This window comes from Geomicrobium sediminis (assembly GCF_016908595.1).
GTDB lineage: Bacteria > Bacillota > Bacilli > Bacillales > Marinococcaceae > Geomicrobium_A > Geomicrobium_A sediminis.
Genome location: NZ_JAFBEC010000004.1, coordinates 230,686 through 288,356, shown reverse-complemented (window position 1 = coordinate 288,356; position 57,671 = coordinate 230,686). Strand labels below are relative to the sequence as shown.

58 protein-coding genes (2 of these 58 only partly in view) are annotated in these 57,671 nt (G+C 41.7%); 28 read left to right on the top strand and 30 right to left on the bottom strand.

The window, feature by feature from the left end; translation table 11 throughout:
* The 6 genes from mdcD to JOD17_RS08960 form a co-directional block, all read left to right on the top strand.
* Positions 1–994, top strand: the 3' portion of a protein-coding gene (gene mdcD / locus JOD17_RS08985) for a biotin-independent malonate decarboxylase subunit beta (RefSeq protein WP_204697118.1). 662 nt of this gene lie to the left of the window's left edge; only the last 994 of its 1,656 coding nucleotides appear in the window; its start codon lies off the left edge, out of view; it ends in the stop codon at positions 992–994.
* Complete coding sequence (locus tag JOD17_RS08980) at positions 978–1,622, top strand: GntR family transcriptional regulator (RefSeq protein ID WP_338028779.1); 645 nt, start codon at positions 978–980, stop codon at positions 1,620–1,622. The genes mdcD and JOD17_RS08980 overlap by 17 nt, the downstream gene beginning before the upstream one ends.
* Positions 1,623–1,741: 119 nt before the next feature.
* Positions 1,742–3,343 (top strand): YndJ family protein, encoded by a 1,602-nt coding sequence (locus tag JOD17_RS08975; protein WP_204697114.1) that lies wholly within the window; start codon positions 1,742–1,744, stop codon positions 3,341–3,343.
* Positions 3,344–3,363: 20 nt separating this feature from the next.
* Complete coding sequence (locus JOD17_RS08970) at positions 3,364–4,266, top strand: DoxX-like family protein (protein WP_239575358.1); 903 nt, start codon at positions 3,364–3,366, stop codon at positions 4,264–4,266.
* Positions 4,263–4,862: a DUF4166 domain-containing protein gene (locus JOD17_RS08965; protein ID WP_204697110.1), complete on the top strand. Its 600-nt coding sequence runs from the start codon at positions 4,263–4,265 to the stop codon at positions 4,860–4,862. The genes JOD17_RS08970 and JOD17_RS08965 overlap by 4 nt, the downstream gene beginning before the upstream one ends.
* Positions 4,863–4,896: 34 nt before the next feature.
* Positions 4,897–5,487, top strand: coding sequence for a histidine phosphatase family protein (locus JOD17_RS08960; RefSeq protein ID WP_204697108.1), 591 nt, complete (start codon positions 4,897–4,899; stop codon positions 5,485–5,487).
* A gap of 99 nt (positions 5,488–5,586) precedes the next feature.
* On the opposite strand, the gene JOD17_RS08955 is transcribed toward JOD17_RS08960, so the two are convergent.
* Positions 5,587–6,975: a YfcC family protein gene (locus tag JOD17_RS08955; RefSeq protein ID WP_204697105.1), complete on the bottom strand. Its 1,389-nt coding sequence runs from the start codon at positions 6,973–6,975 to the stop codon at positions 5,587–5,589.
* Between the two features lie 364 nt (positions 6,976–7,339).
* On the opposite strand from JOD17_RS08955, the gene JOD17_RS08950 reads away from it, so the two are divergent.
* From JOD17_RS08950 to JOD17_RS08940, 3 genes are read left to right on the top strand one after another with little or no spacing between them, the layout of a single operon-like run.
* Positions 7,340–8,194: a transporter substrate-binding domain-containing protein gene (locus JOD17_RS08950; protein ID WP_204697103.1), complete on the top strand. Its 855-nt coding sequence runs from the start codon at positions 7,340–7,342 to the stop codon at positions 8,192–8,194.
* A gap of 56 nt (positions 8,195–8,250) precedes the next feature.
* A complete protein-coding gene (locus JOD17_RS08945) occupies positions 8,251–8,955 on the top strand; it encodes an amino acid ABC transporter permease (protein ID WP_204697101.1) in 705 nt (234 codons plus the stop codon).
* Between the two features lie 13 nt (positions 8,956–8,968).
* A complete protein-coding gene (locus JOD17_RS08940) occupies positions 8,969–9,709 on the top strand; it encodes an amino acid ABC transporter ATP-binding protein (protein ID WP_204697099.1) in 741 nt (246 codons plus the stop codon).
* 814 nt (positions 9,710–10,523) lie between these two features.
* On the opposite strand, the gene JOD17_RS08935 is transcribed toward JOD17_RS08940, so the two are convergent.
* Positions 10,524–11,204, bottom strand: coding sequence for a DUF421 domain-containing protein (locus tag JOD17_RS08935; RefSeq protein WP_204697098.1), 681 nt, complete (start codon positions 11,202–11,204; stop codon positions 10,524–10,526).
* A gap of 169 nt (positions 11,205–11,373) precedes the next feature.
* On the opposite strand from JOD17_RS08935, the gene nhaC reads away from it, so the two are divergent.
* Positions 11,374–12,753 (top strand): Na+/H+ antiporter NhaC, encoded by a 1,380-nt coding sequence (gene nhaC / locus JOD17_RS08930; protein WP_204697096.1) that lies wholly within the window; start codon positions 11,374–11,376, stop codon positions 12,751–12,753.
* Positions 12,754–12,871: 118 nt separating this feature from the next.
* Here nhaC and JOD17_RS08925 read toward each other — a convergent pair whose 3' ends face one another.
* From JOD17_RS08925 to JOD17_RS08890, 8 genes are all read right to left on the bottom strand, one after another.
* The gene (locus JOD17_RS08925; protein ID WP_204697095.1) at positions 12,872–13,888 is read right to left on the bottom strand and encodes an NAD(P)/FAD-dependent oxidoreductase; all 1,017 of its coding nucleotides are present in this window, start codon (positions 13,886–13,888) and stop codon (positions 12,872–12,874) included.
* Position 13,889: 1 nt separating this feature from the next.
* Positions 13,890–14,723, bottom strand: a complete 834-nt coding sequence (locus JOD17_RS08920) for an ABC transporter ATP-binding protein (RefSeq protein WP_204697094.1) — start codon at positions 14,721–14,723, stop codon at positions 13,890–13,892.
* A 16-nt stretch (positions 14,724–14,739) separates the two neighbouring features.
* Complete coding sequence (locus JOD17_RS08915; RefSeq protein ID WP_204697093.1) at positions 14,740–15,738, bottom strand: FecCD family ABC transporter permease; 999 nt, start codon at positions 15,736–15,738, stop codon at positions 14,740–14,742.
* Entirely contained in the window at positions 15,739–16,755 is a 1,017-nt protein-coding gene (locus JOD17_RS08910; protein WP_204697092.1) for a FecCD family ABC transporter permease, read from the bottom strand.
* Between the two features lie 260 nt (positions 16,756–17,015).
* A complete protein-coding gene (locus JOD17_RS08905; RefSeq protein ID WP_204697091.1) occupies positions 17,016–18,023 on the bottom strand; it encodes an ABC transporter substrate-binding protein in 1,008 nt (335 codons plus the stop codon).
* Positions 18,024–18,147: 124 nt separating this feature from the next.
* Complete coding sequence (gene purU / locus JOD17_RS08900; protein WP_239575356.1) at positions 18,148–19,047, bottom strand: formyltetrahydrofolate deformylase; 900 nt, start codon at positions 19,045–19,047, stop codon at positions 18,148–18,150.
* 71 nt (positions 19,048–19,118) lie between these two features.
* A complete protein-coding gene (locus tag JOD17_RS08895; protein WP_204697089.1) occupies positions 19,119–19,520 on the bottom strand; it encodes a hypothetical protein in 402 nt (133 codons plus the stop codon).
* 62 nt (positions 19,521–19,582) lie between these two features.
* Positions 19,583–20,467, bottom strand: coding sequence for a LysR substrate-binding domain-containing protein (locus JOD17_RS08890; RefSeq protein WP_204697087.1), 885 nt, complete (start codon positions 20,465–20,467; stop codon positions 19,583–19,585).
* 110 nt (positions 20,468–20,577) lie between these two features.
* On the opposite strand from JOD17_RS08890, the gene JOD17_RS08885 reads away from it, so the two are divergent.
* Positions 20,578–21,549, top strand: coding sequence for a YeiH family protein (locus JOD17_RS08885; RefSeq protein WP_204697086.1), 972 nt, complete (start codon positions 20,578–20,580; stop codon positions 21,547–21,549).
* Positions 21,550–21,591: 42 nt separating this feature from the next.
* Here JOD17_RS08885 and JOD17_RS08880 read toward each other — a convergent pair whose 3' ends face one another.
* The 3 genes from JOD17_RS08880 to JOD17_RS08870 form a co-directional block, all read right to left on the bottom strand.
* Entirely contained in the window at positions 21,592–22,047 is a 456-nt protein-coding gene (locus JOD17_RS08880; RefSeq protein ID WP_042418933.1) for a dTDP-4-dehydrorhamnose 3,5-epimerase family protein, read from the bottom strand.
* A gap of 370 nt (positions 22,048–22,417) precedes the next feature.
* On the bottom strand, positions 22,418–23,203 hold the full coding sequence (locus JOD17_RS08875) for a carbon-nitrogen family hydrolase (RefSeq protein WP_204697085.1): 786 nt from the start codon (positions 23,201–23,203) through the stop codon (positions 22,418–22,420).
* A 12-nt stretch (positions 23,204–23,215) separates the two neighbouring features.
* A complete protein-coding gene (locus tag JOD17_RS08870; protein ID WP_239575354.1) occupies positions 23,216–24,388 on the bottom strand; it encodes a pyridoxal phosphate-dependent aminotransferase in 1,173 nt (390 codons plus the stop codon).
* 128 nt (positions 24,389–24,516) lie between these two features.
* Between JOD17_RS08870 and JOD17_RS08865 the strand changes: the two genes are divergently transcribed.
* The 4 genes from JOD17_RS08865 (at position 24,517) to pepF (JOD17_RS08850) (ending at position 30,114) form a co-directional block, all read left to right on the top strand.
* On the top strand, positions 24,517–25,446 hold the full coding sequence (locus JOD17_RS08865; RefSeq protein WP_204697084.1) for a ketopantoate reductase family protein: 930 nt from the start codon (positions 24,517–24,519) through the stop codon (positions 25,444–25,446).
* Positions 25,443–27,245 (top strand): oligoendopeptidase F, encoded by a 1,803-nt coding sequence (gene pepF / locus JOD17_RS08860; protein ID WP_204697083.1) that lies wholly within the window; start codon positions 25,443–25,445, stop codon positions 27,243–27,245. The genes JOD17_RS08865 and pepF (JOD17_RS08860) overlap by 4 nt, the downstream gene beginning before the upstream one ends.
* A 101-nt stretch (positions 27,246–27,346) precedes the next feature.
* Positions 27,347–28,315, top strand: a complete 969-nt coding sequence (locus JOD17_RS08855) for an ATP-grasp domain-containing protein (RefSeq protein WP_204697082.1) — start codon at positions 27,347–27,349, stop codon at positions 28,313–28,315.
* A 2-nt stretch (positions 28,316–28,317) separates the two neighbouring features.
* On the top strand, positions 28,318–30,114 hold the full coding sequence (gene pepF, locus JOD17_RS08850; RefSeq protein ID WP_204697081.1) for an oligoendopeptidase F: 1,797 nt from the start codon (positions 28,318–28,320) through the stop codon (positions 30,112–30,114).
* A gap of 42 nt (positions 30,115–30,156) precedes the next feature.
* Here the strand turns inward: pepF (JOD17_RS08850) and JOD17_RS08845 are convergent, their stop codons facing one another.
* Positions 30,157–30,492: a metal-sulfur cluster assembly factor gene (locus tag JOD17_RS08845; protein ID WP_042418919.1), complete on the bottom strand. Its 336-nt coding sequence runs from the start codon at positions 30,490–30,492 to the stop codon at positions 30,157–30,159.
* 98 nt (positions 30,493–30,590) lie between these two features.
* Between JOD17_RS08845 and JOD17_RS08840 the strand changes: the two genes are divergently transcribed.
* Positions 30,591–31,211 carry a DNA-3-methyladenine glycosylase gene (locus JOD17_RS08840; RefSeq protein WP_204697080.1) on the top strand — a complete coding sequence of 207 codons (621 nt, stop codon included), beginning with the start codon at positions 30,591–30,593 and terminating at the stop codon, positions 31,209–31,211.
* Here JOD17_RS08840 and JOD17_RS08835 read toward each other — a convergent pair.
* Positions 31,195–32,370, bottom strand: coding sequence for an aminotransferase A (locus JOD17_RS08835; protein WP_204697182.1), 1,176 nt, complete (start codon positions 32,368–32,370; stop codon positions 31,195–31,197). The two genes, JOD17_RS08840 and JOD17_RS08835, sit on opposite strands and share 17 nt — an antisense overlap.
* Before the next feature lie 80 nt (positions 32,371–32,450).
* Here JOD17_RS08835 and JOD17_RS08830 point away from each other — a divergent pair, with 80 nt between their 5' ends.
* The 3 genes from JOD17_RS08830 to JOD17_RS08820 all read left to right on the top strand — a co-directional run bounded on the left by JOD17_RS08830 (position 32,451) and on the right by JOD17_RS08820 (position 35,444).
* Positions 32,451–32,639 (top strand): hypothetical protein, encoded by a 189-nt coding sequence (locus tag JOD17_RS08830; protein ID WP_042360396.1) that lies wholly within the window; start codon positions 32,451–32,453, stop codon positions 32,637–32,639.
* A gap of 65 nt (positions 32,640–32,704) precedes the next feature.
* On the top strand, positions 32,705–34,459 hold the full coding sequence (locus JOD17_RS08825) for a BCCT family transporter (RefSeq protein WP_239575352.1): 1,755 nt from the start codon (positions 32,705–32,707) through the stop codon (positions 34,457–34,459).
* 181 nt (positions 34,460–34,640) lie between these two features.
* Positions 34,641–35,444: a nucleotidyltransferase gene (locus tag JOD17_RS08820; RefSeq protein ID WP_204697079.1), complete on the top strand. Its 804-nt coding sequence runs from the start codon at positions 34,641–34,643 to the stop codon at positions 35,442–35,444.
* Positions 35,445–35,508: 64 nt separating this feature from the next.
* On the opposite strand, the gene JOD17_RS08815 is transcribed toward JOD17_RS08820, so the two are convergent.
* Both JOD17_RS08815 and JOD17_RS08810 read right to left on the bottom strand, forming a co-directional pair.
* On the bottom strand, positions 35,509–37,137 hold the full coding sequence (locus tag JOD17_RS08815) for a catalase (protein WP_204697077.1): 1,629 nt from the start codon (positions 37,135–37,137) through the stop codon (positions 35,509–35,511).
* Positions 37,138–37,192: 55 nt separating this feature from the next.
* Positions 37,193–37,525 carry an MGMT family protein gene (locus tag JOD17_RS08810; protein ID WP_204697075.1) on the bottom strand — a complete coding sequence of 111 codons (333 nt, stop codon included), beginning with the start codon at positions 37,523–37,525 and terminating at the stop codon, positions 37,193–37,195.
* Positions 37,526–37,618: 93 nt separating this feature from the next.
* Between JOD17_RS08810 and JOD17_RS08805 the strand changes: the two genes are divergently transcribed.
* The 8 genes from JOD17_RS08805 to JOD17_RS08770 all read left to right on the top strand — a co-directional run bounded on the left by JOD17_RS08805 (position 37,619) and on the right by JOD17_RS08770 (position 45,260).
* Entirely contained in the window at positions 37,619–39,142 is a 1,524-nt protein-coding gene (locus JOD17_RS08805; protein ID WP_204697073.1) for a spore germination protein, read from the top strand.
* Positions 39,143–39,155: 13 nt separating this feature from the next.
* Positions 39,156–40,361, top strand: coding sequence for a Ger(x)C family spore germination protein (locus tag JOD17_RS08800; protein ID WP_204697071.1), 1,206 nt, complete (start codon positions 39,156–39,158; stop codon positions 40,359–40,361).
* A gap of 4 nt (positions 40,362–40,365) precedes the next feature.
* The gene (locus JOD17_RS08795) at positions 40,366–40,587 is read left to right on the top strand and encodes a hypothetical protein (protein ID WP_204697070.1); all 222 of its coding nucleotides are present in this window, start codon (positions 40,366–40,368) and stop codon (positions 40,585–40,587) included.
* A gap of 4 nt (positions 40,588–40,591) precedes the next feature.
* A complete protein-coding gene (locus JOD17_RS08790; RefSeq protein ID WP_204697069.1) occupies positions 40,592–41,707 on the top strand; it encodes a GerAB/ArcD/ProY family transporter in 1,116 nt (371 codons plus the stop codon).
* Positions 41,704–42,885, top strand: coding sequence for a GerAB/ArcD/ProY family transporter (locus tag JOD17_RS08785; RefSeq protein ID WP_204697068.1), 1,182 nt, complete (start codon positions 41,704–41,706; stop codon positions 42,883–42,885). The genes JOD17_RS08790 and JOD17_RS08785 overlap by 4 nt, the downstream gene beginning before the upstream one ends.
* A 64-nt stretch (positions 42,886–42,949) precedes the next feature.
* Positions 42,950–43,816: a YitT family protein gene (locus tag JOD17_RS08780; RefSeq protein ID WP_042418894.1), complete on the top strand. Its 867-nt coding sequence runs from the start codon at positions 42,950–42,952 to the stop codon at positions 43,814–43,816.
* A 56-nt stretch (positions 43,817–43,872) separates the two neighbouring features.
* The gene (locus JOD17_RS08775; protein WP_338028777.1) at positions 43,873–44,499 is read left to right on the top strand and encodes a flavin reductase family protein; all 627 of its coding nucleotides are present in this window, start codon (positions 43,873–43,875) and stop codon (positions 44,497–44,499) included.
* A gap of 2 nt (positions 44,500–44,501) precedes the next feature.
* Entirely contained in the window at positions 44,502–45,260 is a 759-nt protein-coding gene (locus tag JOD17_RS08770) for an HAD-IIB family hydrolase (RefSeq protein ID WP_204697067.1), read from the top strand.
* Between the two features lie 46 nt (positions 45,261–45,306).
* Here the strand turns inward: JOD17_RS08770 and JOD17_RS08765 are convergent, their stop codons facing one another.
* The 7 genes from JOD17_RS08765 to JOD17_RS08735 form a co-directional block, all read right to left on the bottom strand.
* Entirely contained in the window at positions 45,307–45,495 is a 189-nt protein-coding gene (locus JOD17_RS08765) for a hypothetical protein (RefSeq protein ID WP_204697066.1), read from the bottom strand.
* A gap of 512 nt (positions 45,496–46,007) precedes the next feature.
* Positions 46,008–46,898 carry a chemotaxis protein CheV gene (locus tag JOD17_RS08760; protein ID WP_204697065.1) on the bottom strand — a complete coding sequence of 297 codons (891 nt, stop codon included), beginning with the start codon at positions 46,896–46,898 and terminating at the stop codon, positions 46,008–46,010.
* Positions 46,899–47,003: 105 nt separating this feature from the next.
* Positions 47,004–47,960, bottom strand: coding sequence for a glycine betaine ABC transporter substrate-binding protein (locus tag JOD17_RS08755; RefSeq protein WP_204697063.1), 957 nt, complete (start codon positions 47,958–47,960; stop codon positions 47,004–47,006).
* Between the two features lie 75 nt (positions 47,961–48,035).
* Positions 48,036–48,881: an ABC transporter permease gene (locus JOD17_RS08750; RefSeq protein WP_042360382.1), complete on the bottom strand. Its 846-nt coding sequence runs from the start codon at positions 48,879–48,881 to the stop codon at positions 48,036–48,038.
* On the bottom strand, positions 48,874–50,070 hold the full coding sequence (locus JOD17_RS08745; protein ID WP_204697062.1) for a quaternary amine ABC transporter ATP-binding protein: 1,197 nt from the start codon (positions 50,068–50,070) through the stop codon (positions 48,874–48,876). The genes JOD17_RS08750 and JOD17_RS08745 overlap by 8 nt, the downstream gene beginning before the upstream one ends.
* A 483-nt stretch (positions 50,071–50,553) precedes the next feature.
* A complete protein-coding gene (locus JOD17_RS08740) occupies positions 50,554–51,363 on the bottom strand; it encodes a SurA N-terminal domain-containing protein (RefSeq protein WP_204697061.1) in 810 nt (269 codons plus the stop codon).
* 107 nt (positions 51,364–51,470) lie between these two features.
* Positions 51,471–52,412, bottom strand: coding sequence for a dipeptidase (locus tag JOD17_RS08735; protein ID WP_204697060.1), 942 nt, complete (start codon positions 52,410–52,412; stop codon positions 51,471–51,473).
* Positions 52,413–52,537: 125 nt separating this feature from the next.
* Here JOD17_RS08735 and JOD17_RS08730 point away from each other — a divergent pair, with 125 nt between their 5' ends.
* A complete protein-coding gene (locus JOD17_RS08730; RefSeq protein WP_204697059.1) occupies positions 52,538–52,879 on the top strand; it encodes a YppG family protein in 342 nt (113 codons plus the stop codon).
* Between the two features lie 42 nt (positions 52,880–52,921).
* Here the strand turns inward: JOD17_RS08730 and JOD17_RS08725 are convergent, their stop codons facing one another.
* From JOD17_RS08725 to nadE, 6 genes are all read right to left on the bottom strand, one after another.
* Positions 52,922–53,254 (bottom strand): cyclic-phosphate processing receiver domain-containing protein, encoded by a 333-nt coding sequence (locus JOD17_RS08725; RefSeq protein WP_204697058.1) that lies wholly within the window; start codon positions 53,252–53,254, stop codon positions 52,922–52,924.
* 149 nt (positions 53,255–53,403) lie between these two features.
* Positions 53,404–54,624, bottom strand: a complete 1,221-nt coding sequence (locus JOD17_RS08720; protein ID WP_204697057.1) for an EAL-associated domain-containing protein — start codon at positions 54,622–54,624, stop codon at positions 53,404–53,406.
* A complete protein-coding gene (locus tag JOD17_RS08715; RefSeq protein ID WP_204697055.1) occupies positions 54,617–55,444 on the bottom strand; it encodes an alpha/beta fold hydrolase in 828 nt (275 codons plus the stop codon). The genes JOD17_RS08720 and JOD17_RS08715 overlap by 8 nt, the downstream gene beginning before the upstream one ends.
* Complete coding sequence (metA, locus tag JOD17_RS08710) at positions 55,431–56,339, bottom strand: homoserine O-acetyltransferase MetA (protein ID WP_204697053.1); 909 nt, start codon at positions 56,337–56,339, stop codon at positions 55,431–55,433. The genes JOD17_RS08715 and metA overlap by 14 nt, the downstream gene beginning before the upstream one ends.
* A gap of 33 nt (positions 56,340–56,372) precedes the next feature.
* Complete coding sequence (locus JOD17_RS08705) at positions 56,373–56,846, bottom strand: DUF4352 domain-containing protein (RefSeq protein WP_042361249.1); 474 nt, start codon at positions 56,844–56,846, stop codon at positions 56,373–56,375.
* A 27-nt stretch (positions 56,847–56,873) separates the two neighbouring features.
* Positions 56,874–57,671 carry the 3' portion of an ammonia-dependent NAD(+) synthetase gene (gene nadE / locus JOD17_RS08700; RefSeq protein ID WP_204697051.1) on the bottom strand. Its footprint extends 30 nt past the window's final position, so only the last 798 of its 828 coding nucleotides appear in the window; its start codon lies off the right edge, out of view; the stop codon is at positions 56,874–56,876.

Sequence of the window (57,671 nt, the reverse complement as noted above, 5' to 3'; positions counted from 1 at the left end):
AGAAGACTCTGTTGAAGCAATTCAAGAGGCCGTTGATCAAGCAAGACTTACGAAAATCAATCAACGTGTAACGTCCAACGAAGAACACGTGAATGAGTTACTATATCAAGATATAAAAGCTTTCACTTCAAGTGAAGACGAGGAGCGAACAAATGATTCCCGTGGTCGCACGTGGCTTGAAGTGCTTTCAGACATCGATAGCGTGAAAAGTTCACGTATTTCAACGGTGCAGTCAGGAACAATGACCGTCTCAGGTGAGAAGTTCAATCTTTTAGCGGTGACGAAAGATGCGTATCACCGTTTCCCAAGAGTTAGAAACGGTGAATTCGGTCTACTTGAAGGCTATGCACTTGCAGATGTAATTGATCAATGGATTGCTGCGGATGCAACGAATGATCAGAAAACGCCAATCGTTGCTGTCATTGATGTAGTCAGTCAAGCATACGGGGCTCAAGAAGAATTACTCGGCTTACATCAGTCGTGTGCAGCAGCTGTTCATGCCTACGCTAGAGCACGTTTACACGGTCATAAGATCATAGGACTCGTTGTTGGTAAAGCATTGTCTGCTGCGTTTTTAAGCCACGGTTTACAAGCCGATCGCATTCTCGCATTTGATGACCCTTACGTCCAAGTACACGTGATGTCGAAAGAGTCTGCAGCGAAAGTGACAAAAAGATCGTTACATGAACTTGAACGATTCACAAAGGATGTCCCCGCAATGGCTTACGATGTTCGTTCTTTCCATAAGCTCGGTGCAACCGATGAACTCATTGAAGGGATCTCTGTAGAACATCCAACTGAAGAAGACGTATCGCGCGTGCAAACATTGATCGCTAACCAACTAGCGGATCTAGAGGCTGGAGGCTTAGTTTCAGAACACCGTCTTAACAACGCACGTGCGAAAAAATCACGTGCAGCTTCAATTGAAGTCAGAGTACAAATGGAACAACAGTGGGTAAATGAAAGTAGGGAAGAACGTGGAAGGATTAAATAAACATTCGTTGGCCAAACAAATTGCCGATCAAATCTCTATGAAAATACTCTCAGGAGATTTAAAACCCGGCGATAAGCTCGTTGAAAAAGAGTATGCAGATGAGTACGGCATTAGCCGTGCACCAATCCGTGATGCCCTTTATTTACTAACTGCTGAAGGGCTCGTTGAGAAAGAAGCACGTAAAGGAGCGGTCGTATGTAGCTACAGTTTTGAAGAAATCAAAGACATCTTAGAAGTTCGCAACTTCTTAGAGAGTCTAGCCATGGAGAGAATTGAAGAGAATGGCGTTGATCACAACTTCGTTACACGGATGCGACAGCTTGCTAATGTCATGAGATCAGAAGAAGATGTGTACCAATACACGTATTACAACCATCAATTTCATTTGTTGCTCATCGAAATGAGTCAAAGCAAAATGATTTTAGATTTGTATCATCGCTTAGGGTCGTCACTACTGCGCGTCCAAGCGATCGCATTCTCTGAATCAGGGAAATTAGAGAAGTCAAAGCGAGAACATGATTGGCTTACAACCTATTTAGAAGCAAATCAAATACGAGAAGCCAAAACACTGTTAAATACACATACTGATGATGTGTTGAAGTTGTATAAGCAGTTTCATGGAAAATAGGCAGAGAGCCAAGTCGGTTCTTTGTCTATTTTTATCTTTCCTATTTTAGTAAATGTCTATGAACGGCTGAATCCCCTTGATATGATAATTGTAATGTTAAATTAGGAGAGGATGAGTTCATGAAAGGATCTATTGCAGTCGGTGTGTTACTTTCAGTAATTGCACTTCTGTATGTCGGCATCATCGAAGCAGCTTTGTTGCTTGCGATGTTTATATGGGTGCCGATGTTACTTCAATTGATTACGCAAGATCCACAAATCAAGGTTGATCGCTGGTTACGGCGTACTTCTTTTGTTGCGATGTATTTTGCAATCATTGCAAGCGTATCGCTTTTCTTACCTCAAGGTATGATTGCAGGACTGTTTGCAGCAGTATGGTTGGTCTTTGTAGCAATCGTCGGTTTATTGGGCCTGTTACGACAGTTACGGTATGGCTTTCAACGAAGCGAAGAAGCACTCATAAATTTAAGTTTAATGTATTTGCCTGTTGGAGGTGTGTGGCTCGTTGCAGGAGCGTCAGGTGCATCACAGTTCTTACCGTATACGGATGTGATTGTTTGGCTTACGGCGATTCATTTTCATTACGCAGCATTTTTCTTGCCCATCGTCGCGGGCCTATACATTCGGAGTCGACGTCAACAAATCGGTTTGCCAAAACTATGGTCATTCATTGCGATATTGTTAGCGCTCGGACCGATTTTCGTTGCGATTGGCATTGACCAAGGACCGCCACTTGAGTTTTATCTTGTTGCGACCTATGCAGTTGGCTTGTTTTTATTCGTTGGTTTATGGTTCATTGATGCTTTGAAACGACACGAGTTCACGTTAAAGCTCCGTCTTACGTTACTCTCTGCCTCATTGGTTTTTGCACTCACAACAACATGGACATTAGTGTATAGCTTTGGCTTACTTTCAGAGAACATCTTAGTCACAATTGAATGGATGACGCAGTATCATGGAGCGGTTAACGCCAGTGTATTTGCAACACTCGCTTTTATCGTCGTTTGGCAATTACGTACCCCGTCGTCCGTCAACGAGATTACAGTGAGTCAGTTGCGCACGAGAGGATATGTAGGAAGCGTTCCGATTGACGAAGGACGCTGGAAGAAAGGCGATCATATTCCAGCACTAGTAAGTGATTGGGATGAGTTAGAAGATGAGACATTCACACCATCAGCTATTGATGTTGAGGTTCTCAACTTCTATACGTCTCCTAACCGTTATAAAATGGTTGCGAACGTCGAGTGGTCAAATTCATTCAAACCTTTGTTGCCACTTATTCATTTTGTTACAGGGCGTTTTGGGCAATTAAATGTACCAAAGAGCGGGAAAGTGACGATGAATGGAACTGTAGCACCGTTAGATGCAAGCGAAGATGGCAGAGTAACACCAAGCGTATGGTTACGGTGGTCAGATGACGCACATATCTTTACGGCAATTTATAGTACGGTTGATCAGAAAATGAACATTGCTCTTCCCTTGCCGTTAGGTGTAATGACAGGAATACTACAACCAGAACATGATCAGAACCGTGGGTTAACCCTTAACAGTGAACCGAATGGTATTTTTTACACGATGGGTTCCATTACCATTCGTCTGCCGTTAAAGGAAACGTTTCATATTAAAAAGGTACATAACAAGCAGTTACAGGCAAATCACGACATTCAATTGTTCGGATTATCGTTGTTCGCTATTGAATATGACTTAACAGCACATGACTGATCAGAAAGGATGGGATGTGCATGGGAAAACCGATCTATGTAGAGCTTGATATTAATGCTCCGATTGACGACGTCTGGGAAACGACACAAAACCCTAAACTTCACGAACGTTGGGATCTTCGCTTTAGTCAGATTGATTATTTGCCTAAAGAACATGAAGATGATGTCCAAACGTTTCATTATGAAACCAGGATCGGCTTTGGGTTACGGATTCACGGTATTGGTGAGTCCGTCGGGAGTGCCGAGAAAGAAAGTGGAGAGAAGGTATCCGCTTTAAAATTTTCAAGTGATCAACCGTTGTCGTTAATAAAAGAGGGCCGTGGATATTGGAAGTACGAACAAAAGGAGAAACATACACGATTTCTAACGCGCTATGATTACGATACGCGTTTTGGGAAAGCAGGAAAGCTACTCGATGTTGTTTTTAGGCCTTTAATGGGGTGGGCAACTGCTTGGAGTTTCGCAGCATTAAAGCAGTGGCTTGAGTTCGGCAAACGACCTGAAGATAGCATTCGTCAGTCGCTACTTCACGTCTTATTTTGTGTGACATTAGCGCTTTTATGGGCATATCAAGGCATTATTCCTAAATTGTTATTTCCTGAAACTGGTGAACTTGATTTAATTGCGGCAACAGGTATGGTGAGCGGATTTGAGTCAATGGTTGTGACTGCAATTGGTTTAGGTCAGTTATTGTTAGCAGTACTGTTTTTATTACCGATTACAAAGCGCTGGTTGTTCTTACTATCGGCGATCGCTGTTGCTATCTTAGGTATCGGAGCATTATTAACCTCGCCGTATTTGTTCGCTTTACCATTTAACCCAGGAGCACTTACTATCGTAACGATCGGGGTTAGCATTGCGGCATGGGTGAACAGCAAACAATTAGTGTTAGCAAGACACTGCAAACGAAAGGAAGAACGATGAACTCCATATATAAACGTGCAGTAGGAGAGCAGTTTCAACAGTTGCATCCATTGTTACAAATGAAGTACGGGAAGACGTCCGGTGTTGTGCACGGAGAAGGTGTGATGAAGCAAATTCGTGGATCAGCGCTATATAAACCAATTGCATACGGTTTAACACACGATGACTTTCTATTTCCAGAAAGAGGCGTTGAAGTTCCGTTCTCAATTCGTAATACATATAGCACAAACCGTAAAGGACCGTACGTTAGTTGGGATCGCCATTTTCATTTTCCGAATGCTACCCGACGTTTTTACGCTGAAATGTGGTGGAATGAAAAACAAAGCCGTGTCTATGATTCATTAGGAAAAAGCGGACGTCTCGTTCAACCGTTAGATTTTCACGTGACAGATACAGGAGGGTTATTGATCACTTCAGACGAGACGTATGCGAACATCGGCAAACGTTTGCTGCGCTTACCAAAAGCATTATCTGCAAAGGTGAATGTGTATGAGAAAGCGACAAGTGCCAATACCATTCAGATCTTCGTGCATATTGAACACGTGACGACGGTTCTGATGTATGAAGGAGAAGCGACAATAGTGGAGATCAGGTAGAAGAATATTTAAAAGATGTAAGAGGGGATAATTTATGCAGATACTATTAATTAGGCACGGGGAATCGGAAGCAGATCTTTTAAACGTGCATGAAGGAAGAGCGGATTTTGAATTAACAGCAATGGGTAGAAGACAAGTGAGCGGTTTAGTACAGAAAGTGAAAAATGACTTTCCCCCAGACTTTATATGGGCAAGTACATTAAAGAGAGCGCGAGAAACTGCTGAAACATTAGCGCAAGCTATCGGTTGTCCAGTGGCATATGAAGAAGAATTAATGGAATTTAATAATGGTATACAGGCTGGCATGTCTTTTGAAGAAGCGAAAAATCATCCGAAGCCACAATTTCTTCATGATCGTTTTGAAAATGGAGAATCATTCATAGAGTTTCGAATGAGAATTGAAACGATATTTTCTAAGATTGTAACTGAAAATAAATATGAACGGATTGCAATTGTCGCTCATGGCGGTGTAATTAATAGTATATTACGAGCTTTTTTCCAAATGCCAATGAACATGGATTACTACTTTAAAATAGGGGATACGGGGATTAGTATGATTGAACTTACAGATAATGAAAAGGTCATTCATTTTATTAACGATACGAACCACTTAGAATCTATATAGGCAAGAATCGAATTCAGCCGAGATAAATGTGAAACGGTTCATAGCTTACTGTTAAACGAAAAAGCTAGGTAGAGTTATTCGTCAACTCTACCTAGCTTTTTAGAATGGTCCGTATCCAAACCAGGCGGCAAACATGACAGCGATAACAGCAATCGTAAGTTGAATCAGAATAAATGGCCAGATGAAGCGAACCCATTTGGTCCATGGAATTCCTGCAAGCGCCAGTGCTGCCATGAAATAGCCTGAAGTCGGGAGAATAATGTTCCCTATGCCATCAGCTAAAGTAAAGGCAAGTACAGTCGTTTGTCTTGTAATGCCGAGCAAGTCTGCAAGCGGGATCATAATCGGCATGGTGAGTGCCGCTTGACCGCTACCTGACGGGATGAAGAAGTTAATGATACTTTGAATAAAGATCATGCCAGCGGCATTGAACTCGGTAGGGATATTTTCCAAAAAACCTACCGCATAATACAACATTGTATCAATTGTATTGCCGTCTTCCAAGACGACTAGGATGGCACGAGCAAAGCCGACGATCAGCGCACCAGCGAGTACACCAGAAGCACCTTTTAGAAAGCCATCGACAACATCGTGTACACCGAGACGAGCAACAACGCCAATAATAACTCCGAGCAGTAAGAATAGTGAAGCGATCTCGGTAATAAACCATTCATACTGAATGACGCCAAAAGCAAGTACGATAAAGTTTACGATAAAAAGCCCTAAAATCACCTTATGTGTATTGGTTAATGTTTCTGTGGTTTTCATCTCATTAAGTTGCGTATTCGCTGTGTAATTCCCGTAATAGCCTAGTTCAGGATTTTTCTTCACTTTCAAGGCATATCGATAAACAAAAATGACAGCAATCGTATACATTAAAACGAAAAGAATGAGACGAAGCCACATTCCAGAATAAATATCTAACTCAGCAATTCCTTGAGCAACGCCGACGTTAAATGGGTTCATGATCGCAGTTGTAAACCCGATTGAACTACCGACCAAAACAATCGCTGTTCCTGTAATTGCGTCAAATCGTAACGCGAGAGCAAGCGGAATAAGAATTGGGATGTATGCCAATGTTTCTTCGGCAAGGCCCATAAGCGTTCCGCCAAGGGCGAAAATGAGCATCGTAATTGGAATAAACCATTTCTCTTGATTGACTAGCCTGTATGAAGCAACTGTAACGAGTCGATCAATGGTACCCGTGTGATTTAAGATGCCAAACGTACCTCCGATAATCAAGATGAAGAAAATAATATCAGAGGCTTCAACGAGTCCTGTATGTATAGAGGTGAAAATTTGAAATGGTTGCACTGGACTTGATTCCACTTCGGTGTATGAACCTGGGTCTACCACTTCGCGACCATCTTGCTCTACTCTTTCGTAGTTACCTGCGGGCACAATGTAAGTCAGAATAGTAGCAAAAATTATGACGCCAAAAATTAAGGCAAATACGTTAATTCCTCGGTTTTTCTTCTGTTCCGACATTTCTAATCCCCCCTATGGTTGTATTTCATTATCTTATAGATTAAATTTCTCATTAGCAAACCATTTTTAGGCAGAACTAGGAGAATGCAGTTGATTAAGGCTAAAAGAATTAATCCATTAAATAATCATTTAAGAATTGGTGATAAAGAAATGACAACGGGTCTGCTGTATGAAGGGAATGTGACGTTAGAGGAGATCAGGTGAGTGAGAGCTCCAGCGGTGATAGGCCACTGAGTTTTTGTTATGAAGAAGCGAACGGGAGTACTAATTTTTAGAATTTTATATTGACAAACAATTTTAGTGATGATAGTTTAATAAAAGCCGAGTAATTCAATAAGTATTATTAGAAAAGTGGGTGTAATTAATGAAGTTATTTAATAAATTTTTTCTCGTAGGATTATCAACAGTACTGTTAACGGCTTGTGGGAATGATGAATCCGAGCAAGAAAATAGCGATGACAACGAAGATACTTCTTGGACAGATGTTGAATCATCCGGAAGCCTAGTAGTAGGGACATCAGGAACATATGCACCTATTACATACATCGATGAAAACAATGAATTAACGGGCTTTGAAGTTGAGTTGGTGAAAGAAGTCGCAGATCGACTAGGGTTAGATATTGAGTTTAGTACGATGGATTTTGATGGTATCTTACCTGCTCTACGAAACGGACAAATCGATGTTGCAGCACATGACTTTGCAATTACTGAAGAACGTTTAGAAACGTTTGATTTTGCAGAACCACATAAATATTCATATGGATCTGCGGTCGTCCTAGAAGAAAATGAAGATCAATTCACATCTGCACATGATTTAGAAGGGGTTGACGTTGCTTTAGGGTCATTAACAAGCAACTATGCCATTTTTTCAGATAACATCGGGGCTAATGGTACAGCTTATGATGGTGGTACTGAAGCAATCCTAAGAGACGTTCTAAATGGAAATCAAAGTGCTTACCTTAATGATTATCTTGTATTACGACGCACTCTCGAGGAATTTGGCGATGATCGCTTAGTATTAGCAGAAGACGTAAAATATCACGCAACTGAAAGTGCTCTAGCGGTTCTAAAAGGAAATGAAGCACTTCAAGAACAAATCAGCAACACAATCATTGAGTTAGTAGAAGAAGGGGTCGTTTCAGAATTATCATTAGAATATTTGGGTGAGGATGTTTCTCAACCAACAGATAACTCGGAAATTGTTAGCCTTGAAGGGTAAATTCAAATTGAGATGCAGGATTGACTGTGTCTCAATTTTTAGATTGGAGCGTACTTATGTTTGAATGGTTTTCATCAATCCAATGGGAATATCTTTATGATTTTGAACTTGCAATTGACTCATTACCTTTCTTATTAGAAGGTCTTAGAATCACAATGATCATTGCGTTTTTTAGTATGATTTTTTCACTTATATTAGGGATATTCCTTGGTGTAGCACGTATGTCTAAGCTTTGGTTTATTCGTTGGCCAGCTCGGATTTATATTTCGTTTATGAGAGGAACCCCGCTTTTAGTTTTTATATTTATTCTTTATTACGGTCTGCCTGTAATTGGCATTGAGTTCACAAGTGCGGTCTTTGCAGGTATTGTAGGTGTTAGTTTGAATTTTGCTGCGTATAGTGCAGAAGTCGTTCGCTCATCCATTATGTCAGTACCTAGAGGACAGTGGGAAGCAGCAGCATCACTTCAAATGAATTACGTGCAAACGATGACTAAAATTATCATTCCACAGGCAACACGAATTGCTTTGCCACCAACGTTCAGCATCTTTATGGATGTTGTTAAAGGGACATCATTGGCTTCAGTTATTACCGTTCAAGAGCTTTTATATAGTGCAAGACTAATTTCAGGAAGAACTTATGACAGTATGACGATGTACATCACTGCAGCGCTGATTTATTGGGTTGTATGTATTGTTATTGGTTATTTCCAAAATCGATTAGAGAAACGTTATAACCGTTATTTGAGTGACGCGCAATAAGGAGTAGATCGAGATGATTGAAGTGACATCATTAAAAAAATCATTTGATAATGTAGAAGTCTTAAAATCTATTGATTTCACAGTAAATAAAGGAGAGGTCGTCTGTTTAATCGGTCCATCAGGCTCAGGAAAAACGACGTTACTTCGGTGCTTGAACTTATTAGAAACCCCTGACGCTGGTACAATTGCCATAGGTAATTCAAGAGTATCGTTTAATTCAATATTGAAGAAGCGAGAGATTAAGGAAATTCGACAATACTCCGGTATGGTATTTCAAGGATTTCACCTTTTCCCGCATAAAACAGTCATTGAAAATCTTGTTACAGCGCCTATAACAGTAAAAAAAGATAATAAAACAACGGTTAAACAGAAGAGTGAACAACTCCTAGAAAAAGTAGGTATGTCAGAGCATAAAAATAAGTACCCAGATGCATTGTCCGGCGGTCAACAACAACGAGCAGCAATCGCTAGAGCACTCGTCATGGAACCTGAAGTGATGTTATTTGATGAACCGACGTCTGCGTTGGATCCACAATTAGTAAGAGAAGTTTTAAAGGTTATTGAAGCCTTAGCAAATGAAGGTCAGACGATGGTCATTGTAACTCATGAAATGAATTTTGCTAAACGTATCGCCGATAAAATCCTCTTTATGGATGAAGGTTACATTGTTGAACAAGGTGAAGGCAATCAAGTCATTACAAAGCCACAAAATCATCGAACGAAGGAATTTTTATCTTTATTAGAAGAAGATTAATTTAATAAAGAAGGATCGAACGTACATCACTGTAAGTTCGATCTTTCTTTATTTTAGTTAACATAATACTGTAATTACTAACTTCAACATCCATAAGAATAGCTAAATTTTATTATATTTAAAGAAAATTGAAAACAATGAGATGACTAGAAACAATAGTCCAATGATGAACGATACAATGATAAGAGGAAGAAGTGACATCGGCAATATACCATTCGCGTAACTGACAATATCTTCGTTTAATAGTTCAATTACATTAGCAATTGGTATAGCTAACACAGCAATAGATATTGCTCTTGCTGAATAAAGTAATGCAGCTATAAAAATGAAAAATAATCCTAGGATCAATAGTAAATTAGATTTGCTCATTGATTAACATCTCCATAAACTTTTTACGATATTGTACGAACAACTAACCACTTGATAAAATGCGTCTATACTTAGACATTTCCTGGCAAAGCGCTTACCAAACGTACAATTTAAAGAAATAAAACGTTTAGTCCTGATATAAGCTTATTAGCACACGTTACAAAACAGAAAGTGTATCAAAGGCTTATAAAGGATACATGCAAAAAAGGTTACTTCTCTCAGAATTTTATTTTAGTTAACATAATATATATTATCGGAAGTTACTGATGTAGTTAAATTTCTTTAGATCTTTCAGTGAACTCCCGTTTTTTATATTTGTTTTTACTTATCCCCTGTTTAAATCTGCATTTTTTGTCGTATTCTTTGACTGGCTTTCCTTTATTGCAGAATTATTTTTTAAAAACATTACGGTATGTGAAATTATGTACTTGTAACTTAGAACCGGCTACATAGGCTCTAAGTATAATCCTTCGTCTTGTTTCCATTCTAGAAAAAACACATCACTGTACGTCGTAATGTTTTTAGAACGTAGTTGTTTGTTTAACCATGATTCATCGTAACCGGCTAATTGTAAGTTATCCCAGTTTACTTTGCCGTCACTGATCAATGTAATAGGTAAATAGACAGGCTTTGCTGGTAGTTGTAAGTCTTGTGAGACTGGGTTTTCGTAATCTGACTTTTTAAGTACGCTAACTTTGCCGTCGGTTTCTAAAATCGCATGTTGAATTTCTCTAAATGAGAACACATTTTCTCGGCGTAGTAAATGCTGCAGCTGATCTAAATCCAATTTGTTTGCTTTTAATTCCTTTCTTACAATTTGGCCGTCTTTAACGATAATCGAAGGACTTCCCTCAAGCACTTTTCTAGTGCCTCGGTATTTTTGTGTGATCATTTCTAATGTATAAATAAGCGTTCCCCAAATCCCGACTGAAAATAGAATCGAGCCTACGCGTGCTTGTTCGTCGTAGATGGCATTTCCGATCAAGTCACCTAAGATTAGTGCTGAAATGAAATCAAACGGTGTTATTTGCGATAATGTCGCCTTACCGAGCAATTTCAACATCACTAGTAGCGCAATAAACCCTACGAGTAACTCTACTCCTGTTTGCAACAATTCTAAGTGCATGCTTCTCACCTCTTTGTTGATACTATGTGAAATAGTGTTTCATTTCATTCATTACGGTACGTGAAATTATTATGTTTTCAAATTCTTCTTTTCATGCTATAGTTGAGTTTATGATTTTGTACTTTACCGCGGTTATGTATTGTAGTTTTTAACAAAGGAGCACTTTACTATGCAACGTCAAGCATCGTTACCAGAAGCAATCATTATTCTTCTTATTATTATCACTATGTTAAGTTTAGGAATTTTAGCATATGGAGCTCCTCCACACCTCCCGATCCTACTTGCTGCGATTGTCGTTGCATTGTATGCGACTTTCATTAAAATCCCTTTCTCAACACTTGAAAAGCATATTGTTACGTCAGTAGGTTACGGCATCATTCCAATGTTAATCATGCTCATGATCGGAATATTAATTGGTCTATGGTTACTTGGTGGAACCGTACAAACAATTACTTTCTACGGGTTACAAGTGTTATCTCCAACGTATTTCCTTGCAACGACCGTAATTATTACGGCAATTGTAGCGTTAATGACTGGAAGTTCATTAAGCGCGATTGGAACGATTGGCGTATCACTTATGGGTATATCGATTGGAATGGGTGCGGACCCTGCAATGACTGCTGGTGCGATCGTTAGTGGTGCCATCTTCGGAGATAAACTTTCTCCTCTTTCAGATACGACGAATTTAGCGGCAGCAACAGCCAAAGTCGATTTGTTTGAACATATTCGTCATATGCTTTGGACGACGATTCCTGCTTTAATCATTACTGTAATCATTTTCTTGTTTATCGGTTATAATCAAAACGTGAGTGGTGGTAGTTTAAATGACGTGAATGAACTTTTAGTCGTATTAGACCAAGAGTTTAGCATACATTTGATCACTGTTTTATCACCGCTTGTGATTATCATATTAGCTGCGATGAAAGTTCGACCTTTACCAGCACTAGCTGCAGGAATGTTTGTAGCGATCGCTACAGCCTTTTACAATGTACCCGGTTTACAGATCAATGCTTTACTAGGTGCAATGTTTAGTGGATACGATGCGAATACAGGACACGTTGCGATTGATGAATTGTTATCACTCGGTGGGCTTGAAGCGATGCTCTTTGGAGTTTCTCTAATCATTATCGCACTCTCTTTTGGTGGATTAATTCAAGCAACAGGCATTACCGAAGCGCTAATTCGCGGCATTCAATCGGTGTTAAAAAGTCGAGGTAATACGATCGCCTCAACTCTCGCTTCTTGTTTTGGTATTAACTTTGTCACAGGAGAACAGTATCTTTCGATTCTTTTACCTGGACAAATGTACGAAGATGCTTATAAAAAACACAACTTACACCCAAAAAACTTAAGCCGAACACTTGAAGATGGTGGAACGATTTTACACCCCCTCATTCCGTGGGGAATTATCGGAGCCTTTGTCATGACAACACTAAACGTTGATTTCACGTATGTGTTCTACACGTTCTTAAGCATCGTTACACCGTTTATTGCCCTTCTTTATGCGTACACAGGTTGGACGTTAACAACACGAAAGGTTGAGTCTTGATGACTTGATCTCTCGTGTTTTTTTCTCTTCTTCTTTTCTTTACCTAATGAAGTTTAATTTACTAAAATACGGTACGTGAAATTTTGATATTTGCTCTAAAACTAACCCAATAAATCTTTTATTGGGTTAGTTTCTCGTGATGGGACGACACCATACCGTATTCATTTGCTGTTGGTTCGACGAACTGCTTAACGCTGTTCACCGCAAGTGCTGCATCTTGGAAACAGCCTGCAATTAACGGAAGTTTGCTATTATAATTCGCTAGATCTCCTGCAGCAAAAATACCTGGTACACTCGTTTGCATACGGTCATTTAATTGAAGTTTACTTTCTTCTACTTTCAAACCTAACGGTTCATGATCTAAAAACGACAGTTCAACTTCAAAACCGTGGTTCACTACAACTGCATCGACACGTTTAATTTGACACGATTTGCTCTCACAATGCTCTAATTGAACTTGTTCAATACATTTGCCTTGGTTACATCCTGTTAAGCCTGAGATCGCGAATGGCGTCATCACATTCACTCGTGAGTTTTTCATTTTTGTCACGAACTGCTCGTGGCCACCAAAGGCATCACGTCTATGGACGACGGTTACGCTTTTTGCAATCGGCTCCAGTTCATTTGCCCAATCAACGGCTGAATTGCCTCCACCTGAAATGACAACATCTTTGCCTCGAAATTGTTCAATGTCAGGTACTTCATAATAAAGGTTTTCAGTTTCATAAGCTTCAGCACCTTGAACGCTTAGCTTTGCTTGCCGCAAAATCCCGTAACCTGTTGCTAAAATAATCGCTTTAGTAAAATGCTTACGCTGTAGTGACGTCTCAATGACGAATGTACCGTCATGATTTTTTGTAATATCGGTCACTTTCTCACCACAAACGACTGTCGGTTCGAACGTCGTCGCTTGTGTACTTAAGTTTTGAATAACTTCACTCGTTTTTGTCGGTGGTAGTGCCCCGATGTCCCAAATCGTTTTGTCAGGATACACATTTAATTTACCACCAAGATGGGGTTCACTCTCGATGATTTTCGTTTTTAAGTCTCGCATTCCACTATAAAATGCACTATACAGTCCAGCTGGACCACCACCAACAACCGTTACATCATACAGTTCTAAGTCATTCCCCATCTTAGCGTGCACCTCCTGCAGGTATTAACTCTTCTTCTTCTGCTCGTTCAGGAATCATTAAATCATAACTCAGGCAAACCGGTTTCTTCGTTCTCGGGTCTGTAACAACATCAGCATCAATCGCGAATACGTCTTTTAGTACTGTTGAACAGATCACTTGTTCTGGTGCCCCTTCTTGCACAATCTTCCCTGCTTTTAATGCAACCATATAATCAGCGAAACGAGCAGCATGGTTTAAATCGTGAATGACCATCACAATCGTACGCCCTTCTTCTTCGTTAAGCCTCTTTAATACTTCTAGAACTTCTAATTGGTGTGCGAGATCCAAATACGTCGTCGGTTCATCAAGTAACAAAATGTCAGTTTCTTGAGCAAGGGCCATCGCAATCCACACCCGTTGTCTTTGCCCACCTGAAAGTGCATCAATGTCTCGGTCTTTAAAAGCATCCATGCCCGTTTGCTTTAAGGAACGATCAATGATGTCTAAATCAGCTTTCGTCAATGAGCGTGCACCAGATTGATGTGGATACCGTCCATAAGCGACAAGTTCTTTGACCTTCAATCCTGAAGGCGCTTCTGGTGATTGCGGCAATACCGCCAACTTCTTCGCGACTTGTTTCGTTGACTCTTTATGAATAATTTTCCCATCCAAATAGACCGAACCAGACTTTGGTTTCATAATTCTCGCTAACGTTTTTAAGATCGTTGACTTCCCACAACCGTTCGGACCGATCATCGTTGTAATTTGTCCTTTTGGGATTTTTAAATTTAACGCTTCGACAATCTTTCGTTTTTCATAACCAATTGACAGTTCTTTCGTTTCGATTTCAGTCATGGCTGTTCACCTCAGTTTACGGTGTTTTAATAAGCAAGTATAAAAAGTACGGTGCACCGATAATGGCTACGACAATACCGACTGGAATTTCAGACGGTGCCAACATGTTTCTTGCAATGTAATCAGCAAATAATAAGATGAGTGAACCGATAAGCGCTGCCGTTGGTATCATTATTTGATGCCTCGGTCCGACGATTCTACGGGCGATGTGCGGCGCAACAAGACCTAAAAATGCGATCGCGCCTCCAGCTGCAACCGATGCACCTGCGAGTGCCACAGCTAAAAACAATAGCAACAGTCGTGAACGTTCGAGAGAAATCCCAACTCCGACCGCTGATTCATCACCAATTCTCATTACATTTAACGTGTTCGCTTGCCTAATGACGAGAGGTATTAAAATCGCAATCCAAGGTAAGATCGCTAATACAGAACTCCAGTTAGCACCCCATATGTTGCCTGAGAGCCAAACGGTCGCTTGCATAAAATCATTCGGACTCATTCTTAGTTGCATAATAATCAGCAATGCACTAAACCCGGCATTGATCCCGATTCCGACAAGTACGAGACGAACGGGTGTAATCCCATTTTTATAAGCGAGGCTATAAATGAGTGCTGCTGCTGTAAGCGCCCCTAGAAAGGCGAACATCGGCAAGATATAGACGCTTCCTCCAAGGTTCTGATAACTTCCTTGGAACAAATAAATAAACAATACGACGGCAAAGCCTGCCCCTGCATTAATTCCTAAGATACCTGGGTCTGCAAGGTCATTACGAGAAAGACTTTGCAAGATTGCACCTGAAACCGCAAGACCTGCACCAATTAAGATTGCAAGTACCATACGTGGCAGTCGGAATTCAAACAAGACGAGTTCTTGTTGGTCACTACCTTGACCGATTATCGTTTTAAACGCTTCAGCTGGTGTCATTTGAAACGTACCTGACTGTAGACTAACAAGCAAAACTAAAACGATAAATACGACGAGTGTTGTAAAAACAATGAACGGTTTTCGTTTCATTTAAACGCCTCTCCCTTCTCGTCTCGCAAGGTAGAGGAAAAACGGGACACCTATTAACGCAGTAATTGCTCCGACTGGTGTTTCGTAAGGCGCATTAATCATCCGGGCAACAATATCACTTGCAACGAGTAATAACGCACCAAACACAGCCGAGCACGGAATAACATAGCGATAATCCATCCCAACGACTGCACGTACCATATGTGGAATGACAAGGCCGACAAAACCAATAATCCCTGCTACCGCAACCGATGCACCGGTCATTAACATAACCGCAATCACACCGAGCGTTCGCACAATAGCAGTTCGTTGCCCTAACCCTCTTGCAACGTCTTGACCAAGGCTCATAATCGTAATCGACTTCGACAATAAAAGTGCAATCAACACTCCGATGAGACAAGGAATGGCAACCATCATTAGGCTTTGACGCGTGACGCTCGATAGTCCTCCGGCGAACCAAAAGCTTAAATCTTGAGCAACATCGTTATAAATCGCAATTCCAGAAGAGAGTGCACTTAAAAATGCACCGATCGTAACCCCTGCTAATGCGAGTTTTGCCGGAGATAAGCCGCCTTTACTTAATGTACCAACGAGAAACACGAGTACCGTCCCGACACCTGCTCCAATAAAGGCTGCAACGAGTAATCCTGTATAACTAGCAGCTGTGAAATAAGCAAACATAATCGCAAGAGCAAGCGCTGCACCATCGGAGATTCCAATAATCGAAGGCTCTGCTAATGCATTCCTCGTCATGCCTTGCATGATTGCTCCAGAAACAGCAAGCGCTCCACCGATTAGGATTGCTGCCACAACACGGGGAATTCGTATTTCTTGGATGATTTGATGTTCGGTCAAACTGCCGTCGAATGATACAATTGCGTCCCAAATGATGCTAGGCGTAATTGAAGCCGCTCCAAACGTAACGGAAATGATGGAGACGATCACTAGACTAACAATGCCGATTAACAGTGTAATAATAAAGCTTATTGGTTTTCGTGTAATGCTCGCTTCTTTCATAGTTCTCCCACTTCACGGCACATTCACTTTCAACTGATTGAACTCAATAAAAACGACGTTCAGATCATTGACTACATGTAGAAAGTTGCCACTCCGTATTATTCAGTCTTTAATTGGTCTATTATGACAAATACAATGACGACAACAGACGATCTAGAATTCATTCTAAACCGTCTGCCTACTCACCTATTTGAACGTTTCTTCTTACCTATTCTCATCTTAATGAAAACGGCTATCATTCTCAATAGCTATGCTCGAATTTATTCAGAAATCATCTGTTCGTGGACTTCTTCGATCGTTTGACGATTTGCTTGGTAACCGTTATATAACCAACTGCTATCATCAGCAATTTCAATGACCTGGTCGTTTTCTACAGCAGGAATTGTTGACCATACGTCTTCAGTCATTAATGAATCAACGCTGTCTCCATCACCATTAACGAGGAATAAATACTCCGCATCTAAATTGGCAAATGCTTCAAGAGAGAGCTCATTCCAATGGTCAGGGTCTTCTGGCAACTCAGCAATTGCATTTGCTGGTTCTAACTCAAGGTCTTCAAACAGTACCGCTCCACTTGCAATGTTCGGTGCAACGACGAAATACGAGCCGTTAATCAACCAAACAACAGCCACTTTATCGTCCCCAACCGTATCGTTCAATTCTTGCTTCACTTCTTCAACGTAAGCGTCATACTCCTCTAGTGCCGTTTCAGCTTCTTCATCACGATCAAAAAGCGAGCCCATCTCTAGGAGGGTTGCACGCCAATCTGCACTCGTTTCGCTATCCATTACGTACGTAGGTGCCATTTGTGAATATTGGTTGTAGTCACCTGAACCGAGTGTGCCCTCATCAGGAACGACAATAAAGTCCGGATCTGCTTCCATCACAGATTCTAATGGCAACTGATAATCAATGTATGGCAGATCGCCAAGTTCATCCGCTAAATAGTCTTGAACACTTGCTCCATTGTTCACAGACCATTGCACAATTGGCTCTAACCCAATCGTTAAGAGGGGATCTTCTAAATATGGTGCGATAATGCGTTCTGGAGACGCTGGTACCGTCAATTCATTACCGTATCCATCTGTTACTGTCTTCTCAGAACCTCCAGCATCTGACTCACTGTCGTCTGCATCATCGGTTTCTTCTACCGTTTCATCAGCTTCTTCGTTTGCTGAATTGTTGTCTGTATCTTCTTGGTCCCCACACGCAGTCAGTAGCATCGCAGTCGTTGCGATCGCGAGTGTATATGGATAAATCTTTTTCATCATGTACCCCCAGAGGATTGTTATGTGGTATTCTCACTTGTTTAGTTTAATTGAAAATGATTCTCATAGTCAATGGCTATTTTGTGGACATTAAAAAAGCCTCTCCTAAGGAAGAGGCTTCGCTTTAAAAAACGACCGTTTTATTGCCATGCACGATAATACGGTCTTCATTATGCCATTTCACAGCACGTACGAGCACGCTTCGTTCAACGATGCGTCCGTTCTTCTTTAAGTCTTCCACTTGATCACGATGATTCACCCGTTTAATGTCTTGTTCAATAATCGGTCCTTCATCAAGATCGTTCGTTACGTAATGGCTCGTTGCACCGATTAATTTCACGCCCCGTTCAAAGGCACGATCATATGGCTTTGCGCCGACGAATGCCGGTAAGAACGAGTGATGAATGTTGATGATGTTCTGATTAAAGCTTGAGACGAAGTTCGGCGTTAGAATTTGCATGTAGCGTGCAAGGACGACAAAGTCGATGTTGTACTCATCTAATAGTTGCAATTGCTGTTGTTCAGCTTGTGCACGATTTTCTTTACTCGCCGGAATGTGCACAAATGGGATACCGAAGCTTTCAACGTACTCTTTTGCATCCGAGTGATTACTAATGACGAGCGGGATCTCAGCAACAAGATCGCCATTCTCCCATTCTAAAAGCAATTCTCGTAAACAATGCAACTCTTTCGATACGAAAATTGCCGCACGCTTCAATTCACTAACGAAGAACAACTTCCACTCCATCTGAAAGTTTGTCGCAATCGCTTTAAAGTCACGCTCTAATTGTGCTTTTCGATCTTGAAGCCCAGGACATTCAAACTCTATTCTCATAAAGAATTTGCCGCCTTCTGGGTTTGTTGAATATTGGCTAGAGTCGATAATGTTCGCTTCATGGTCGGTTAGGAATTCAGATACGGCTGCTACAATACCTGGACGGTCTTCACACGTAATGAGAATCCTTCCACGGTTTTTCGTATTCTCTTTGTACTTTTCTTGTTTCTTCACGATATTGTTGATCAATGGTACGACTCCCTTTTGTCTATAGTTCAGATTCCACTAGTATATACAAAATTGGAGTGAATCGGAAGTTTTTACGTTTGTACTGATTTTTTCTCATCTTCTAAAAGAATCGCTTGTACGACAAACGTAAAGAAACTAACGACGACAAACACACCGCCGATAATATAAGCGGCAAGTGTAAACCCTTCGTTTAAGTTAAATGGCGATTCAAAGTAGAGCCACATCCCAAACGTTAACAAGAATGAGCCCGCAATTGCACTTACGACGTGAATGCGTGACAGCCATTTTTGTTTCGGGCGATATACTTTGTAAAAAACACTCCAAGCAAATAAGCTAAGCCAGCCGAGTACGAGTACGTGTGCATGAATCGGTCGTAAGCTAAGTGACCCGGCCCCTGCCATATGCGCTCCCATCCCTGCTCCGTATAGTCCGAATAAAGCAGAAGCAATTAATAACACTTTCCAGTATGACATCTTCTCTTCCTCCTTTACGATAAGCGTATCGAGGTTTTATGAACAGAAGATGAACGATGATTTCATGAAGTAACAAGCTCTTTTAACAATGTGATAACAATCTCTTCCCTCGCATATACCGGTCCTTTTGTGATTGTATAAAAATTCCGCTTTAAATTAAGTTCTTCCAATGACAATTCAACGAGTAGCCCGTTTTTAAGATCACGATCAATGACCGCTCGTGATAACAATGAAATGCCTAGACCACTCATAACCGCTTCTTTTACCCCTTGGTTGCTCCCAATCGTTGTCATCGTCTGCGTTGATAATTGATGCCGCTCAAAAAATGCATTCAAATAATCTCTTGTTCCTGAACCTTCCTCACGAATCACCCAGGCACGATTTTGCAAATCAGCGACAGTAATTTGTGCAATGGAAGCTAACGGATCGTTTGGCGAAGCCGTTAAGCACATTTCATCTTCACTTAGTTGTTCAATGGTTAACCCCTCTGAGCTAATTTCTCCTTCAATAAAGCCAAAGTCGATGTGTTGGTTCATAAGCGCTCGTTTAATTTCATCCGTATTCGCAATCACAACGTCAAAAAACAAGTTCGGATGTTGCAAACGAATGGTCTGTAATAGTGGTGGCAATACGTACTCACCAATCGAATAACTCGCTCCGATCGTTAAGAGTCCACGAACTTCTGTTTGTAGTTCGTGAAGCATCAACGTCGTTTCTTCCGCTAAATCATACAATTGTTTCACACGCTCATAAAGGATATTGCCCGCTTTCGTTAACTCCACGTGGCGTTTTCCTCGTATAAATAACGTTGTCTTTAATTCTTCTTCTAGTTTTTTAATCGTTAAACTTACGTTTGGCTGTGTTCGATTGAGCGTGATTGCTGCTTTTGTAAATTGTCGTTCTTTAGCAACTGTAAAAAAGACGTTCATCCGTTCATCAATGATCACGAATTGCTCAACTCCCTTATCATTAATTAAATTTATGGTAATGATAATAAATATGTATTTTATTAATACTATTACATTACGTAAAGTAAATTCCAAGGAGGCACGCTTCAATGAACCTACTACCAGGAATCTTACTTACACTATTCATTATAATCGTAGCAAAACTCCTGACCGTTCTTCCCTTGTTCACAACACTTGGACCTCTTGTTCTTGCAATCATCATCGGCATGATCATAAAACAATCGATTGGTACACCTGCCAATGCAGAACATGGCATTCTTTTTAGTACAAAAACACTGTTGCGTGTAGGAATTGTTTTACTTGGCTTACGACTACAATTTAATGACTTATTCTCAATGGGTGTTGATTTACTGTTGTATGCAGCCGCAACAGTAATTTTCGGAATTGGACTGGTCGTACTCATTGGACACTTGTTTCGCTCTTCACCAACACCAACGTTTTTAATTGGCGCAGGGACTGGGATTTGCGGTGCATCTGCTGTAGCCGCTGTCGGTACACAACTCCGTGTGAAGCAACAAGACATCGCAATCGCTGTCGCAGTGATTTCAATTACGGGTACATTGTTTACCCTGATCTTTACGGTTATGTATCCTTATCTACAATGGACCGATGAACAATTTGGGTTGTTTGTTGGTGGTGTATTGCATGAGATTGGTCATGTAACGGCAGCAAGTAGTGTAGCGAGTGACGTCGCAATGGATGCTGCTTTACTCATTAAGTTAACACGTGTGTTATTACTCGTTCCGGTCGTCATCATTATCGCTTTCGTTTATAAACAAAAGGACTCAAACGCTTCATCAACCCCTCTCCCCTTTCCGTGGTTTATTATCGGGTTTCTTTTAATGAGTGTTCTCGTCACATACGGCAACCTTCCAGAAGGAATTGTGAACCCACTCGTCCAGCTCGCCTATGTTTTCATTGGCATGGCGATGGCAGGTCTCGGTTTACAAATTAAGCTTTCCGCAATCGATCCGCGTAGTTTCACTTTGCTGTTGATCTGTATTCTGGCCTCGTTGTTGTTAAGTGGATTTGGAATGCTGTACGTCACTTGGTTTTTATAAACAAAAGCAGATGTCGAACGAAAATTGTTCGACGTCTGCTTTTTAATGATGTTCCGTTTGCCAATTAAACGCAATTCGTTGGTCGTTCCAAGCAATCCGCTTTTCATCCGGGTTATCTTTATCGTATGAATGGGTCGTTAAATAAATAATTGTCGCTGGTTTCTCACCGAGCACTCGATAGCCATGCGCTACGCCTTTAGGGATGAGTAACACGATTGGGTTATTCTCCCCCATATAATAGACATCCGTTTGTTTATACGTTGAAGATGTTCGTCTAATGTCATACAACACGACTTGTGCATTCCCACTCGGAAAAAACCACACATCGTCTTGTTTGTCATGATAATGAAAGGCTTTGATCACGCCTGGATAACTCATCGACAGTGACATTTGTCCAAACTGTGCTAATAGATCTTCATCATCACGAACGAGCTCTGTGAAATAACCCCGATCATCATGATGCTTCAACAACGTCTTTTTCTTCACTCCATCTATCATCACGAGCCTCCTCTAAACCGTACTACAACGAATGTATTCAATCGTCCTCGTACTCATGACCGATTATCTAAACAACAAAAAGACCATTAGCTGCCGCAGTTCTCGCTAATGGTCATATCTTATAGATTTAAATTTCATGTGGGCGTGTCTAGATCACAAAAGCCCTTCCATCTCTTCTGCTGCCACGGCTCCAATGGCCGTCCGCTACGATCTAGATGAAATTTGAATGGGTGACGTTAGTTTGCGAATTTAAGCTTAACAAGCACAAACCTCGCTCGATCTCCATTCTCCATAGTTTAGAAGGGTGAAGTCGATTTGTGATTACCAACAATCACTTAGATACCTAGTATACATAGAGATTTGTCATTTGTCAATAAAGGTCAGGAACACGGTTTTTCAAGTTCGGTACCGATTTGCGAAACGTAGCGACCTCTTCTAAGTCAAGTACGCTATACACGGTCTCTTCTTCGACAGGTGATGCTCTCACGTATTGTGTCCCAAATGGTGAATAGACGAGAGAGTTTCCAGAGTACTCCACGTTGTTATGTTCACCGACGGTGTCACAGGCGACAATATAACATTGATTCTCAATCGCTCGTGCTTTAAGAAGTGTATCCCAATGATCTCTTCTTGCAGCTGGCCATTCTCCAACAACAAAAATGACTTCGGCACCGTTTAATGCAAGTGTTCGAAACACTTCAGGGAAACGTAAGTCATAACAGATGAGAACGCCTGCATTTACGCCGTTCAGAGAAAACGTTGTTGCCTTTTCATTTCCTCCGACAAGATAATCCGGTTCGTTTAGCATCGGCACGAGGTGAATTTTATCATACGTATGAATGATTTTTCCTTTTTCATTGACGACGATGCTTCGATTCACAATCCCTCGATCCGTTTTAACAGCAAACGATCCTGCTACAATCGTTACGTTATACTCCTTTGCAAGTTGTTGAACAAAGGCTTCCGTCGTTCCACCGCTCGTTTCTGCAATCTGCTCAAGCTCATCTAAAGCATAGCCTGTCGTCCACATCTCTGGTAATACAACGACATCTGGTTCGTACTTTTTGTATTCATATTGAAGCCACTCCGACACTTTTGCACGGTTCTCTTCAGGCTTACCTGCAATAACGTCCATTTGATACATCATTACTTTCATTCCAAACACCCTTTAGAAAAGATTTAATGAACCAATTCGCTGCATACCTTTTCGAATGGTCTCCTCGTCATGAACGAGTCCTAATCGGACATACCCTTCTCCGTAAGTTCCGAAACCATTTCCAGGTGCGACACACACGTCTGCTTCAAGGAGAACTTTATCTGCAAACTGTTGAGAGCTCATGCCTTTTGGTACAGGGAACCAAGCAAAAAATGACCCGTCTGGCGCAGTTCCTTCCCAACCAATGTTCTTTGCTTCTTCCATTAATACGTCTCGCCTCTTCAAATACATCTCGCGAAGTCGTTTCACTTCGTCTTGGGAACTCGTTAATGCGGTGGCTGCTGCTTTTTGGACCGCTCCGAACAAACTCACATACAAATGGTCTTGCAACACATTTAACATCTTAATAACAGAACGATTACCAACAGCAAATCCGATGCGCCATCCTGCCATATTGTATGTTTTTGAAAGCGTATAGATTTCAATCCCTACATCTTTGGCACCTTCTGATTGCAAAAAGCTCGGATGCTTTTGATCAGTAAAGCTAAATGCTCCGTATGCAAAATCATGAACAACACAAATGTTGTTCTCCTTTGCTAATTGTACCGTCTCGTCGAAAAACGACGTATCACAAATCGCTCCTGTCGGGTTGTTCGGGTAATTCAAGAACATCACTTTCGCTTTTTCTAGCGTTTCCTTCGTAAGATCATTATAGTTCGGTAAAAATTGATGTTCTTCTTGAAGTGGCATCGGGTGCATCAGAGCGTTTTGAAGTGCCACACCTGACCAATAATCTGGATAACCAGGGTCTGGCACGAGCGCAACGTCTCCTTCATCGAGGAGGCATTGACTCACTTCAACGAGCCCTCCTTTGCCTCCGAATAACACACACACTTCTTCATCGGGATCAAGTGTCACACCGTATTCCCGCTCATAAAATTCACATACTGCCTCTTTATAAAAACGAAACCCTTGGAACGGCGAATAGCGATGCATATTCGGGTCTTCTGCTGCTTCTTTTAATGAATCAACGATATGCTCGGGTGTTTTCGTATCGGGGCTACCTTGTGAGAAGTTAATAATGTCGCGCCCTAAGTTTTTGCGTTCTAATACAGCTTTTTCTTGTTTAGCAAAAAATTGACTCGGTAAACGTTCAATCGCTTTTGAAGCAGAAAACTCTATCATATGAAATCCCACCTGATCGTTACTGTTTTTCTACAAGTTTATCATGAATTGTAAAATAAGATCATTTTATTTCGAATTTTTATGAATTTCGTTATACTGGAATTGTAACTAAAGGAGGTCGTATCGTTTTGAAATTACTCGTCATTGGTGCTGGTGCAGTTGGTGGATACTTTGGAGGTCGTCTCTTTGAAGCCGAAAAAGATGTTACCTTTCTCGTTCGCGAACAAAAGCGTCAGCAATTACAAAAAACTGGGCTTATTATTGAAAGCCCCCACGGAAATATCAACATTCACCCACCGCTGATCACAACAAAAGACAGCGGAAAGTTCGACGTGATTTTACTTACGACGAAAGCGTATCATTTAGAACAAGCCATTCAGGATTTCAAGCCATTTATGCATGACAAAACGATTATCATTCCACTCTTAAATGGGATTGCTCACTTAGAAACACTTGAAAGCTACATACCGAAGAACCAAGTTTTTGGAGGCGTATGCTTCATTGAATCTACGTTAAAAGATGACGGAACGATTGTGCATCACGGTGACATGCATACGATGCTTTATGGCCCAAGAAATGAACAAGCATCACTGTCTACAAATGAAGTAGAACAAATGTTCCAGTCCGACAAATCAACGTTTGCCCTTCGTGAGAACATCGACTCGGACATGTGGCAAAAGTATATGCTCATTACTGTGCTATCTGGAACGACGACACTTTTTGATGCGAACATCGGTCAGATTAAGTCCTCACAAAGTGCAATGAACGTTGCCGAATCATTAATCACTGAAGTAGCAACCGTCATTGAACGCATTGATCCTTCTATGGACAGCGAACGATTACGTAAAAAAGCCCAGAAACAATGGGACAACTTAAACGCTAGCTTTAAAGCGTCCATGCAACGTGACACGGAAAAAGGACTCGCTGTCGAAGCAGATCACATCCCAGGTTACTTATACGTACAAGCGAAAGCTCATCAAATTGACACCCCCTATTTAGAAGTCGTCTATGGCAATCTCCAAGTCTATGAACAGAAACGAAAGGACGGTTCTTTATGATTAATCGTTTAAAGCGAGCAGAAATTGAACAATCACAAACGTGGGATCTTGACTCTTTATTTTCTAATGATGACAATTGGCAACACGCTTATGACGAATTTAGTAAGCAGCTTCCTAAGCTTGATGCGTATGAAGGACAAGTAACAGAGTCAGCAAAAACATTGCTTGAAGTGCTAACCTATCAAGAAAAATTGCAACAACAAATTGTTCCAATTCAATCGTATGCACACTTAAAGAGCGCAGCTGACGGGACCGATCCGAAAAACCAAGAGCTCTCAGGAAAAACATCACGAGTTCACTCCCGCATGCTTCGAGCTTTTGCATTTATTGAGTATGAGATTGCGCAACTCTCAAAAGATGAGCTAGAGCAGTATTTTAATGAAGAGCCGGTATTGCGAGAATACGAGCGCTTTATTACGATGTGCCAGACGAACAAAAATCATTTGCTCTCAAAAGAAACCGAACACGCATTAGCAACACTTTCAGAAACATGGCAAGCACCATACACGATTTACAAACAAAGCAAAGCTGCTGACTTGAACTTCTCTTCGTTTACCGATAGTAAAGGCAACGAATACCCGCTGTCACAAGCATTGTTTGAAGACAAATATGAGCTTTCTAGCGATCCTTCCATTCGTCGAAACGCATTTGCACGATTTTCTGAAGGGTTACGAAACTATAATCATACGTTTGCGAGTACGTTCGCAACTGAAGTGAATCGCCAAGTACAAGAGAGTCAACTGCGCGGGTATTCTTCTGTGCTTGATATGCTTCTTGATGATCAAGAAGTTGACCAAGACACATACCACCGTCAAATCAATACCATTTATGAACAACTAAGTCCTCACATGCAACGCTTTGCTAAGCTTAAGAAACGAATTCTCGGCCTCGATGAAATGACTTTCGCTGACCTAAAAGCACCACTTGACCCGAACTACAATCCTGAAATGTCATTCGATGAAGCGATGGACGTCATTAAAGACGCTTTACAAGTGATGGGAAGCGACTACGTTTCTATGATCGAGAAATCACACGAAGAACGTTGGGTCGACCAAGCAGATAACATCGGGAAGCAGACAGGTGCATTTTGCATGAGTCCGTATGGGTATCACCCATACATTTTATTAACGTGGACGAACATGATGCGCGGGACATTTATTCTTGCTCATGAACTTGGACATGCCGGACACTTTTATCATGCGTATCAAAACCAACGAATCGGCACTTCTCGTCCTTCCAAGTACATGATTGAAGCACCTTCTACAATGAATGAATTGTTGCTTGCTGATCATTTACTCAAGCAAGCGGACTCAAATGAGATGAAACGCTTCGTCATTCTTTCATTACTCGGAACGTATTATCATAACTTTGTAACGCATTTGCTTGAAGCTCATTTCCAACGTGAAGTGTATTTACTCGCTGAAGAAAATGTGATTTTAACGACTTCTAAGTTGAACGAATTGAAACGCGAAACGCTTAAAGGCTTTTGGGGAAATTCTGTGACGTTAAATGACGGTGCAGAACTTACGTGGATGCGTCAACCGCATTATTATATGGGGCTTTATCCGTACACGTACTCTGCAGGTCTTACCGCTTCAACGTATGCATCACAGCGCATTCTTGAAGAAGGTCAACCTGCTGTTGATCGCTGGCTCGACATGATTAACGCAGGCGGTTCCAAACCACCACTCGAGCTTCTGCAAATGGCTGGAGTTGATATGAGCTCTTCAGCACCAATATCTGAAGCAGTCGCTCACGTTGGCTCTCTCATCTCAGAACTTGAACGTTCATTTGATTAACATGCAAAAAGAACCTATTTCTTAGGTTCTTTTCTGTCTTTTTTCTTTGTTTTTTTCTACATTTTCTGTAAAAATACAAGTAACGGAAAGGTGTGACTGTAATGGCAAAGATTTACGTACTTCATGAAAATGATGAATGGACAGAACCGTTAAAAACTGCTCTCAAAGCGCTTCAAGTGCCTTTTGAACTTTGGCATATGGCTGATGGTGCTTTTAACGTGTTAGACACGCCTCCTGAAGGCGTGTATTACAATCGAATGAGCGCCTCTTCACATACACGCGGTCATCGTTATGCACCCGAATATACATCTGCTGTGTTGCACTGGTTAGAAAGCCATAACCGCATCGTATATAACGGCACACAGGCGTTACAATTTGAACTGAACAAAGCCATGCAATACGCACACTTAGAAAAGAACAACATCCAAGTTCCAAAAACGTACGTTGCGATGAGCAAAGAAGACATCATCAAGAGTGCAAAGAAAATGAATGGTCCTTTTATTACGAAACATAACCGAGCAGGTAAAGGGCTTGGTGTACGGTTGTTTTATTCAATTGAAGGACTTGTTGAGTATTTAGACAATGAATTTGAACCTTCGATTGATGGCATTACGTTGATTCAACAATACATCGAAAGCAAATCGAAAACGATTACCCGCTCTGAATTTATTGATGGTAAATTTCTTTATGCTGTTGAAGTCGATACATCTGAAGGCTTTGAGCTTTGTCCTGCTGATGCGTGCTCGATTGCGATTGATTCTTGCCCTACGACTGAAACGCCAAAGGAAAAATTCCGGATCTTATCTGAATTTAATCCATCGTTAATTCAACAATATGAAGCATTTTTGCGTGACGCACGCATACAATTTGCAGGGATTGAATCGATCCAAGACGAAGATGGGAATACGTATACGTATGACATTAATACGAACACAAACTACAATAGCGATGCAGAACAAAAAGTGAATCAATTCGGCATGCAAGAAATTGCACGATCACTAAAAAATCGTTTAGAACAAGAATTCCCCCAAGCAATTACGGGTACATTAACAGAAAAAAGTGGTGATTAGATTTGGCAAAAACATATAACAATCGAACAGACGTTCCAGATCATGAAAAGTGGGACTTAACCGATCTTTACAAAGATGAATCTGCGTGGCAAGAAGATGTGAAACAATCGTATGAACTTGCTGACAAACTTCAAACGTTTAACGGGAAAATCGATGATAGCACTTCTCTTCTACAGTACTTAAAAACACAAGAAGAATTGAGCTTAATCGTACGTAAAGTGTTTGCATATGCGATGTTTCGTCAAGATATTGACACGAGAGATTCTAAAGCGCAAAAACTTAACGGGCAAACCGCTCAATTGAGTGTCAAAATCAGTGAATCAACCGCGTTTTTTATGCCGTTCTTATTGAGCTTAGATAAGAAAACGTTAGAGCAATACATTCAAGAAGAAGCTGAGCTTGCTTATTTTGAAGATAGCTTATGGAAATCATTCCGCGAAAAAGAGCATGTGCTATCAAAAGAACAAGAACAACTACTCTCACAACTGCACGAAACGTTCCAAGCCCCATCAAACACGTACAATATGTTCAACAACGCCGACATTTCATTTGGTGATGTTACCGATGAAGATGGAAATCAAGTGCAATTAACTCGGGGAATGTATTCGAAGCTTATTGAAGACGAGGATCGTTCCAAACGTCAAGAAGCATACAAAGCGTACTATAAGCCTTATGTTGAGATGAACAATACAATTGCGACGAACTACGCATCCGAAGTGAAGACAAACGCTGCACTTGCAAAGGTTCGCAACTACTCTTCCGCTTTAGGAGAAGCATTATTTAGTGACGATATCCCTGTAGAAGTGTATGACAATTTATTGCAATCAGCCAAAGACAACAGCAAACCGCTTCACGATTACGCTAAACTTCGCAAAGAACGACTTGGAGTGGATGAACTTCGCCAATACGATTTAAATGTGCCAATCGTACAAGGCGTTAAAGCTGAGATCCCTTACGATGAAGCGTATGACACGATGCTAAAAGCGTTAAAACCGCTCGGTGAAGACTATGTGGCTCAATTAGAGCTGTTTCGAGATAAACGTTACATCGACGTTCGTGAAACGAAAGCTAAACGTTCAGGTGCATACAACATGGGCGTTTATGGGGTTCACCCGTTTGTTCTTCTAAATCATCATGACGACTTGAACAGTTTGTTCACGCTCGTCCATGAGATGGGTCATGCCCTTCATAGCCATTACTCAAGTAAAGAACAGCCACAAATCACGGCAAACTACAAAATCTTCGTTGCTGAGGTCGCATCAACGGTGAACGAAGTGCTTCTCATTCAATATTTACTCAAAAATACAGAAGATGAACGAATGAGAGCGTATTTACTCAATCATTTCATTGAACAGTTTAGAGGAACGTTCTTTACACAAGTCATGTTCGCGGACTTCGAGAAGCAAACTCATGAACGTGCTGAGAGCGGTGAACCACTCGATGCAGAGTCTTTAAATGAGCTTTATGAAGGATTATTCCGTACGTACTTCGGTGAAGAACTCGTCTTTGATGATGAAGTGAAATACGGTTGGTCTCGTATTCCTCACTTTTATCGTGCGTTTTATGTGTATCAATATGCGACAGGGTTCGTATCTGCGATTGACATTGCCATGCGCATCTTAGATGGTGACAAGGAAACACTCGACAATTATTTAACGTTCCTCGCAAGCGGTAGCAAAAAGGACCCGCTCGAATTGTTAAACGAGACAGGGGTCGATTTAACGACTAGCGCCCCAGTTGAAAATGCGATGAAAATGTTTAAAGAAACGGTTGAGGAATTACGAGCAATGGACGTCTAAACGAACGAAACGACCGATACACAATGTATCGGTCGTTTGTTATTAATCAGCAACGCCTAATGCAATTTTTGCGTAACGAGACATCTTGTCTTTCGTCCACGGTGGGTTCCAGACGATACTCACTTCAACACTGCCAATTTCTTTGTTTTCTTGAAGATCGCTAAGCGCATTCTTCACTTCTGACTGAATCATGCCAGCTAGCGGACAACCCATTGATGTGAGTGTCATGACAACGGTTGTGTTCATTTCATCATCAAGCTGAATGTCATAAACGAGTCCTAAATTAACAATATCAACACCAAGTTCTGGGTCGATCACATTTTCCAATTCTGCAAATACACGTTCTCTTGTTTCTTCTAATAGTGCTTCATCTGCCACTTTCGTCACCTCTTTAATCAACAATCATTCTACTATCATCATACTTGAAAATGAAATAGAACTCAAACTTCTACGCTACAATTTGGAGTGAATGACTCATGTTACCTAGAACGTTCTATGAACGACCAACGCTCGACGTTGCACCAGAATTAATCGGTAAAGTTCTTACGATCATCCACGACGATGGCACACACCTTAAAGGTCGCATCGTTGAAGTCGAAGCGTACATTGGACCCGATGACCGAGCAAGTCATACGTACGGTGGTAAACAAACCGTACGTAATCAATCCATGTTCAAACAGGGTGGCACCGCCTATGTGTACATCATTTACGGCTTACACCATTGTATGAACGTCGTCACGCGAGGCATCGGTAAACCTGAAGGCGTACTTCTTCGAGCCGTCGAACCACTCGAAGGAATCGAGACGATGAGTATGCGACGCTACGGCAAACCAATTGAAGACCTCACGAGACGTGAACGATTAAATCTTACGAACGGACCCGGAAAGTTCGGGCAAGCTTTTGGGATTTCCCGTGACGGAATGGACGGGCATGATTTTTGTTCTTCTACCCTTTTCCTTGAAGACGGAGAACGAGGCACTGTTTTACGTTCAAAACGAATTGGCATCCCAAATAGCGGCGAAGCAAAAGATTATTTATGGCGTTTTTATGAGGCAGATAACCCGTATGTCTCCAAACATCCTAAAGAGACTGAATAAACCGCTCCAAACGATCACACGCTTCTTTTAAGTTGTCCATACTGTATGCGTACGACAAGCGCACATAGCCTTCTCCGTAATCAGAGAATGCCGTCCCAGGTACGACAGCAAGTTTTTCTTGTTCAAGCAATGTAACGGCAAAGTCAAACGATGTTAACCCTGTTCTCTCAATCGATGGGAACAAATAAAAAGCGCCCTTCGGTAACGTATAAGAGATCCCCATGGAATCCAAACGTTCCATCACATAATTTCGTCTCACGACGTACGCATCTTTCATGGCGTTTGCATCATCTTTTCCATTCGTCAGTGCAGCAAGTGCGGCATATTGAGAAATCGATGTTGGACACGAAACGTTGTATTGATGGACTTTTAGTGCGTGTTGAATCAATGACTCAGGTCCGAATAAAAATCCAATCCGCCAACCTGTCATGCTGTGTGATTTGGAAACACCATTAATCACGAACGTGCGTTCTCTCATCTCTTCAACGGTTGCAATCGAGCGATGATTACCTTCATAGACGAGCTCACTATAAATCTCATCACTAATGATAAACACATTCGGATGTTCTCTTAAGACGTCAACAATCTCTTGTAATTCCGCTTCTTCAAGCACGACCCCCGTTGGATTTGAAGGATACGGTAAAATGACCGCTTTCGTTTTGCTCGTAATTGCTTCTCGTAACGCGTTCGCTGTAAGTGTAAAGTTCGTTTCTCTCGTATCAACGAATACGGGTTTTCCACCCTTTAACGTAATGAGTGGCTCATACGCTGGATAGACAGGAGCGGGAATAATGACTTCATCCTCTGATGAAATGAGTGTTCGAACCGCAAGATCGAGCGCTTGACTTGCTCCCACAGTCGTAATCACTTCGCTTTTAGCGTTGTAGCTCAACCTGTATTTCTCTTTCACAAAGTTAGCCGCTGCAATTCTGAGCGGTTCAATGCCTTGATTCGGTGTATACGTCGTTGCACCTTCTTCAATCGCTTTAATGGCACTTTGCTTTACGTGATCAGGTGTTGGAAAGTCTGGCTGACCGAGTGTTAATTGGACGGCACCTTCAACTGTACTCACTCGGTTAAAAAATTGACGGATGCCGGACGTCTTTATGGCTTTCACTTGTTCATCGATTAAAAGTTCGTTATGATTCACGTTTATCATCCTTTTGCAAATGGTTCGTTTAGAAAACATTGTCGCATACTCTTTCGATTTTTTGTACAATGAATAATTGAGGTGATTAGATGGCACGTCCTGATGAACGAGTACTCATGAATGTTGACGGGTATCAATTTAAAAAAGCTAAAAAAGCAAATCACGTCTTTGTGACAACGCCTGAAGGTGTGAATGTGACGCTTGATGCTAAGGTGCTTCAACAATTTATTGCGTCACTTGAGAGCGATGAAAACACGAAAAAACAATTTGGGCTTTAGTCGCCCAGATTGTTTTTTCATAAAAACACGTTAAAAATGAACTCGTTATGGGTAAGTTATAGGATATGCCATTCTACTACACTTTACATTTTGAAGGGAGGAAGCGTAAGGGTGACTCGCTCATCTTTACGAACTCAATGGCAAACCACTATACATACGAGACGAAAAGACCGAACATCGTTTTTGCAATCTCCGCTGTTCTCGTAGCGTCATTCGTACTCTGGGGTGCACTTAGTCCAGGTTCCCTTGAAACCGCTGCGAATACAGCACTAGACTTTATGATTGAGACGTTCGGTTGGTATTACATGATTATTACCGCTATTTTCGTAGCATTATCATTATTCTTAGTAGTAAGCCCTTTCGGTAAAATCCGCTTAGGAAAATCAGATGATCGTCCGGAATACAACTATCCGACGTGGGTCGGGATGATCTTCGCCGCTGGAATCGGCGTCGGTTTCGTTTTCTGGGGCGTTGCCGAACCAGTCCTCTATTTTGACGATCCACCTGACAACATCGCTCCGGGTACTGAACAATCTGCTATTGTTGGCCTTCGTTACGGCGTCTTTCACTGGTCACTTCACGTATGGGCAATTTTCGGCTTAGTCGGACTCGTGCTTGCATACGTTCAATTTAGAAAGAATCAGCCTGCACTCATTAGTTCCGCGTTTTCCACACTTTTTGGGAAACAAATGCAAGGTTGGGCAGGGAAAAGCATCGACATCTTTGCTGTTATTGCAACCGCTATGGGTGTCGCAACAACATTTGGACTTAGCGCATTGCAAATGTCGGGAGGACTTTCCTACATATCTCCTCTCGAAAACAACTTCTTAACACAATTTACAATCATCGCTATTGTTACCGTGTTATTTATGGTTTCAGCTGCTACAGGGGTTAACCGAGGCATTAAGTATTTGAGTAATGTGAACCTAGTCTTGGCATCGATCTTATTGTTATTTGTTATCTTTGTAGGACCAACGCTGTTTATTGCTGACAACTTCGTTCAAGTGCTCGGTGGCTATATCGCTAACATTATTCCGATGAGTTTACAAATGACTCCGTACTCAGATAGCGATTGGCTAGGAAACAATACAATTTTCTTCTGGGCTTGGCACATGTCTTGGGCGCCATTTATCGGACTTTTTATCGCACGAATTTCAAGAGGTCGTACCGTTAGAGAATTTATGATGGGCGTACTTCTTCTACCTTCTCTCGTTGGTGTGATTTGGTTTACAGCGTTTGGTAGTACAGGACTACACCAAGAAATCTTTGGGGGAACGGGCATTTCTTCGATCGTTGCAGAAAGCCCCGAAGTTGCATTGTTCGATATGTTATCGAACATGCCACTCGCATTTATTTCAAGCATTCTTGCGTTTATCCTCATCGGGATTTTCTTTATCACCTCTGCCGACTCGGCTTCTTATGTACTAGGCGTTATGACGAGTCAAGGTGGATTAAAGCCGATGATTTCAATCAAGTTCATCTGGGGAGTTCTTATTGCAGGTACTGCAAGTGTTCTTCTCCTCACTGGAGGACTTGAAGGGTTACAAACCGCCGCCATCGTGTCCGCATTGCCGTTTAGTTTCATAATGCTCGGTATGCTAGCTTGTATGCTCATCTTAATGACACGAGATTTAAAAGAAATTCGAGAACAAGCGAAAGAAACAGAACGAAATGAAATAAAACAAGACTTACGCGATGAGCTCTATGATGACTTGAAAGAAGAAGTATATGAAGAAATTCGTAACGACATCTCTGAAACGAAAAACGATTCACGAGTCGATGAAAGCGACACGGATGATCACAATCCGAAAAAAGAATAAATCGTTAAAAAGAACATTAGCCACTTGCGGCTGATGTTCTTTTCTTTACTTATGGCTGTTATACTCGGTTTGACTCCAACATGAAAGGAGCTACTCTTATGAGTTCATGCTTTGCAGTTATTGATCTGCCCTTTAGTCTTACGCTAAAAAACTAAAAAAACAAGACCAAGGAGAATAGATCATGTTATTTCAAGAAAAATTAATTCAAGACGTTACAAACACTTGCCAAGTCGATGGTTCAATCGCCGCTGCGATGATGTATGGCTCATTTACGAAAGGCGAAGGCGATACGCATTCAGATGTGGAATTTTATATCTTCGTTAAAAATCATTGTATGGACGCGTTCGATGCACATGAGTGGGTGATGAACCTTTTCACAACAGACCTGATTTTTGATAACGAATACGGTACGTTGGTAGCGATCTTTAGCAACCTCGTGCGTGGAGAGTTTCACTTTCTCCCGCAATCTGAAATGAATGTAATCGAATCATTTAAGCAGACTGGTTCATTTCCAAAAGCCGATCAGATGTTTATTTACGATGATACCGACCAATTGTATGAGCGATTAGAAGACTTAAGCGGTGACGGACCGAATTGGAAAACAAACGAACACGTAAATGATGCTTTTAACAACTTTGTTAACCTATGGATCTTTGGAGTAAACGTGTTGAAACGAGGAGAACACGCCCGCTCGCTCGACATTCTTTCACGTATCCAAAACGAAGTATTGAAACTATTACGGATTAAAGAAAATACTGTTGAGCGTTGGATAAACGCAACAAAAAACCTTGAGCATGATTTAAGTGAACATTCCTACGAGAACTACAGACGAACGACCGCCTTACTTGATCGCGAATCTTTAGTTAACGCCTACGGTCATGCTCTTCTTCTCGTTGAGAGCCTTCATGCTGACTTAGTAAGAAACTATGATCTTCATTTGCATGAACACACGCTCATGAAAATGCACACCCATCTAAATGATTGACATATAACGCAAAAGGATAGGAAAAGCAGTTCAACCTGCTCTCCTATCCTTTTTTGATCGCGGTTTAGTATGGATCGGATGACTGTCCCATTTCACGAGACTTTTCTACACCTTCGTCGTGTTTGTCTTTCGTACTCGCGATATGGTTTTTGATGCCTTCTTCAAGACGTTTCCCATATTCTGGATCTGCCTCAGTACAATGCTTGATCATCGTTTGTTGAATCGATTCATGCGCATCAGCAAGTGCTCCCGAAAGGTTCAAAATAAGATCTTCCCGCTCCCAATCGTTAAATCGTCTCCACGTTTCCCCTGCTTGACCGAAGTTGTTCGGACGATCAATCGACTCACGCACAAGCTTTCCGCTAATCTCTGGTTCATGGAATTTACGATTCGTACGATCGGCTTCTTTTAAGCTTCCTAATAGCGACGGTTCATAGTTAATATGTGGATCATGACTCGGTGGCGTGTCTACGTGATAGGCCATTTGTCCGTCTCGTTGATTCGTTGCCACTCGTTTCTTCGGTGCATTAATTGGTAATTGCAAATAGTTCGCGCCAACACGATAACGCTGTGTATCTGAATACGAAAACGTACGACCTTGTAGCATCTTGTCATCTGAGAAATCCAATCCGTCTACTAAGACCCCTGTCCCAAACGCTGCTTGTTCAACTTCCGCGAAATAGTTTTGCGGGTTTTTGTTCAACGTCATTTTACCGACTTTGTACCACGGGAACTCATCACGATACCACAATTTCGTATCATCTAACGGATCAAAGTCTAACTCTTTATGTTCTCCGTCTTCCATAATCTGAACGTGCAACTCCCATTCTGGGTAGTTGCCATCTTCTATGGCTTTATATAAATCTTCCGTTGCATGATTAAAATTTTGTGATTGAATGTCATCGGCTTCTTTTTGCGATAAGTTTTGAATGCCTTGTAGTGGCTCCCAATGATACTTTACGAGTACTGCTTTGCCTTCTGCGTTGACCCATTTGTAAGTGTTCACACCAGAGCCTTGCATTTGACGGTAATTTGCGGGAATGCCCCATGGTGAGAACAAAAATGTAATCATATGTGTTGATTCTGGGCTTGAAGCGATAAAATCAAAAAATCGCTCCATATCTTGGACGTTCGTTAACGGATCCGGTTTAAATGCATGCACCATATCTGGGAACTTGATTGCATCACGAATAAAGAATATTTTTAAGTTATTTCCAACTAGGTCCCAATTTCCATCTTCTGTATAGAATTTTACAGCAAACCCACGAGGGTCACGGAGCGTTTCTGGAGAATGTGTGCCGTGAATGACCGTTGAAAACCTGACAAAAACCGGTGTTTTTGCTTCTGTATTCGTAAACACTTTCGCTCTCGTATAGTTTGAAATCGGCTCGTCGCCAATTTTCCCGTAAGATTCAAAGTATCCGTGCGCACCTGCGCCACGCCCGTGAACGACTCGTTCTGGAATACGCTCACGATCAAAATGACTCATCTTCTCAAGAAAATCATAATTCTCAAGCGTCGACGGTCCTCGATTGCCAACCGTACGAATGTTCTGGTTGTCTTTCACCGGTTGTCCCTGACGGTTCGTTAGCGTCTCTTCTGTCTCATTTTCGGCCATGCGCTTGTCATTCGCATCCCCGGCTCCATCAGCATTTGTTCCAAAGCCTCGTTGTGTATGTTTTTCTTCGTCCATTTGTTAAGCCCCTTTCTAATCACGGTTATGATTAGCATGACCAAATGGTAGACTCCTATTCATCCACAACGTGTAAAGGACCTTCCCATACAGCAGCTTTCATGTTGACGTGGTCGTCGTCTTTAAACGGTACACCTTCAGCGATTAATCGCTCTTTTTGTATACCAACGCCACCAAACACCTCACTGGCAGCAAGTGAACCGTCCCGATAAATGACGCGATGAGCCGGAATCAGTAGATCTGTCGGTACATCTCGCAAAGCCCATCCGACCGCTCTTGCACCTCTAGGCTTGCCTAGCCACCTTGCAATCAGACCATACGTCGCAACTTTCCCTTCAGGAATTTCTGCAGTGACTGTATACACTCGTTCGTAAAAGTTCGATTTCATGCGATCACCTCTTTTGTTCATGATTTTCTTCGAATAGAAAAGCTTTCCTTTTCACACAATACGATCAAAACTTTGAAAGAAAGGCGTGTCTATATGAGTGTACGATTACGTCGTCGTTATAAGCAAAATAAACAACCTGCCACAAACGTGCACGACCACATATCTCCTCACGCCATGAACAACTTTCATCAAATTATGAAAAGAACGGGTGAAAGTGATGATATTCTTCATCGCTCCTTTACATTTCCGACAACCAACACAAAAGCGACACTCATTTATGTCGATGGGACCGTTGACAGTCAAGCAGTTGAAAAGATTTTAAGTCGAGCAAAGTTCTATTCAAGTAAGAACGATGAAAGTTATCAATCTTACTTTAACGAAGTGGGGACAACAAAGCTTCATACTTCGATTCCAGGCATCCTTCCAGAACTTTTATCCGGTCACGTCGTTATTTTCATTGACGGTGAGACTAGTGCATACAGCGTGTCTCTTTTAAAAATGTCAGAACGTACGATTACAGAACCGTTAACTGAAACGGTTATTCGGGGACCTCGTGAAGGCTTTATTGAAAGTCTTCGCGTGAACACGTCACTCGTTCGACGTCGGCTAGCTGATGAGAAATTACGTTTTGAACCAAGAACAATCGGGTCACGAACGAAAACAAAAATTAACATCGCCTACATAGAAGGGATTGCCGATGAAAGTTTACTAACGGAACTACGTCAACGGTTGGACCGGATCGAAACCGACTCCATTCTTGAGGATGGAAACATTGAAGAATTAATTCAAGATGCTACGTATACACCGTTTCCGACCGTCTACTCTTCGGAACGACCAGATACGGTTACGTCTCATTTACTTGAAGGAAAAACGGCAATCTTCGTGGATGGGTCACCGTTTGTCTTGATCGTACCCGCACTTTTTGTACAGTTTTTTCACAATGCTGAAGACCATACCCAACGAGCAGACATCGCTTCACTCGTTCGACTGTTACGATTCGGCGCTGCCTTTATCGCCTTACTTGCTCCTTCTCTTTATATTGCCATTACGACGTTTCACCAAGAATTAATTCCAACGAGATTGCTCGGTAACCTTGCCGCTCAAAGTGAAGGAACGCCGTTTCCTACCTTTATTGAAGCCGTCCTTATGGAAATCACCTTTGAGATTTTACGAGAAGCCGGAATTCGAATGCCTCAACCGGTCGGACAGGCCGTTTCAATCGTTGGGGCAATTGTAATCGGACAAGCTGCTGTACAAGCGGGAATCTTCTCTGCAGCGGTCGTAATCGTTGTCTCACTTACCGCAATCGCAAGTTTCGTCTTTCCGAGCTATAGCATGGCAAGTCCGTTTCGGATTTTGCGATTTGGTTTTATGGGGCTTGCGGCATCCTTTGGATTGTTAGGGATCTCCGTCGGTTTTACAGCGATGTTGCTTCATTTATCAAGCTTAAAGTCATTTGGTATTCCCTACATGTCTGATCTATCGCCATTCGTGTATTCCGATCAAAAAGATGCACTCATCCGGTTGCCAAAATGGATGATGAAAGAGCGCCCTAAAACGACGGATCACCAAGACGTTGAACGGCAACACACACGAAAACCGAGCCCTGATCGTTAGGAGTGAAAAGAGAATGCTTATGAAACGACTTTCTTCTGGCTTGCTCGTTATACTGAGCGTTTTACTCCTTTCAGGTTGCTGGGACCGATGGGAGTTGAACGAACTTTCCATTATAACGGGAATGGCCATCGACAAATCTGACGAAAATTATGAATTGACGATGCAATCGATTAACCCTGCTGAAATTGCCTCCCAAGAAATTGGAAATGGTTACGCTCAGTCGTTTAATACAACTGAAATTGCCCCAACGATTCACGAATCGTTGCGTAAACATGTGAACAAAAGCCCGAGACGTGCGTTCATTTCTCATTTGCAAGTGCTCGTCATTAGTGAGGAAGTCGCTCGCGAAGGGATTACGAACATTCTTGATTTCTTTTACCGGGATCATGAAGTACGTTCTGACTTTTTTGTATTAGTTGCAAAAGACGACCAAAGAGCAAAAGAAATTATGGGCATCGTAACACCTCTTGAGAATGTCCCCTCACAAAATATGTTCGATTCTCTACAATATGGCGCCCGCTCGTACGGAGGGACTCGCATTGTCACCCTTGATGACTTGTATCAAGACGCGACAGCACCAGGAATCGAACCGAGCTTAATGGGTGTAACCGTCGTCGGAGATTTAGAAGAAGGTCAAGAGCGTTCAAACGCAGAGAAGAATACTCCATCAACGACATTACTTATGGAAGGTCTTGCGATCTTCCGTAACAACGCTCTCGTCGGTTGGCTAAATCAAGACCAAAGCAAAGGCCTTAACTATATTACTGGTGATATAAGAGACAGTGTTGGTAGTTTCACTTGTCCGAACAGTCAAGAAGACGAGTTTGCACTTGAAAGCTTTAAAGAGCGAACGAAATACGACGTTCGAATCGTAAATCATAAGCCAATCATTGACTTGACCGTTGATATCGGTGCACATATTTCAGAAGTGAATTGTAAAGATCTTGATTTATCGAAAGAAGAGAACTTTTACCTCATTCAAGAACAAGCAGAACAAGAATTTGTCGCTACATTACAAGAGACTGTAAAAGAAGCAAAGGCTCATCAAGCGGATATCGTCGGATTCGGTCAAATGATTCACCGCAAGCACCCAACAGTATGGGAGCAACTTGAAGATAACTGGGCTGAAGAGTTTCCTAACGTTGAAGTGACGTATGAAGTAAACATTAACATCACAGATACAGGCAACATTATCAATTCATTTTCCGAGGATGATTAAGTAGATGGTGATTGGAAACGTCTTAGCTGTTGTGTTCACAAGCTTCATGATTTGGATCACACAACGGCACACACTAAAACAGAACAACAACAAAAAACTAACTGTCCTTTTCTTTAGTTTTTTATCCGCCGCTACCATTCTCGGTTTACTCATCGCCTTGGACGTTAACATTCCGAGCTTCGCCACTGCGAGTACCAAATTCGTAAAACAACTGAGAGGACTATAAGGCTATGATGCATCAACATGTTTCAACACCGGGTTTATTTGCCCTTACGATGTATAGCACGTGTAGTACATCACTGCTTAGTTTGCCACTCATCCTCGGAACGATGGTACAACAAGACGCGTGGATGATTCCGCTTATCGCGGGGAGTGCGGGCTACTTGTTTGTATTGCTCATCTGCAAACTCGGGTTGTTATACCCGAACAAAAACCTATTTGACATGACAATCACAGCCTTCGGTACAGCATGCGGGCAGGTGTGCAATGCTTTACTCGTGTTGCTCGCCATCCTTACGTTATTTACGGTGATGAATTACTCTGCGGGCTTTATCAGCAGTCATATTCTCGTGTCGACGCCAAACGAATGGATCCTTGCCATTTCAATGACCGTCGTCATTTACGGTGTCTTTTTAGGGACAGAAACGTACAGTATGTTCGCGATCTTATCAACACCCTTTTTTTTCTTACCTTATGTGTTGTTAATTGCGCTTAAGATGCCTGAAGCAGACGGTAGCTTGCTCTTACCGATGTTGCAACAACCAATCACAGATTATGTTAGTGCGTTTTTGTTTTACTTTTCTATAACAGCAATTAACGCAGTCTTTTTATTGACGTTCTTTCCACAAATGGCAGGCGACAAGAAAAAAGCGGTACAAGTCATAAAATTAGGCTATATTTTCGGCAATGTTATTTTATTTATCATGACATTTCTTTGCACGAGCGTTTTAGGACCACATTATATGAGTACTTCCTACTACCCTGCATTCGTTTTGGCTCAGCGTATTGCGCTCGGTGGATTTGTCGAACGTGTTGAAGTGTTAATTACTGTCATTTGGTTTATAACAATTTACTTTAAAATTACGGTGTATTTAACAGCGATCATTTACGGCGTTGGCAGACTTTCAAATTTAGAGACATACAAACCTTTATCACTACCGATCGGCATGTTGATGGTCATGTTAACCGTGCTCGCTTTCTCAAATACTGCAGAGGATTTATTTTATTATCGTTACATCGTTTCAACACTTTCCCTCATGATTGGGATTACAATCCCTTCCGCACTTCTGATCACAACGATCATCAAGAAAAAAAGACACGCGTCCAAAGGAGGCGTCGCTAAATGAGAACAATTGCACAAGTTTCTCCACGTTCATATGGATTTCTCGTTTTCTATGCGACGTGTAGTACGGCTCTTCTTGGACTTTCAACATCACTCACATCGTTTTTGCATCAAGATGCTTGGATTATACCAGTTGTTGCTAGTTTACTTGGCGCAGGTGTGGTATTTCTCTATACAGTACTCGCCCGCTGGTATCCAATCTCCACGATCTATGAAATGAACGACCAGATTTTTGGCAAACCCATCGGAACCGTTTTCTCGTTACTCTTTCTATCATTGCCTGTTTTTCATTTTCCGGCAATTACATCGTATTCAGTTACGTTTATTCAAAACTATACGTTACCTTCAACACCTTTTATCGTTATCGCAGCAATTGGCATTGGCATTATCGCTTTTGGTATTTTTTCTGGTATTGAGCCGATCGCTAGAACTGCAGAGCTTTGTTTCGTCTTTTTCATTGTCCCGCTACTGTTTCTCATCTTTACGACATCACCGTTAATTGATATCGGCTTTTTACAGCCGTATTTCACCTCTTCTATGTTTGACATGACGGAAGCATTTTCAATCTTTCTCGGAAACGTTATCTCGAATGTTGTGATTCAATTAACTGTCTTTCCGAAATACCTCGCAAAGAAAAAAGCTGGAGAACGAGCCCTTTGGACGGGCTATGCCCTCGGTTGTTTGACGCTTACTATCATAACCTTCTTATGTATTGCAGTGCTGTCCCCTGAACTTGTTGCGGTTGATCATTACCCAGCATTCACACTCGCTCAAGAAATTAACGCTGCCGGTTTTCTTCAACGTGTCGAAGCGACAATTACCGTCGTCTGGTTTATTTGCATCTATTTCAACTTAGTATTGTATTTCCACTGCATCATCATCGCTTTGAAGCATTTTTTAAAATTAACAAGTGTGCGCACACTCATTCCAGCCATTGCGTTACTACTCGTTTATTTAGCCGATTATTATTTCAACAATATCGCTGAAGAACGAAGCTTCTATCAATATGTAAGTGTTCCTCATTCTATTACTGTGGGTACACTGTTACCCATCCTGATGGTTACGGTCGGAATTATAAAGAGAAAGAAACATCAAGCGCCGTTATATCCTGCTTACCCTGACGAAGCAACCGTATACAAACTCCACCACTCGAAAGAGACAAAATCCTCGAAGCAAATCTGATTGGCATGTTTGTCCCTCTTTAGCGATATGTATAAGTATAGAAGCTAAAAGGGGGAGGGCTCTGATGGTCTATCGTAGAAAAAAACGCGTCGTGTCAAACGTTCTATACCGCGCAATGATGGTCATAAGCGGCGCTTCCCTTGTGGCCATTGCCATCCAACTCTTTTTAATTCCGAATATGGTAATTGATGGTGGTGTAATTGGGGTTGCGCTCATTTTATCTAAAATCACCGGGCTAGGCTTCGGTTTTTTCGTCTTAATTATTAACTTACCTTTTCTTTTTTTTGGATTAAAGCATATCGGTCCGCAATTTTTTGTCACATCTCTATTCGCAATTGTCGTCATGGCGATTAGCGAGCAACAACTTGCTCATATGGATTCTTTTATCCATGAGCCGCTCGTATCAACGTTGTTTGGTGGCTTTATCTTAGGAGCTGGTGTCGGCATTGTGATTCGTCACGGCGGTGCGCTAGACGGTACTGAAATTCTTGGCATTCTGCTTACGAGAAACCTCCCCTTTTCAGTTGGGGAATTCGTGATGTTTATTAACATCTTTATCTTTGCGTGGGCAGCATTCGTATTCGGTGTCGAACAAGCGATGTTATCCATCATTACGTACTTTGTCGCCTCTAAAACGATTGATGCGGTCATTCAAGGAATCGATGAAACGAAAGCCGTCATGATTGTGAGCAACAAAAAGAAAAAGCTTAGCTCCGAGATTGTTCATCGACTCGGACGATCTCTGACCGTCATGCCTGGCTACGGCGCGTTTACTCACTCTGATAAAGAAGTGCTCTACATCGTTGTCACCCGACTAGAGGTGATGAAATTAAAGTCGATCGTCTTTGACATTGATAAAGAAGCATTCATTACAGTGATGGATGCACAAGAAGTGCACGGCGGAAAATTTAAGAGTAACTCCCACATGTAGATGGACAATTTGTGCTACACTTAAACTACTTCTACATATAAAGGAGTTGTTGAGTCGTGCCTAAAGATGATAGCCATGTATTTGACCCTACAGAGCTTTCAACACAAGAGATGTATAAATTAATGATTGGATCGGTCGTACCAAGACCGATTGCATGGGTTTCATCACGTTCAAAAGACGGAGTCTCTAACCTTGCTCCTTTTAGCTTTTTTACCGTTGCTTCAAGAAAGCCTCCGACCTTATTGTTTTCTGTTGGTCCCGGAGTCCAAGAGCGAAGTGGCACGGTTAAAGATACACTCACCAACATACGAGAAACGGAACAATTCGTTATCCACGTCGTTCCTGAACACTTAGCGAATGCGATGCATGAGACGTCTCTTCATTATCCAGAACATATTGATGAATTTAACAAATCACAGTTAACCCCAATTTCTTCACTTACCGTGCAGCCTCCAACGATTAAAGAGGCTCCTATTGCATTTGAGTGTGAGAAATCTGATATTATTCAAGTCGGTACAGACCACCTCGTACTCGGTAAAGTTAAACGAGTACGTGTTAATGATGACGTTTACTTAGGCAATTATAAGACGAATATCGCGGAACTCTCACCTCTTGCACGGTTAGCCGGTGATTACAGCACGTTAAAGACACCGTCCTTTCCACTTCCAAGGAAAGAAGAGTAACGATGCAATTTATTTTTGATTTGGACGGAACGATCGTCTTTAACGGGAAGAAAATGTCGACATTGATTGCTGATGAACTCGTTGCACTCAAAGAATACGGTCACGATGTTACCTTTGCATCCGCGAGAGGGATTCGTGATATGCTTCCTGTTATTGATGAACGTTTGCATGACGTTCGATTAATTGGCGCCAACGGTGCTGTCGTTTGGGAGAATCAAAAACTAAGGCGTTATGTAGACATCGATCACGAAACGTTTCGTACTGTAACAGCCATTCTTAAAGACATCGATGCAACCTACTTAATTGACGGACATTGGGACTATAGCATTGTCGGGGACGAAGAACATCCATTTCTCCCAATGATTAATGTTTTACAAAACGCTAAAGACGTCTCTGTTGACGAGTTGCAATTCATTTCAAAGCTACTCGTTCTAGAATGCGGCGACCCAACGCCACTCCTTGATCAGATTCCGACATTAAACATTACGAGACATCGTTACCGCGATGAAGCTCGCTTTGATTTAACTGGCGAGAACGTAAACAAACGAGCTGGATTTCAAAGCGTTTGTGCCGAAGATTACATTATGTTCGGCAATGATCTGAACGATTTACCGTTGTTCCAAAAAGCTGTTCACTCCGTGATGATCGGTGACTTCGCGCCTCTGTTCCCTTATGCGAAGGAACAGATTCAATTGAACGCAAGGACAGAAGCAACGATTGTAGAGACCATTCGTTCACTAAAAGAAAAACATACCATTTAACGTAAAAAAAGCATCGGAGCAATTGCACCGATGCTTTTTTGATGTGTTACGTACGTTGTACGTTTCCCTTTTTGATAACGATTCGACGAAATGGGAACTCTTCCTCTTTATCAGGAATCGGAAAGCGGTTGAATTCAGCAACGATTGTCCGCTCGTATTCCGCGATGACCTTCATCATCTCACCTTCGTACTTCACTGATTCACCAATTTGAAACAACTTCTCTTTTTCTTCCATAAAATTTCACCTAGCCTTTATGCGGTAAAATCAATACATGACTAGCATTGTACCACACAACTAGGCGTATGACGAGTATTACGCTTGGAAATCGTGCTCATAGTACTCATTAATCTGTTGAATAACAGATGGTGTCTCCGTCGTTTCGTTTTTGTTATTTTCTTTCATTTCTTGATAACGTTGTGTCATTTCCATAAGTTTCCTCTCCCTTTTTGGAATAGTGTATGCTCATTGTACGTCATTGTTATAATACAGTCAACTATTTTTATCAATTTTATATAACAATTCTGGATTTTTCTCTTTTCACGTTCACACAATGGATTTTCGCCTATTTATCAGTATGAATTGCATATTTCTTTACCCAATACTTCTAAAAATTACGGTTCTATACTACTGTAAATCTTTAATCGTTTATCTGTTTTAATACAGTAAGACGTTTATTGACGCTCTGATACAAAAAGAAAGCGAGTAACGGAATGATACTTCGTTCCGTTACTCGCTTTCTTTTTGTTTTAAACATTTAAGGTTACATAGCTGTCCATCACGCGGATAAGTTGCTCATAATTTGGTTTTGTCACTTGAGTGCTTACACCAACTTCATCATTTCGCTCTACGACGTTCTCGCTTTCAATGGCTGAGAATAACACGATCGGAACGGCCTTATGTGTTTGATCGTCTCGGATGTACTTTGTTAATTGATGACCAGTTAGACCCGGCATCTCTAAGTCCGTCACGATCAAGTCACAGTGGTTTAACTGCTGCAACGCTTCAAATGCTTTACGACCGTCATCGAAATAGTGGACATTCGTATAACCAGCTGCCGTTAGCTGTGTACGGAGGACCACTAACATCGTTTTTGAATCCTCAATCGCGACGACCACTTTCTGTTCCCGCTCATTCACATAACGATACGCCTCATGTTGACTTAGCGACGATTCACTCACAATATCCATAATCATTTTCTCGTAATCAAGCAAAAAGATCGATTTGTCTTCCAACATGAATGTTCCTGTTGCTTGCGCTTCACTGCCAGCAGCAATCTCATCGGCATTGTGCACGTTTGACCAGTTCACACGTACAATTTGATCCACATCTTCAATTAAGAGCGCCATCGTAAGCTCATTGATCTCTACGATCATCATTTTCGTTTGATCGTTGTTTTGAGCTGGTAAGTCTAACACTTTGCCTACGTCGATCACTGGAATGGTCTCCTCACGGACTTGAATCACGCCTTCAACAAAGTGATGCCGATTCGGGGTCGGAGTGATCGGTTGCACCGTTATAATTTCTCGTATTTTTAAAATGTTAATGGCCAATTGAATGGCATTCGCACGGTAGACCATGACTTCAAATTCATTTAAATCCTCATTTTCATAATCTGTTTCATCAAAAAAGGAACTCATCTTGTCTGCCTCCTATAAACACTCTACTGTATATATCGGCAGTACGATAAAAACTATTAAAAAAAGCTAAGAAAACATGAATGTTTTCTTAGCCTCTTGGGATGATTACTCTTTAAGATCTTCAATTGAATCAATGTCCATGTAAGCTGGTACCGTTAATCCAAGTGCCGCTTCACCGTCAAGGTTCGGTCCAAGATCTTCGTATTGATCTTCCATTTGTGCATGGTAATCTTCATGTGTTCCTGGTAACCAAGCGGCAACCATTGCATCTGCATCGCCGTTCGCTACGGCTGTGAACATGATGTTTGCTTCCATTGAACTCATGCTTACATCATATCCTAAGCTTTCAAGTACGAGTGCAACAACGTTTGTTGATGCGATTTCAGTATCCCAAGCAACGTATGCAAGTAGAATTTCGTCTCCATCAACTTCAGGGATTCCCTCAGTCCATCCGTCAACAACGTCTTGGTTCTCATCGATCCAGTTTTGTGCAGCTTCGACTTCATCTGTTCCTTCATGAATCTCTAGCATAACCGCATCCATGTCTTCTGCTGTCCAAGCAAAGTTATCAAGCATCTCGTGAGCTTCAGGCATGTCACTTGAAAGTCCTTCACGAACAATCGTATGAATGCTTTCTGCTTCACCGAATGAGTTCTCAGGATCATCGAGGATCTTTAGGTCAAACGCTTCGAATTTCCAGTGAGGTGTCCACCCTGTAACGATGATTGGCTCTTCGTTTTCAATGGCACTCGTCAATTCTTGTGTCATCGCTGCACCTGAACTTGTCTGTACGTTCCAATCTTCAAGATCATAATCTTCGATTGCACGTTCAGCCGCCGCTACAACCCCTGCTCCAGCGTCGATTCCTGTAATCGTGTAATCTAACTCTTCACCGTAGTTCGTACCCGCTGTATCAGCGTCATCTTCGTCTTCACTTGCTTCTGTGTCACCGTTCTCATCTGCTGTGTCTTGCTCTTCCGCGTCGTCCGTCCCACATCCAGCTGCAACGAGTGCAAGTGTTAATGTTGATGCAAACCCAATTCTTTGCCAATTCTTCTTCATACATACACGCTCCCTTAGATCTCTTTTTTTCGTTAATTGACCCCCCACACGCTGTCAGCGCTAGGGAAGATTACGTTATGATTTACGTTTTCTAAGTCCGAACCCTGCTGTTAGACGGTCGAGGATAATGGCAACAACAACAATCGCAAGTCCTGCCTCAAAACCACTACCGACATCATTTCGTCCAACCGCGGTGTACACAATGTCCCCGAGTCCATCTGCACCGATCATTGACGCAATAACGACCATTGAAAGTGATAACATAATGGTCTGGTTTACACCGGCCATAATCGTCGTTTTCGCCATTGGAAGTTGAACTTTAAATAGTTTTTGAGTACCTGTTGAACCGAATGCATCTGCAGCTTCAATCGCTTCTGTCGAAACTTCGCGAATTCCGAGATTCGTCAAACGAATCGTTGGTGGCATACCGAAGATGACAGAGGCAATAACACCTGGCTCCATACCAATTCCAAAGAAGGCAACCGCAGGGATCAAGTAAACAAATGCTGGCATCGTTTGCATAAAGTCAAGAATAGGTTTCACAATCGCTTCAACCGTATTGTTCTTCGCCATCCAAATTCCAATCGGAACACCGATGACAATCGAGAGGATCGTTGCGGCTAGTATGAGTGATAACATCGTAATCATGTCATCCCAGAAACCGAGGTTCACGATGAGTAATAGTCCGAAAAACACAAAAGCTGTAAGGCCAATTTTACGGCCTGCGAAAAAGTAAGTTACCGCAGTTAAAATTGCAATAAATAATAGCGCTGGAACAAGATCCATTCCCCAGTATAGCCCTTGGAGAATCCAACTAATCACTTGTTCAATTGAATCAAAGATAAAGTCTGCATTCGTCATCCAATCAACGACACTTCTTGTCCATTCGTCAAGAGGAATTCTAGGAATTGCTTCAGTCATCTAGATTCACCTCTTTTCCAGAAAGTGCAGCCAAGATTGAGCTTCGTATGATAATGCCTCGTAGCTTCCCATTTTCAAGTACCGCAATTGGGTAGCTCGTCTCTGCTGTCAGTTCAATAACATCATTTACCGGAGTATCCATTTCAACGACCTTTAGCGCGTCCATTTTAATGGCAGACGTAAGATCGTCTTGTTTCTCATCAACGAGCTTGCGGACGTCACTCGCATCAACAATTCCGATTAATTCACGGTTTCTTTTCACCGCAAAAATACTCGATATTCCGTTTTCACGCATGCGTTGCAACGCAACTCTTGGACCTTCACGTTCTGGTTGTACCGTTTCCGGACGCATCATGACGTTGGATGCAGTATACACTTTCGAACGATCAACATCTTCGACAAATTTCTCAACATACTCATCTGCTGGATTTGTCAGAATCTCTTCTGGCGTTCCAATTTGAACGATTTTTCCATCTTTCATAATCGTAATGCGATCACCAATTCGAAGAGCTTCATCAAGGTCATGCGTGATGAAAATAATCGTCTTCTTCATCGTCTCTTGTAGATCTAACAATTCGTCTTGCATATCTTTACGAATTAATGGGTCAAGCGCTGAAAAGGCCTCATCCATCAGCAATACGTCCGAATCATTTGCAAACGCTCGAGCAAGTCCAACACGCTGCTGCATACCACCAGATAATTCGTCTGGATATTTATTTTCATATCCCTCAAGTCCAACGAGCTTTAAAGACTCCATCGCTTTTTCAGTACGCTGTTTCTTGTCGACTCCTTGAATCTCAAGGCCATATTCCACGTTGCTAAGTATCGTACGGAATGGGAATAAGCCAAATTTCTGGAATACCATACTCATATCTTTACGACGTATGTTACGTAGTGTTTTCTGATCAACCGTCGCAAGGTCATTTCCGTTCAAGTACACCGAACCTTGTGTCGGTTCAATAAGACGGTTTAGCAATCGAACGAGTGTCGACTTCCCACTACCTGAGAGACCCATAATAACGAAGATCTCACCGTCTTGCACCTCAAATGATGCTTTGTTAACCCCTACAGTTAACCCTGTTTTTTCGAGAATTTCCGCTTTAGATTTATCTTCGCTTAATAGCGAAAGCGCTCGATTCGGCTTCTTACCGAATACTTTTGTCAGATTCTCAACTTTAATCTTTGACAATGCATCCACCCCTCCAACAATTTATGAGTATATCACTATACCTTCATTTCCAATTCGGCCAAGACAATGTGTGCATGCTATTTGCACCATATTCCAAAACTATACGCTGTTTATGATGTTCGCTCAAATGGATTCTAACGTTCCTATACTCGATATTCGATATTCAATATGAATTAAACAGACACTGCGTATTAAATTCTAATGATAGCTCCATCATTCTCCCATTTTGAACGAAACTGAGAATATTTGCGAAAAATTAATCGAAAAACACGAGATTTACGATTGAAGGTTTGGAATTGAATCTATTATGTAAAAATAATATCTTTACCGACAACTACTTTTTCCCTAATCCATTGTTTTCAAAACCTGTTTTCCGCCAAAAATCGCGATTATACTACAACTTTTTTCACAGAGGTTGATTAAACCTACGTTCAACACCAATAAAAAACCAGACGAGCTTAGGCTCATCTGGTTGACGTAAACTTAAATGTGAATCGTCACATCGTTTTCTTCTTGTAGTTCAGGAATTAATGTGTTGAACACATATTCTTGTTCTTTCTCTTGCTGCAATGCTTGGCGAAGCTCATCTTCTAGCTCTTCCAATTCAGGAACTTCTTGTGGTTCATGCATTTGCACTTCTTCTTCATCAGCTTCTTCTTGTTGTTCTTCCATCATTGCGTTCATTTCTTCAATTTGTTGAACTTCTTGCTCGTAAGCTTCTTCAACTTCTTCATCAGTTACTTCAACATCTGCTTCGTTTGTTGCGTACATGTCAGCGGATACGGCAGTTCTTAGATCGTCACGTACTTCATCTGCTGTAACGCCTTGTTCTTCTTCAATAGAACTGTAAATCTCTTCGACTTCCATACCTGGTTGTCCATAATGCATCAAGACGTACTCGTCGATTTCGTCGTCCGTCGCTTCGACACCTTCAGCTTCAGCTTCTTGCTCTAACAACTCTTGTCCGACAAGACCTTGTACGATATTCTCTGATAGTTCAGGGTCTAATTCATCGCCTTCCATAGGCATACCAAACATCATCATTTGTTGCATTTGGAACATATATTGATCTTCAAAAAGATCTCTAGAAATTTCAGTTCCATTTACTTCAGCGACAACTTCTGGTAGTTCACTAAAGTCAGGATTTGGCATCTCGTCTTCAGGAGAAGCTTGTTGTTCCTCACCATTCTCAACATCAGCTTCTTCGTTTTGCTCTTGCTCTTCATCACCACATGCAACGAGTCCTACTGATAGCATGAGTGCAAAGCCTCCTGCTAGCCATTTCTTCTTCAAGATGACATCCCCTTTCTTTCATGCAGTTGTTCGCATTGTATCACACACGTAGGGGATGCACGCAACGTCTTTGACAGTTTCTCTTTATCTTTGACAGTTGTGACAAATCATTGACGGTGATAGCGATCTGTGTTGTGTTCGACGTGTTCGTTATAGAACCTGCGATAATTTTCACCCGCAAATTTGCGAACATCGTCTTCCTTATAATGCTTTTGCATATAGTCGATCAAATCAAGGATGCCTCTAGGCGTTTCAAGACCACTCACGCTTTGAGGGATGCCATCAAAGTCAGAACCGAATCCGACATAATCACTTCCAATTGAACCGGCAATATGGTCGATATGACGAAGTAAATCAGCGAACGTCGCTTCTTCACTACCGTTTATAAATTTCGGGAAGAATGTCATGCCGACAAGGCTGTTTTTCTCTTTAATTACACGTAACTGTTCTTCTGTTAGATTACGTGGATGATTGTGGATTGTCCGGCTATTCGCATGACTTACAAAGAAAGAATCACTTAATGACGCCGCTTCAAAATAACTATCATCGTGTAAATGCGCACCGTCTACAATCATTCCCTCATTACGTAAAAATGTGACGACTTCTCGGCCTTTGTTCGTTAACCGATGACCTTGTTCTTCCATACAACCAGCGGCTAGTGCATTGCTTTCATTCCACGTAAGTCCAACACTTTCAACCCCGAGACGCTTTATAAGACGCCATTTCATCCAATCGTCTTGAAGCCCATCTGCGCCTTCTAACGCTAAGATCGCTCTCGTTTTTGACGTTTCAGTAAGCGGTGTACATGGCGCAAATTCAATTTGATCATTTGATACAATCAAATTGTAAAAGTGATCGACTTGTCGCAATACTGCGTCAAATAAATCGGCGCGTTCATCATAAACCGGTGCAAACAGTGCAAACAATTGCATATTCACTTGTCCTTCACGTAATGAGGATTCAGTAATTGTCATCCCTTCTATAAACGAAGGGGTTTCAGCTTCAAATTGACGCAACGTAGCGTCACAATGACCATCTGCAATATACATCGTTTCAGTCCTTTTCCGTTAAAATTTAGTCATCCATTGAACGATGGACAACACGTTTTCATAGGCTATGTAGTAAAGAAGTACAAACGAGAACGAGACTTTAATCTTCGAAAGGTGGTGATGGAATGTTTAAGAATACGCAACATGTTCAAGGTCGCCCGCCGCACTTTGCCAATCAGCAGCCGTATATGTATCCACCAAGACCTTATCCACCTTCTGTGCCCCCTTATCCTCAATCAGAGTATACGTCTCATCCTTACGGCGCAGTTCATTCGATGGGGTTCCCAGGGCAAATGCCTAAACAAAAGAAAATGAATATGAAAAGCTTAATGAACGGGTTCGTTGACCAAGAAGGGCAAATTGACGTTCAGAAAACGATGGCAACAGTCGATACTGCAATGAAAACGTACCAACAAGTTACGCCGATGATTAAACAGTTGGCAACCTTTTTCATTACGAGACCTTAATGCTAAAGAAAGACTCCCTCAGACAGGGAGTCTTTCTTAATGCTATTTCCAGTCTAAAGGTAAAGGTCGAAGATAAATCTTCACGTGATATGGGAACGACCCTTGATTTCTAGCTTCAGTTAGCGCATCGTACATTCGCTTACCAGCAGGGGCATTCGCGGAGTGAACCGTAATCCGCTCTGCATATCGTCTATGGTCAATCATGTATTGAACAACTTCAAAACCATTCTTCTGGTCAGATCCTAAGTCATGATCAAGTGACAAGTGATTTAATGGTAAGTCTGTCTTCAAAATCGCAATACAGTCTTCAGCAGTTCGCACAAGATGGTGGTCACCCGGGCTTTCACGGACGTCATCCATAAACACTTTATCCATGTTACCACCTAAGCTTTCTTGGCTTATAGTTAAAATAGGTCACCTACTTCAAATTTGTCTATGATCATCGTATCATAGAAACGCTTAGAAAACAAATGAACGCAAGGTAAATTCTGAAAACTAAAAATGTCCACTAAATGATGACTCTTTTAGTGAACATAATCATGATCAAACAAATAATGATAGGCAATGTCTATAAAAACGTACTCGCTAGTAGTAATTGGATAAGAGAACGTACGAATGTGGTCATTTGACGTCAAATCTTTATACAATACGGACAATACACCCTTCCCATCAACATTCATGCGAATAATGTTCTCCAAGAAATATGGTCGCCAACTCCAATTTTGCCAACGATTCGCTTCATCTAGCTTCCAAGCCTGATCTGATTGAACTGCATTGGCGGATTGCTGCTCTCCATCGTTATTTACGATATATACGCGAAAACATACGTCTTCGAGCCGTTTCCCAATTGTAAGCGCAAGATCATCGTACGAGCGTGTTTTCTCTTCTTCAAGAACGCTCGACACTCGCCGATCTAAATACACGGTAAAATCAAGCAAGCGTTGGATGCGGTTTTGCTCAAACGAGACGAATGAACGGAAATGCTTCACTAAGTCTGCTTGATACGATTGGTTGTTAGCTGTAGACTCTTTTTTCATGGCTAGAAAGTTTCCTTGAACGAACCTTGCACCGTGTTTCCACGCATCGGTAAGCTGCTGAAAACTTTCAACCCCTTGAAATAATAGCGACGCACCGATTTTGCTCGCGGCAATCGAATAGACGTGTAATAGCTCGCGCTGAACGTTCGCAACGTCATCTTCAATGTCGTTCATATCAATTTCAATAATGTCTGGCTTTACGTGTACGATATCAGACATCGCAATCTCTTTAATGGATGTATGCTTCATTGACACACGCAGTCCACTCATTTGCAAATAATACGTAAAATGCTTATGATCTGCCCAACTGGTGAATTCATCGGTTAACAGAATACCGAGGACAACCTGATTTTTAAGTGTTTCTAGTTCTTCAACGAGGCTGTCCCCAATCGTTCCAGTATACAATTCTGGGCGAATTGTTACATAAATGGCCTTTCCTGGTGCAAGCGCTGACAGCTCCTTAAAGGCAATTCTACGAACGTGCTGGTCCACTTCAAGACGATACTCTTCTGGGATTGTCCGGTTATTTAGAAAAGAAGTGAGCTCATACTCTTGTCCTTCATCTCGGTAATACGGAAACACTTCGTACCCGACCACTTTTTGGCTGCCTGTCACAAAGATTGCTTGGAACTTCGGAGATATTTTGTCCATGTTCATCATGATGTCTAGTTCGTCAATAAGCCATCTCCCCTTACTTCCTTCACGCAAGAAATTTAGCAATCGCCTGCGATGTCTTTTCTGGAATTTCTTCCGGTAACAAATGACCGACATTTGGATAGACGTGAAGCTTACTGTTCGGTAATTCTTTGTCTAAATACCGCCCAACGCTGACCGGCACGATCCGGTCGTTTTCTCCCCATAAAAGAAGAACTGGCTTTTTTATCGTATGCAGCGTCTCCCGGCTTAAATCACCTTCACGCTGTCGGATGAACTTCGCAAGTGTACGGTACATCGCATCGTTCTCAAGTGGTCGGCCGTACTCTTGGATTTGCTCATCGGTAATGGAACGCTTGTCGCTAATCACTTGTTGCAACACGTGATGAACATCTCGCTCTCGAACATACTTCGATAAGTAATGGTGAAAGAACGGTAACGTACTCGCCGCTCGTAATTTGAGCGAGCTTTTCGCTAAATTGCCAGAGCTCGACAATAATACCGCTTTTGATACCTCAGGCATCCATTGAACGAGCCGAAGCGCAATTTGACCTCCCATCGAATGCCCAATGGCAATGACCTCATCATCGTCTTTACTGTTCGCACGAATGACATCATGAACGGTCTTCGTATATTGTTCATACGAGTAGTAATAACGCACAGTCCGATTACTTAAGCCAAACCCAGGCAAATCTAGCGTCATAATATTGCCGTACTCATTCAAGTACGGAATAAGCCGCTTAAAGCTGTACGACCAACTCATAAAACCGTGAATTAAAACGAAGTGACGATGCGCATGTTCCTTGGACGTAGACGGGTATACGTGCAAATTCACATCATCGTCAGTGAGCGGAAAACGATTAGCCCAATTCATATGGCGTCTCTTGATAGACATAATAGTTTAACCAATTCGAAAATAACAGATGTGAATGAGCCCTCCACAATAAAGGCGGCACGTTATCAAGGTCATCACTCGGAAAATAATCATCCGGTAGCTTCGTGTTTAACCCTTTTTCCACATCTCGCAAATACTCCTCTTTTAATGTATCTGCATCGTATTCTCCGTGACCCGTCACAAACACTTGACTGCCGTCTCCATTCGAAATGAGGTAAACCCCCGCTTTCTCTGAGTCCGCTAAAATATGAAGCTGATCGTGTCTCTCGAGCTCGGCTGTCGATGTAGTCGTATGCCTTGAATGAGGCACGTAAAAAATGTCGTCAAACCCACGTAACAATGGATTGTTCTGGACGCGAATTCGATGTTTAAATACCCCGAACTGCTTTCGTTCTAATGGGGTTTTATCAATGCCATAATGATGGAACATTGCCGCTTGTGCTCCCCAACAAATGTGAAGCGTTGACGTGACGTGCGTTTTGCTCCAATCCATCATCTCTGTTAATTCATCCCAATAGTTCACTTCTTTGAACGGTAATTTCTCAATTGGCGCTCCAGTAATGATCATCCCGTCAAAATTGTCGCCTTTAATCTCTTCAAACGTCTTGTAAAACGCCGACAAATGCTTCGTTGACGTGTTTTTAGACTGATGTGATGACGGATGCAAAAACGTAATTTCCACTTGGAGTGGCGAGTTCCCGAGCAAACGAAGCAATTGGGTTTCTGTCGTTTCTTTTATCGGCATTAAATTTAAGATAACGATATGAAGAGGACGAATGTCTTGTGCATACGCCCTCGCCTCGTTCATTACAAAGATATTCTCTTGTTGTAAGATTTCAGATGCAGGTAATTGATTTGGGATCTTAATAGGCATATGAACACTCAATCCTCTTTCTATACTCGATTGTCATGGTGCAAGATCTAAATCCCATACCCCTTGCTGACCCGTTGCATGATTTGAATAGACCCATTCAAACGATGATTCTACATCATTCACTGGATAAGCAAGCGTTCCTCTTCGTTGACCTCCTGGTCGGATTTGTCCTCCCATCAGTCGTTGGTCTCCAAATGATGAATCATGTTGATACTCATACCCTTCATCGTCAATGACCGAAGAGTTCATCGGAGCTAACTGGGTGTTTGTGTCCGATTCATTGAAGAATGAAACGTCCACGATCACATAATCTTCATCTTCCGTTTCCTCCAAGTAGGCTTCATGAATTGAAATGATAAAACTCCCTACTTGTGCAGTCTCTTCGGTTGTGAGTAGATTGTCATCTACTACTTGGTTAACCGTATTAGAGCTCGATCCATAAAACATTCCAGCCATAAAGCCTAAAATTAAAACGAGCCCCAAGAGCATCCAATACTTCCACCCCATCAAAGCAACTCCTATCCCAATGCGAACTTACAATTGTTTCCACCATGTGTCCGTCGGTGTTACAGGACCTTGGCGTTTATGTTCTGTCTTTTTGTAGAGAGAAATGAGTTTCTCCTCTACGTCTTTTGTAACTGATTTCCCTTCAAGGAAATCGTCAATCTGTTCATAAGTTAAACCGAGTGCTTCTTCGTCTGACAACCCTGGGCGATCGTCTTCTAGATCTGCCGTTGGCACTTTTTCATATGTTTCTTTCGGCGCATCTAACCATCGTAAAACGCTACGTCCTTGTCTTTTCGTTAAGCCGAACAACGGCGTCAAATCACACGCTCCGTCTCCGAATTTCGTAAAGAACCCTGTGATTGCTTCTGCAGCATGATCCGTTCCAATAACGAGTAGTTGATGGCTAGCAGCGAAATCATAATGCACTTTCATTCGCTCCCTCGCCTTCGTATTCCCTTTTATAAAATCACTCATCTTCTTGCCACTCGCTTCTTCAAACGCCGCAACCGAAGCATCGACCGCTTGCTTCACGTTCACCGTTAACAGCTGATCTGGGTTGATGAACTCAACCGCGCGAACCGCATCATCTTCATCGTGCTGAACTCCATACGGCAATCGCAGTGCTAAAAACGTGTACGATTCATCTCCAGTTTCTTCGCGCATTTCGCGAACAGCCTCTTGCGCCATCTTTCCTAGTAACGTCGAGTCTTGTCCTCCTGAAATGCCAAGAACAAAACCCTTCGTTCCCGTTTTGGTTAAGTAGTCTTTTACAAATTGCTTTCTTTTCGTATATTGTTCTTTCGGATCAATCGTAGATTCGACTTC

Coding starts and splice junctions, on each gene's coding strand:
- JOD17_RS08975 (WP_204697114.1), top strand. CDS start 1,742: ATGAAAGGATCTATTGCAGTCGGTGTGTTACTTTCAGTAATTGCACTT.
- JOD17_RS08970 (WP_239575358.1), top strand. CDS start 3,364: ATGGGAAAACCGATCTATGTAGAGCTTGATATTAATGCTCCGATTGAC.
- JOD17_RS08965 (WP_204697110.1), top strand. CDS start 4,263: ATGAACTCCATATATAAACGTGCAGTAGGAGAGCAGTTTCAACAGTTG.
- JOD17_RS08960 (WP_204697108.1), top strand. CDS start 4,897: ATGCAGATACTATTAATTAGGCACGGGGAATCGGAAGCAGATCTTTTA.
- JOD17_RS08955 (WP_204697105.1), bottom strand. CDS start 6,975: ATGTCGGAACAGAAGAAAAACCGAGGAATTAACGTATTTGCCTTAATT.
- JOD17_RS08950 (WP_204697103.1), top strand. CDS start 7,340: ATGAAGTTATTTAATAAATTTTTTCTCGTAGGATTATCAACAGTACTG.
- JOD17_RS08945 (WP_204697101.1), top strand. CDS start 8,251: ATGTTTGAATGGTTTTCATCAATCCAATGGGAATATCTTTATGATTTT.
- JOD17_RS08940 (WP_204697099.1), top strand. CDS start 8,969: ATGATTGAAGTGACATCATTAAAAAAATCATTTGATAATGTAGAAGTC.
- JOD17_RS08935 (WP_204697098.1), bottom strand. CDS start 11,204: ATGCACTTAGAATTGTTGCAAACAGGAGTAGAGTTACTCGTAGGGTTT.
- nhaC (WP_204697096.1), top strand. CDS start 11,374: ATGCAACGTCAAGCATCGTTACCAGAAGCAATCATTATTCTTCTTATT.
- JOD17_RS08925 (WP_204697095.1), bottom strand. CDS start 13,888: ATGGGGAATGACTTAGAACTGTATGATGTAACGGTTGTTGGTGGTGGT.
- JOD17_RS08920 (WP_204697094.1), bottom strand. CDS start 14,723: ATGACTGAAATCGAAACGAAAGAACTGTCAATTGGTTATGAAAAACGA.
- JOD17_RS08915 (WP_204697093.1), bottom strand. CDS start 15,738: ATGAAACGAAAACCGTTCATTGTTTTTACAACACTCGTCGTATTTATC.
- JOD17_RS08910 (WP_204697092.1), bottom strand. CDS start 16,755: ATGAAAGAAGCGAGCATTACACGAAAACCAATAAGCTTTATTATTACA.
- JOD17_RS08905 (WP_204697091.1), bottom strand. CDS start 18,023: ATGAAAAAGATTTATCCATATACACTCGCGATCGCAACGACTGCGATG.
- JOD17_RS08895 (WP_204697089.1), bottom strand. CDS start 19,520: ATGTCATACTGGAAAGTGTTATTAATTGCTTCTGCTTTATTCGGACTA.
- JOD17_RS08885 (WP_204697086.1), top strand. CDS start 20,578: ATGAACCTACTACCAGGAATCTTACTTACACTATTCATTATAATCGTA.
- JOD17_RS08880 (WP_042418933.1), bottom strand. CDS start 22,047: ATGATAGATGGAGTGAAGAAAAAGACGTTGTTGAAGCATCATGATGAT.
- JOD17_RS08875 (WP_204697085.1), bottom strand. CDS start 23,203: ATGAAAGTAATGATGTATCAAATGGACGTTATTGCAGGTAAGCCTGAA.
- JOD17_RS08870 (WP_239575354.1), bottom strand. CDS start 24,388: ATGATAGAGTTTTCTGCTTCAAAAGCGATTGAACGTTTACCGAGTCAA.
- pepF (WP_204697083.1), top strand. CDS start 25,443: ATGATTAATCGTTTAAAGCGAGCAGAAATTGAACAATCACAAACGTGG.
- JOD17_RS08855 (WP_204697082.1), top strand. CDS start 27,347: ATGGCAAAGATTTACGTACTTCATGAAAATGATGAATGGACAGAACCG.
- JOD17_RS08840 (WP_204697080.1), top strand. CDS start 30,591: ATGTTACCTAGAACGTTCTATGAACGACCAACGCTCGACGTTGCACCA.
- JOD17_RS08835 (WP_204697182.1), bottom strand. CDS start 32,370: ATGATAAACGTGAATCATAACGAACTTTTAATCGATGAACAAGTGAAA.
- JOD17_RS08830 (WP_042360396.1), top strand. CDS start 32,451: ATGGCACGTCCTGATGAACGAGTACTCATGAATGTTGACGGGTATCAA.
- JOD17_RS08825 (WP_239575352.1), top strand. CDS start 32,705: ATGCCATTCTACTACACTTTACATTTTGAAGGGAGGAAGCGTAAGGGT.
- JOD17_RS08820 (WP_204697079.1), top strand. CDS start 34,641: ATGTTATTTCAAGAAAAATTAATTCAAGACGTTACAAACACTTGCCAA.
- JOD17_RS08815 (WP_204697077.1), bottom strand. CDS start 37,137: ATGGACGAAGAAAAACATACACAACGAGGCTTTGGAACAAATGCTGAT.
- JOD17_RS08810 (WP_204697075.1), bottom strand. CDS start 37,525: ATGAAATCGAACTTTTACGAACGAGTGTATACAGTCACTGCAGAAATT.
- JOD17_RS08805 (WP_204697073.1), top strand. CDS start 37,619: ATGAGTGTACGATTACGTCGTCGTTATAAGCAAAATAAACAACCTGCC.
- JOD17_RS08800 (WP_204697071.1), top strand. CDS start 39,156: ATGCTTATGAAACGACTTTCTTCTGGCTTGCTCGTTATACTGAGCGTT.
- JOD17_RS08795 (WP_204697070.1), top strand. CDS start 40,366: ATGGTGATTGGAAACGTCTTAGCTGTTGTGTTCACAAGCTTCATGATT.
- JOD17_RS08790 (WP_204697069.1), top strand. CDS start 40,592: ATGATGCATCAACATGTTTCAACACCGGGTTTATTTGCCCTTACGATG.
- JOD17_RS08785 (WP_204697068.1), top strand. CDS start 41,704: ATGAGAACAATTGCACAAGTTTCTCCACGTTCATATGGATTTCTCGTT.
- JOD17_RS08780 (WP_042418894.1), top strand. CDS start 42,950: ATGGTCTATCGTAGAAAAAAACGCGTCGTGTCAAACGTTCTATACCGC.
- JOD17_RS08770 (WP_204697067.1), top strand. CDS start 44,502: ATGCAATTTATTTTTGATTTGGACGGAACGATCGTCTTTAACGGGAAG.
- JOD17_RS08765 (WP_204697066.1), bottom strand. CDS start 45,495: ATGGAAGAAAAAGAGAAGTTGTTTCAAATTGGTGAATCAGTGAAGTAC.
- JOD17_RS08760 (WP_204697065.1), bottom strand. CDS start 46,898: ATGAGTTCCTTTTTTGATGAAACAGATTATGAAAATGAGGATTTAAAT.
- JOD17_RS08755 (WP_204697063.1), bottom strand. CDS start 47,960: ATGAAGAAGAATTGGCAAAGAATTGGGTTTGCATCAACATTAACACTT.
- JOD17_RS08750 (WP_042360382.1), bottom strand. CDS start 48,881: ATGACTGAAGCAATTCCTAGAATTCCTCTTGACGAATGGACAAGAAGT.
- JOD17_RS08735 (WP_204697060.1), bottom strand. CDS start 52,412: ATGTATATTGCAGATGGTCATTGTGACGCTACGTTGCGTCAATTTGAA.
- JOD17_RS08730 (WP_204697059.1), top strand. CDS start 52,538: ATGTTTAAGAATACGCAACATGTTCAAGGTCGCCCGCCGCACTTTGCC.
- JOD17_RS08725 (WP_204697058.1), bottom strand. CDS start 53,254: ATGGATAAAGTGTTTATGGATGACGTCCGTGAAAGCCCGGGTGACCAC.
- JOD17_RS08715 (WP_204697055.1), bottom strand. CDS start 55,444: ATGAATTGGGCTAATCGTTTTCCGCTCACTGACGATGATGTGAATTTG.
- metA (WP_204697053.1), bottom strand. CDS start 56,339: ATGCCTATTAAGATCCCAAATCAATTACCTGCATCTGAAATCTTACAA.
- JOD17_RS08705 (WP_042361249.1), bottom strand. CDS start 56,846: ATGGGGTGGAAGTATTGGATGCTCTTGGGGCTCGTTTTAATTTTAGGC.